This window comes from Salinispora vitiensis (assembly GCF_000378825.1).
Lineage (GTDB): Bacteria > Actinomycetota > Actinomycetes > Mycobacteriales > Micromonosporaceae > Micromonospora > Micromonospora vitiensis.
The window spans coordinates 4,902,499-4,959,464 of sequence record NZ_KB900388.1 but is presented as its reverse complement, the minus strand read 5'-3'; the positions used below and the strand labels follow the sequence as shown (position 1 = coordinate 4,959,464).

The following is a 56,966-nucleotide window of genomic DNA, read 5'->3' as shown; positions in this document are numbered from 1 at the left end:
GCCGGTCAGTAGTCGCGGAGTGATGAGCGGGCCGGGCAGCGAAGTGGTCAGCTCGGCGCCGTCAAGGCGACAGCCGACCGCCGCGGACACCCGCCGTTCGACCGCCCCGGCGAGGAACCGATCGGCACCGTAGGAGAGCACCAGCGCGACGACGACCAGCACCAGCGGCAACCGCAACCGGCGGGCCAGCGAGCGGTCGGCACGGCGGGGCTTGGTCCGGCTCGGTCGGCGGGCCCTGGTCGACAGATCAGTCCGGCTCATGCCCCAAGGCAACCGCACCGACCTGCCGGTCCCCTCCGGCGTACCTTCCGGTTTGCTGACGATCCGGATCGGGCGACGCGGACCGGTCGCCGCCGGGGACGTTCCGCGGACGGTCCGCGTCGAGCCTTCAGCAAACCGTCAGCGGTTCGGCAGCCGATTGGCAGGTTCCCCGGTCCCCGCGCCGGAGATACTGACGCCATGGCCGGACCGACAGGACGTTCCGCCCGGCAACCGCGGCCGGGCTCCACCGCCGAGCTGAGCTCGGTCTGGCGGGCCCGCGTGCTGGTGGTGGACGACGAGCCGGCCCTGGCCGAGCTGCTGCTGCGCACACTACGGGTCGCCGGGTTCGACGTCCGGTCCGCCGGCTCCCGGTCCGAGGCGCTGACGGCCGCCGACGAGCTGGCCCCGGAGTTAGCGATCGTGGACGTGATGCTGCCCGACGGCTCCGGCTTCGACCTGGTCCACGACTTGCGCCGCCGGCTCCCGGAGCTCGCGGTGGTCTTCCTGACCGCGAAGGACTCGCTGGAGGACCGGCTCACCGGGTTGAACCTCGGCGGCGACGACTACATCACCAAGCCGTTCAGCGTGGCGGAGGTGGTCGCCCGGGTGAACGCGGTGCTGCGCCGCCTCGGTGGGCGACCCGGCGCGGCCAACCGGCTCGCCGTCGCCGATCTGGAACTCGACGAGGACGCGCACACGGTGACCCGGGCGGGCACGCCGGTCGAGCTGTCGCCGACCGAGTTCCGGCTGCTGCGGCACCTGCTGGAGAACGCCGGCCGGGTCCTGTCCAAGCAGCAGATCCTGGCCCAGGTCTGGCAGTACGACTTCCCCGGCGATCCGGGGGTGGTGGAGAAGTTCGTCAGCCAGCTCCGGCGCAAGATTGATATCTCGGACCCGCCGTTGCTGCACACGGTACGCGGCTTCGGCTACGTCCTGCGGGAACCGCCCGAATGAGGCGGCCGGCCGTGCGGAGCCTCCGCGGCCGACTGCTGGTGGGCACGGTAGCGCTGCTGGTGGTCGGGCTACTGGCCGCTGATGTCACCGCCTACCTGGCGTTACGTCGATTCCTCGCCGAACGGGTCGACAACACCATCGAGCTGGTCCTCGACCGGGGATTGGCCCGCGCCCGCCTCGCCGGGCCGACCCTGCCCACCACCGGCCTGGAACAGCTCGTACCCGCCAACGCCTACCTGGCCCTCTACGACGCCGAGGGCGACCTGGTGCTGGCCCGGCTCCCCCTGCAGCACGGTGACGCACGGCCGCCCGTGGTGCCGTCGGTCAACGAGCTGCCGGCGCACCCGGTGACCATCGGCGCCGACCCGGAGACGGCGCTACGGGTGCGCCGCGAGCTGCTTCCCCCCGAGCAGGCCCTCCCGGTGGAGTTCAACGGGCAGGTCCGTCCGGTAACCGGGCTGGTGGTCGGGGTGTCCCTGGCGGACAACGCGGCGACGCTGCGCCGGCTGGTCCTGGTCCAGGGGATCGCCGGGCTGCTCATCGTCGTCCTGGGGGTGGCGCTGGCCCGGCTGGTACTCACCACCGGGCTACGACCGCTGCGCGCCATGGGGGACACCGCCCGGGAGATCGGCCGCGGCGACCTACGCCGACGCGTACCCGTGGGCGACCCGCGCACCGAGATCGGCACCGTCGCCACCGCGCTGAACGAGGCGTTCGACCAGCGGGAACGCAGCGAGGCGTTGACCCGGACCTTCGTCGCCGACGCCTCGCACGAGCTGCGCACCCCGCTGAGCGCGGTACACGGCTGGGCCGACCTCTACCTCAACGACGGAATCACCGACTGGGACGGCGTGGACGAGGCGATGCGCCGGATCCGTACCGAGAGCACTCGGATGGGGGCCCTCGTCGAGCAGCTCCTCACCCTGGCCCGGCTGGACGCGCACCAACCGCTGGCGCGCGCCGCGGTCGACCTCGGCCGCGTCTGCGCGGACGTGCTGGACAGCCTCCGGGTCACCGCCGCCCACCATCGACTCACCCTCGCCGCCGACGAGGGGGTCACCGTCACCGGCGACGCGACCGCGCTCCGCCAAGTGGTGCAGAACCTGGTCGGCAACGCGGTTCGGCACACCCCACCCGGCACAGCGGTCGAGGTTCGGGTCCACCGTGACGACGCGGACGCCGTACTCGTCGTGCACGACGAGGGGCCCGGGCTCGACGCGCCGGGGCTGGCGCACGCCTTCGACCGGTTCTGGCGTGCCGACCCCGGGCGGGCCGCACCCGGCGGCACCGGGTTGGGCCTGGCCATCGTCCGCGACATCGTCGAGGCGCACGGCGGCACCGTGGCGCTGGACTCGGCACCCGGGCAGGGGCTGACGGCCACCGTACGGCTGCCGGCCGCCGCCGCGCACTAACCCGAGCCGGGTTCCCGGGGTTCGCCGAGGTTCTGACTCCGCGGACCGCGTAGGTGCGCTCATTACGGGTACGTCTCCGACGCACTTGTCCGGGTAAGGCGTTGAGACGTGCGGGTGAGGGGAGCAGGGCGACGGTGGGTACGACGGAATCCAGCCCGACCCGCGTCGCCCAGCGCGTCGTCGAGGTGTTGCAGGCGTACGGCGTGCAGTACATTTTCGGCGTCCCCGGAGCCAAGGTCGACGCGATGTACGACGCGCTGGCGGACGGTGGACCCCGGCTGATCGTGTGCCGTCACGAGCAGAACGCGGCGTTCATGGCCGCGGCGGTCGGCCGCCTCACCGGCATCCCCGGTGCCGTGCTGGTGACCTCCGGACCTGGCACCGCCAACCTCGCCACCGGCCTGCTGACGGCGTCGACGGAGCAGGATCCGGTCATCGCCCTCTGCGGCGCGGCGTCCCGCGTCAACCGGCTCAAACGCGCGCAGCAGTCATTCCACTCCGCAGCCCTGCTCGCCACGGTGACGAGGTACACCGGCGAGGTCTCCGACCCGGACAACGTGTGCGAGGCGCTGAGCAAGGCCATCCGGACGGCGACCACCGAGCCCCGAGGAGCCGCCGCGGTGGTGCTTCCCCAGGACGTACTCGCCGCGTCGACCGCGCAGACCCTGCACCGGCCGGCGCCGGTGCCCCGGCTGAACGCGGCGCCGCCCGAGGCGATCGCCGAGGCGGTACGGCTCATCCGCTCGGCGCGGCGGCCGGTCGTGCTCGCGGGCATGCGCTCCGGTGAACCGGAGGCCAGCCACGCCCTGCGTGCCCTGATCGGCGAGACCGAGCTTCCGGTCGTGGAGACCTTTCAGGCCGCCGGGGTGCTGTCCCGCGAACTCGACCACCACTGGGCCGGGCGAGTCGGGGTGTTCCGCAACCTGCCGGGCGACGTCGTGATGGCGCACGCGGATCTGCTGCTGACCGTCGGCTACGACGAGGTGGAGTACGCCTCCGCCGACTGGAACACCGATTCGACCCGCACCATCGTGCACGTCGACTCCATCCCCGCGGAACTCGGCAATCACTACCAACCGACGCTCGAGCTGCGGGGCGACCTGGCCGCCACGCTCCGGCAGCTGGCCGGACCGCTCGCTGGGCTCCGCCTCCAGCCCGATTTCCGGGAGCTGATGGACGCCCAACGGCGGGCGCTCTCCGAGATCGACCTGGAGGCGCGCTCCGCCTCGGACGACTCCCGCGGCCTCGAACCGCCGGCAGTCGTCCTCAAGCTGCGTGAACTGCTGGCCGACGACGCCACGGTGGCCTGCGACATTGGCTCGTTCTACCTGCACATGGCGCAGCATTTCCGCGTGCACGCGCCAGGGCACCTGCTGTTCTCCAACGGCCAACAGACCCTCGGCGTCGGCCTGCCCTGGGCCATGGCCGCCTGCCTCGTACGGCCAGGGCGACAGGTGGTGTCGGTCTCCGGCGATGGCGGATTTCTGTATTCCAGCGCGGAACTCGAGACCGCGGTACGCCTCGGCCTCACCTTCACGCATGTCATCTTCCGGGACGACGCCTACGACATGACCCGCTTCGAGGAGCGGCTCAAATACGGCCGCGCCAACGGTGTTGACCTGGGGTTCCTCGACTCCGCCGCCTATGCCCGGTCATTCGGGGCGAACGGCTACCGGGTCTCCAGCGAGGAGGAGCTGGTCGACGTACTGCCCCGTGCGCTTGCCGAGCCCGGCCCGTCGGTCGTCGATGTGGCCATCAATTCGGTGCGCAACATCCATCTGGGCCAGAGCCTGCTTCCGGACAGCTTCGACTAGCCGCCGCTCCGAGCGAACGGGCCCACGGTGGGAACGGCGGAGGGTCCCGCGTCGCCGGCACACGGCGAAACGGGACCCTCGTGAATCGGATTGTGCGCGATTCGTTACCCGGCGCAGTCGGGCACGATGCCGGAGCAGTTGTTCGGCCGGTTCTTGATCACCACAGTGCCGGTGGCGGGGTTCAGCAGGACCGTGCCACCCGCCTCGTTGTAGATGCCGCCGCCGTCGGTGACCGCGATGTTCTTTATGACCTTGGTGTTGTACAGCGCGGCCGTCCCCGTGGCGGCATTGTAGATGCCGCCACCCAGGTCGGCCTGATTCCCGACGATCTTCGTGTTCAACAGGGTCAGCTCGTCGGCGTTGTAGATTCCACCACCATTGGTGCCCGCCCGATTGTTCTCGACAGTGCTGTCCGTAACGGTCATCGTGCCGCCGGTCTCAATGGCCAGAGCGCCCGCCAGCTCGCCCGCGACGTTATCGGCGAGGGTGACCGAGGAGAGGTAGACCTGCGTGCCTACGTTGGCAAGGATTCCACCGACCGCCCCGTTAGCCGTGTTGCCCGAAACGCTACTGTCCTCGACAACCGCCGAACCACCATTCACGATGATTCCACCGACCACATCCTGGGCGAAATTGCCGGAGATGGTGCTGCGCTGGACCAGCGCACTCCCCGTAGTTGCCACCCCACCGCCGGCAGCGGTGACATTTGCGCCTACGCTGGACTTGGTTACTTCAAGCACGCCGGAGCTGCTGATGCCGCCGCCGAGAATGCCAGAGGTATTGCGACTGACCGTGGAGTGTTTGACCAGGGTGGTGCCGTCGTTGGCGATGCCACCGCCGTTGTCTCCGGCGATGTTGCGGGTGATGGTGCTGTGGTTGGTGGTGAGTGTCCCGCCGGTGTTGACGAGGATTCCGCCGCCGTCGGTGTCGGCGTATCCGCCGGTGATGGTGAGGTGGTTGAGGGTGAGGTCGCCGCCGACATCGACGGAGAGGATTCTGAACTGTTCGACGGCGGCGGCGCGTTCGATGACAGTGTGTTTGCCGCCGTTGAGGGTGATCGGGGCGGTGATGGCGGGGAGGCCACTGCCGTCGAGGTTGGCGGTGAGCAGGTAGGTGCACTTGCTGGCGAGGTCGAGGATGGCGCCGTCGCGGGCGTTGGCGAGGGTGATCGCGGCGATCAGCTTGTCCGCGTCACACGGCACCGGAATGCCCTTCGACTTCTCCCGCTTCTTCCCCGACACCTCGCCGTCGGCCTTTCCTTCGGTGCGGTGGCTCTCAGCAGTGCGTCGATCAGGCTTTCCGGGCCGATCGTCGGCGGCAGCGGAAGTCCCTCCGACGGAGCCGGCAGCCGGCCCGCCGGAGACACCGACCGCGGTGCCGGTGAGAGCTAGGCCGGCGACCCCGGCCAGTCCAACAGCCCACCACCGTGAACCGGCCCTACGTGAGCCAGAGCGGCTCAGTTCGCGCTCCTGACGCTGATAATTCATGGCGATCTCTACGTCCTTCCCCGTGAACGGCGAGGAACCGACCGCCCCAGGGGCAGATCGACCTCGGCTACCCGGCAGGCGGCAGCAACCTCCTTGAGCTAAGCCAGTAAAATTCACGTTGACCTGCATACGCGAAAATTGCCCCCAAAAAGGTACAGACCGGACGAGTCGGCCGGATGATCGCCTCGATGAGGGTCACGCACTGAAGATCGGCTGACTAAACCACGGCACCGTCCCGACGCAGGATCGACTGCCGCCTGATCCGCACGTCGACCACCCAGATCGACTGAACCCCCAACCTGGCAGACGGCCGGGTTGGGGGTTCAGTGTTTACCGAGTGGTCGGGGCTGCCCAGGGCTTGGGCAGAGTTGCCCGGTGGGTGGGGTCAGGGCTGGCCGGGGAGCTGGGCGACGAACGCCCGCCACGCCGCTGGCCCGAAGACCAACGCCGGCCCGGCCGGGTCCTTGGAGTCCCGGACCCCCACGACACCGGGAAGGTTACCGGCGACCTCGACACAGTTGCCGCCGTTGTTGCCGCTCTTGCTGCTCTTGCGCCACCGCGCGCCGATCAGGTCCATGAACTTGCCGCTTCCCTGAGCAGGTCTCGGGACTGCGCCCGGGAGAGAGCCTCCCCGCGGATGCGTTCCCACCGTCGACTCAGCGTAGCAATATCCGTGACGCCATCGACCAATTGCGCCTTCGCCTGGCTGTCCACATGGGCCACCACTGTGCCCTTCTCCAACTCGGCGAGGGTGAACGGACCGCCGAGCCCAGGGTGCATACCGGCCGAGAGCGGCACGACATGGATCGACACGTTCGGTAACTCCGCAGAGGCCACCAACTGCTCGCACTGCTCCCGCATCAACCCGCGGTCGCCGTAGGCGGACCGGCGGAGGATCAGCTCGTCGAACACCGCGATGAACATCGGCGCGCGGTCCCGACGCAGGATCGCCTGCCGCTTGATCCGCGCATCGACCAGCTCCTCGACCGCCTCGAGGCTGAGCGCCTCCCCGGCGAGGGTCGCCCGCGCGTACGCCGCGGTCTGCAGCAGGCCCGGCACCCAGGCGAGCTCAAAAGTGCGGATCGACACCGCTTCGCGTTCGATGTCTACCCACGGGCGGAACCACGCCGGCTCGCGGCGCCGCACCGCATCCGGCCACAGCTCCTCCACCTCCCGCTTGAGGATCGCGGCCACCTTCGCGCGGTGTCGGGTCTGGGGAATCCGGCCACGGCTCGCCCACTTCGCGGCCGTCTTCGGATCCACCCCGATCTGAGCTGCGAGGCTTTCGGCGGTCTCGCCCGCCTCCGCCATCGCCGCGATGACTGCGTGGTTCATGCTCCAACCTCCCTCAAACGTTCCAGACGTCCCAAAAACCTAGTACTACGCGGTGTGTTCGCCCCACAACTGTCGGAAAGCTGCCGGTAGACGACGCGAACCGATGGCGGGCCCGACCCGCCGGAGGCACTGCCGGACCGCAACCACCAACCAGCAACCACCACAGCCGGGAGGCGAGCCGTGCCAACGATCACCACCGCGCCACCACCACTACCGCGACGGAGGCGCCGCGCCGCGCTCGCCGACGCGATCAGCCCCGACCACGCCGTGGCCCTCTCCGACGGGGAGTTGGAGCGGCTGCTCTCCGGTGGACGGGTGGTCGGCCGGGCCCGCGTCGTCCACACCGCCCCCGGTGCCAACCTCCTCGCCGCGCTGCTCGCGGGGCTGCGGAGACTGTGATGGCCGATGACAACCCGACCACCGACCAGCCGGCGCACGCTGGCCGGCGCGCGTACCGCGACCCGCACGGGTCGCCGCCGCTGCCCGACGGCGACCGGGTGCGGCCGAGCGCGCCGCCCGCTCCCCCACCGCCCGCCACCACCCGGCACCGGCTGATCGCGGCGCTCATCCTGGTGATCATCGTGGCCGCCATCACACTCCGGGTACTGCGATGACGACCAGCCCGAGGTCCTCAGCTCCGGGTGGGCCGGCCCCCGATCGGCCACACCTACCGATGCGCCCGCTGTGGGGGTGCGGCAGCTGCCAGGCGGAGTGGCCCTGCCCGGCAGCCCGACACGCCCTCCTTGCCGAATACCGCACCGACCGCACCGCGCTGCGGGTCTACCTGGGTGCCCTCATGTCCGAAGCGGCCGAACAGCTAGCCCAGGTCCAGACCCACACCGCCTCCGACCTGTACCGCCGATTCCTGCTGTGGGTATAGCAACCGGCGGCTGTTACGCCGAAAGCGAGTGACCCACCCGGGGCGGACCGGGTTGGCCACTCGCCTTCGCCAGCCGATCCGCGAGCCGTCAGCGGATCAGCGGGTCACTGCTTGACGCGGTCGAACTGGAAGTAGTCGATATTGAAGTTCTGGTAGGCGTCCTCGTCCATCCGCACCTCGAACTCGTGCGTACCCTTCCGCAGGTACTGGGTCCCCTCGATCTCCTGCAGCTCGAAGGCGTCGTGCGAGGTCGTGCCCACCACGTCCACCGGACCGGTCGTCGGCTGGCCGTCGAAGGTCATCGAGAACCGCCCCGCCGGGAAGTACGGCGACGACATCCGGGCGCTCACCCGGTAGTTGCCGGACTTCGGCACCTCGACGGTGTACTTGACCCACTCGCCGCCGCGGATGTAACACATCACGATCGCGGCATTGTTGTCGCAGATGTCCACGCCCTCGTACTGGCGAGCCACCGTGCCACCCTGGTTCTCGTCCTCCAGGTCGTGGTAGCCGATCCCCTTACCCGCCGGCGAGTACTCCTCGGCCTGCACCCGTACCGAACCCTTCGGCAACGACGGCCACTCCCCCTGACCACCGTGCTCCCGGTCCCGACTGGCCAGCCAGCTGACCAACTGCTCCGGGTTGTCAGTCTGGATCATGTCCGCCTGGTGCCGGTCCACCACCGCACCCCAGCCCTGCGCCGGATCCCGCAACGACGACTCGTCGGTGTAGCCGGCGGCGAGGCCGTACCACAGGGTGTTGACCCAGACCCGGGCCCGCTCGCGGAGCGCCGCCACCACCGCCGGCTGGATCTGCGGCTCGGTGAGCCGGTCGAAGACCAGCTCGTACGCCTCCGGCTGGTGGTCGGTGAACCCGTCGAGGTCGCCGGCGTTCTCCTCCTTCACGACATGGACGTAGAGGATTTCCGGGTCGGTGGCGAGGAACTGCTCGACCTCCGCAACCGGCGCCGAACTCTTGAACAGAACGTGGTCCAGGGTGCCGGTGTCGACCAGGACGTCGTACGCCTCGTCCCGGATGTCCCACGCCTTGTCCAGGTTGACCATGGCGCGGCCCTTCACCTGCGCCATCGCCTCCGCCAGGGTCGGCACCCGCTGATCGGTCAACGGCGCCTGGTCGCCACCCAGGCCCACCTTCAACCGCAGCTGCTTCACCTCGGCCAGCGTCAACTCCGACACCGCACCGGTTCCGTCCGTGGTCCGGTCCACCGTGCTGTCATGCATCAACACCAGATGACCGTCAGCCGTACGCCGGACATCGATCTCCACCACGTGCGCGCCCGCCTTCACCGCGGACTTGATCGCCTTCAGCGAGTTCTCCGGTGCGGCACGCCAGTGCCCACGGTGCGCCACCACCAGCACCTCAGCACCCGGACCGTGCCGCAGGAACTGCTTGCGCACCTGCTCAATGGTGTGCGCGGGCGCCGACTCGACGGTCTGGGCGAGTGCCGACCCCGCAATTGGGGTGGCCCCGGCCGTGGCCTTGGCCCCCGCCACCGTCGGAGCCACACCGACCACCACACCCGCCGTCACCACGGCCAGCGCCCCACTCCACCATTTCCTACGCACGAGCAACTCCCGGGTAGACATCAGAATGATCAGCGGTCTGCGCCGATGCCAGCGCAAACCACCGTCATCCTGTCGGCCTCCCACCACGAAACGCGGGCCCCAGCGGTAACAACGCGGCGAACAGGTGCTGACATGCCGATGCCGGACGTTCAAGATCTTTAACCACATCCCCGGTTTCCGGTGATATCCCGCATTACCTTCAATGAGCACGAAGCGGTCATTTCATGATCAGGCGGGGGTGAATGTCGCGGACGGACGCCCCGGGCGAGACCGGGCACACCCGACGGTGGCGGATCATCGCCATCGCGGCAGCCATCTCCTTTCTCGGCTTTTTCGACCTGAGCGTCATCAACGTGATGCTGCCCTCGATCGAACGCACGCTCGGCGCCGGCAACAGCGCCGTCCAGTGGGTCGTCTCGGGCTACGCGCTGATGTTCGCGCTCGCGCTCGTCCCCGCCGGACGATTCGGTGACGCCAGCGGACGACGCCACGCGCTCCTCATCGGCCTCGCGTTGTTCACCGTCGCCAGCGCAGTCGCCGGAACGGCCGGCTCCGGCACCGTGCTGGTCGTCGCCCGGCTCGCGCAGGGCGCCGCAGCCGGTGTCCTCGTTCCCCAGCTCACGGCCCTGGTCGAGGAGTTGTTCCACCCCAAACGGCGGGGCCGCCCGTTCGGGGTTCTCGGTGCCACGGCCAGCGTCGCCACCGCGATCGGACCGGTGATCGGCGGGCTGATCATTGCTCTGGGTGGAGTGGAGAACGGCTGGCGGCTGGTCTTTCTCAGCAACGTCCCGATCGGCGTCGTCGCGGCGGTGCTCGTCTGGCGGGTGCTTCCGGCGAACCCGCTGAGCGACGCGACAGATCGCCGACCCGACCTGATCGGCACGCTGCTGTTGGGCACCGGAATCATGCTGGTGCTCCTGCCCGCGCTGCAGCGGGAACAGTGGCCGGGGCCGCTGCCGTGGCTGTTGCTGCCGGCCGGGATCGGCGTCCTCTTCGCCTTCCGATCCTGGGAGACCTCCCCGGCACTGCGCCACCCGCCGGTCTTCGACTTTCGCCTGCTCACCCACCGGACCTACCGCCTGGGGATGCTGCTCGGCTTCTTCTACTACGCCGGCTTCACCTCGCTGCCGCTGATCTTCAGCCTGCACCTGCAGTACGGTCTCCACCGCAGTCCGTTCCACACCGGGCTCACGATCGCGCCATTCGCGGTGGGTTCCGCGCTGGGCGCGCTGCTCGGCGGCCGGCACGTCGAACGACTCGGCCGCCGGCTGATCGCCGTCGGGCTACTCACCGTCCTGACGAGCCTCGCCCTGATGACCGCCCTCACCAGCATTACCGGGACGACCTTCTCGGTCCTGAACTCGTTCCCGCTGCTCCTCGCCGGAGTCGGTAGCGGCCTCGTGATCACACCGAACAACACCCTGACTCTCGCGCAGGTGCCCCGGCGAGACGCCGGCAGCGCCGCCGGAATGTACCGGACCATGCGGCAGGTCGGCGCCGCGATCGGGCTGGCGGTGATCACCGCAACCCTGCTCGGCTCGGTCGGCGCAAACAACGGACACTGGCCAACCGCCCTTCGCCACGCACTCCTCGTCGAGCTCGGCATCGTCACCGCCGCGCTGCTCACCAACCTCGCCGACGTCGTCGGTAGCCGCCGCCACCCCCTCGACTCGGCAGCCTGACCGTTCGCACAGCCCGCGCCCGGCCCTCGCGGTGGCCAACGACACAGACCAACGCCGGGAAAGGACTCGCCCCGGTGGTGTCGGCACCGGCATGATGTCCGGCGTGCTGGGGATCACCGACATCTGGACGTACGTGCTGGGCACCGTGGCGATCATCATGCTGCCCGGACCCAACTCGCTCTTCGTGCTCTCCACCGCCGCCAGCCGTGGCGTGGCAACCGGCTACCGCGCGGCCAGTGCGGTGTTCGTGGGCGACGGGGTCCTGATGATCCTCTCGGCCGCCGGGGTGGCGTCCCTGCTCCAGGCGTACCCGCCGCTCTTCCTGGTGATCAAATATGCTGGCGCCGCCTACCTGGGCTACCTGGGCCTGGGGATGCTGCGCGGGGCCTGGCAGCGGTGGCGGACCCGCCACGATCCGGTCGCACCGCGACCCCTCGACGCCGAGGACCCCACCCCCCAACGCAGCCCGTTCCGCCGGGCCCTGGTGATCAGCCTGCTGAACCCGAAGGCGATCCTCTTCTTCGTCTCGTTCTTCATCCAGTTCGTTGACCCGCACTACCCCTGGCCGGCGCTATCGTTCCTGCTGCTCGGGTCGATCGCGCAACTCATCAGCGCGCTCTTCCTGACGGTACTGATCTTCGCGGGCACCTTCCTGGCCGCCCAGTTCCGCCAACGCCGCCGCCTGGCCGCGGGCGCGACGACCACGGTTGGTGCGCTCTTCCTCGGCTTCAGTCTGAAACTCGCCACCGGCTGACCCACCCCGGGCCACCTGCCACCGCCAGCGGCTGGCCCACCCGGGTCACGTGCCATCGCCGCCGCCACCGCCGCCGCCGACGCCCGGGCCCCCGGCCGTACCGCCCAGCCCGAATCCCGGCGGCAATGGCGCGTCCGGAGGTCGGCTCACATGGGCAGACTCGTTGATCGGGGCCGACCAGTCGGCGTGCGCCGCCATCGCCGCATGCCGGTTGATCGCGCTCCGCAGCCACCCATCCACGGTCGCCACCCAGTCCTGCCGCTCGGCACCGTGATGCCAGATCCGAAACCGGCTGATGCTCTGGTGGGTGATCCCGGCCAACGCCAGTCGACGATCACACCAGAGGAGCACTTCGAGACCGGCGGAGTTGGCAATGAAGGTGACCTCCAGCTCGGTGATCGGCCCGGAATACAACGGCGCGACCCAGTAGCCCAGCCGTTGGTGCAGCGCGAGCTGCTGCTCGACCCCGGGCAACCGGGTGGCGACCGAGCCGGCCTGCCGCAGGCTGAACCCCAGCATCTCCAGGGTGGTGAGAATGTGCGCCTGGGCGATCAGCGGGTGCACGAAGAGCGGCACCATCGCACCCTGATCCAGCCCGGGCTCGATCGCCACCTCGGTACGCAGCCCCATCCGCAGGCTGAGCAGCGGCGCTCCGCCGACCACCGTTACCGGGGTCTCCCAGGGCATCGGGAACGAAAACGGAATACTGCGGGCCCGCCCGGCGCGCAGGACGAACCCGGTGGCGATCTCCGCCTGATGGAACTGCACCAGCCGCCGGGGGACCTCCGGGTCGTCCGGCTCGGCCGACGTGACCAGGCCGAGCCGGACATGCAGCACCGGAACGTCAACCGAGCCGGCGCTGACGATCACCCGCCCCGGCAGCAACAGGCCCGGACGGGTACTCGGGTTGGCCAGCGCGGTCCGGACGGTCAGCCCCGTCCGACCGGACTCCGGCGACACCCCCGTCAACCGCACCGGCCCCGGTTACCCAGACCAGATCAGCGCAACCGCCGTCCCCGCGGAACCTGGTCCGTCTCGTCGTCGAACTCGCCGATGACCTCCTCCAGCAGGTCCTCCAGCGCGACAAAACCGACCGGCCGGGTCGGCCCCCCGCCGTTGCGAACCAACGCCAGCTGGGAACGCCGGGCCCGCATCGCCGCCACCGCCTCGGTGACCGTGGCGGACGAGGGCAGGGTGAACGCGGTCGTCATCAGCTGCTCGGCCGTCGCCGTCGGACGGCTGGCCGCGGCCCGCACCGCCTCCCGTACGTGCACCAGCCCGCACACGTCACCGGCCTCGTCGAGCACCGCCAGGCGGGACCGCCCGCTGTCGCGGCTGACCTGCTCGATCTGGCCCGCATTCGCGTCCCGTCGCACGGTGACGATCCGGTCGAACGGCTCCATCACCTGCGCCACGGTGGTGCCCTGCAGCTGCAGCATGCTGGTCAGCAACTCGTGCTGCTCGGCACCGAGGAGCCCGTGCTCGCGGGACTGCTCCAGCAGCAGCCGCAGCTCCTCCGGGCCGTGCACCTGGGCGAGCTGATCCTGTGGTTGGACCTTGACCAGCCGCAGGATGCCGTTCGCCAGGGAGTTCAGCGCCGACAGCACCGGCCGGGCGACCCGGGCGAAAGCACGGAACGGCGGCGCCAACAACGTCGCCGACCGCTCCGCGTCGGTGATCGCCCACGATTTCGGCGCCATCTCCCCCACCACCAGGTGCAGGAAGGTCACCAGGCTCAACGCGAAGATCAACGCGATCACGTGGCTCGCCGCGCTGGGCAGGCCCACGGCGTACAGCAGCGGGCTGACCAGCCGCTCGATCGCCGGCTCGGCCAGCGCACCCAGCCCCAGCGTGCACAGGGTGATGCCGAGCTGCGCGCCGGCCAACATCAGCGAGAGTTCGCGTACGCCGTCCAAGGCAGCCCGGGCACCCCGGCCACCACCGGCGGCGGCCTGCTCCAGCCGGTAACTCTTGCTTGCCACGAGGGCGAACTCGGCGGCGACAAAGAACCCATTCAACGCCAGCAGGACCACCGAGGCCGTGAGGGCAACACCGACGCTCATGCCTGCACCTCCGGCTGGTCTTCCGACTCCTGCAGGCGCAGCCGGACCGAATCGGCGACGTGCCGGTCAACCACGAGCACCTCGACCAGCGCCCGTGGGCTGGCCGCCGCCTCATCCCCGTCCGCCGGCAGGGCGACCTCCAGTTGGTCGCCGACCTCGGGTACCCGGCCCAACTCCCGCATGACCAGCCCGGAGAGCGTGTCGTACTCCGGGGCCACGGGCAGCGAGATGCCGGTGCTGTCGGCGACCTCATCGATCCGCCAGCGGGCCGGCACCACCCAGGAGCCATCACGCTGCCGGGTCGGTGTCCGCTCCGGCGGGTCATCCTCGTCGCGGATCGGCCCCACCAGCTCCTCGGCGATGTCCTCCAAGGTGATCACGCCAGCGAAGCCGCCGTACTCGTCAACCACACAGGCGAGCTGCCGGTGGCTGGAGCGCAGCCGGTCCAGCACCGTCGGCAACGGCAGGGTCTCCGGCACCAGCAGCGGGGGAACAGCCACCGTACCGACCGGGGTGGTGGCTCGGCGCTCCAGCGGTACGCCGAGCACGTCGGCGATGCCGGCCACACCGATCACGTCGTCAACGCCCTCGGCCCCCTGGACGGGGAACCGGGAACGGCCGGTCTCGAGTAGCTCGACGACGCGGCTGACCGGTTCGTGGGCGCGGACGGTGTGCACGTCGACCCGGGGCACCATGGCTTCCCCGGCGGTGAGCTGACGGAAATCCAATCCGCGGTCCAGCAGGGTGGACATCTCCGCGGTCAGGTGCCCGCCCTCGCGGGACTCGGCGATGATCTGCTCCAGATCCTCCAGGGTGGCCCCGCTGGGCAGCTCCTCGACGGGCTCGACACCCGCCCGGCGGAGCAGCCGGACAGCGGCCCGGTCGAAGAGCTTGATCACTGGACCGGCGGCCTTGAGGTAGATCAGGGTGGAGCCGGCGAGCGCCCGAGCGAGCGCCTCGGGGCGGGCGATGGCGAGGTTCTTGGGCGCCAACTCACCCAGCACCATCTGCACGATGGTGGCGATGAGCAGCGCGAACGCGACGGACAGCGGCCCGCTAACCTGTTCCGACATTCCGGACAACCCGAGCAGATCAGCCAGGCCGGCGCCGAGATACGGCTCGGCGACGTAGCCGACCAGCAGTGCGGTGACCGTGATGCCGAGCTGGGCGCCGGAGAGCATGAACGACAGCCGCCCGGTCACCTCCAGGGCCCGGGCCGAGGCCTTGTCACCTTCGGCGGCACGCTGCTTGAGCTTGCCCCGATCTACGGCGACGTAGCCGAACTCCTGGGCCACGAAGTATCCGGTGGCTGCGGTGAGGACAACGATGAAGAGGAGCCCAACGACGATCAACACGGGAGCTTCAGGGCTCCCGTCGATCTCGGGGCCAGGGGTAGCCGGGCATAACCCGGCTCGCTACTGCTGCCCTCCTGGGCAGACGAGTCGATCATCCGCCTATTTTATCGGGAGTACCTGAAAGTCCGCTGGCGGTGCCGGAAGGGTATCGCGACCGAACCTTTCTGGCCGACCGACTGAATACCTGCACAGCTTTCGCTATCCCAGCGTGCCCCGACACTCCCGTACGGCCAGACGTGAACCGACCCGGAAGGCAACCAGCGGGGTGGCGGCCTCGGGAGCCGTCAGCGCGGCGGACTCCCGGGAGGCCAATCCCAACGCGCCTCGACCAGCAGGTCAGGACGCTCGAGGTCGAGCACGACGCGGTTGACGACCCGCTGGGCGGCGATCAGCGAGCGCACCGAGAGCAACCGCCCCCGGCTCTCCCGGCGCAGGACGAAGTAGTGCACGGCCGCGCGCACTCGACCCCGGTCCGCGGCACTGGCCCGGGCGGTGGAGACGACCAGCTCGCGCAGCACCTGGGCGAGCCGCTCGGCGAGTTCCAACTCGGGCTCGGCCAAGCCGGCGCGGACGGCGGCGGCGAGATGACCGTCGACCTTCCGGATCAGCACATCGGTGCCGGCCCGGGCCGCCCGCTTACCCGCCGTCGGCACCACCGCGGGCGCCTTCTCGACCGCCATCCGCCCTCCACTCGCGCTACATCGCGAGGAAGTTACTTTATGTTGTGGGTCACAATCAAGCAGTTAAGTAAGACTTAAGCTATCCATCGTTACATCCAACGCTTTTACCCTTCAGCCGGACAGAACACAGCAGCACCGGTACCTGTCGGACGGTGGGGGCACGATGAAGGGCGTGGCGAAGGAAACGGGCGGCGGCTCAGCGAGGAGCGCGGCCAGCGGCGCCGCCAGCGACACGGCGACCGAGGCGGCCGACGGCGGAGCGCTCGACGCGTTCGGCCCCGCGACCCGGAGCTGGTTCGCCGCGGCGTTCGCCGCGCCGACCACAGCCCAGGCGGGAGCCTGGCGCTCCATCGGTGCCGGCCGTAACGCACTGGTCGTGGCCCCCACCGGCTCCGGCAAGACCCTGGCCGCGTTCCTCTGGTCACTGGACCGGCTGGCCCGCGAGCCCGCACCGGCGCAGCCCCGGCAGCGCTGCCGGGTGCTCTACGTCAGCCCACTCAAGGCGCTCGCGGTCGACGTCGAGCGGAACCTGCGTACCCCGCTCACCGGCATCCGGCAGGCCGCCGCCCGGCTGGGTCTGACCCCGCCCGAGATCACCGTCGGCATGCGCACCGGCGACACCCCCGCCGACGAACGCCGCGCCTTCGCCCGGACCCCGCCGGACGTCCTCATCACCACCCCGGAATCGCTGTTCCTCCTGCTCACCTCCGCCGCCCGCGACTCGCTCCGAGGCGTGCAAACGGTCATCGTCGACGAGGTGCACGCGGTGGCCGGCACCAAGCGCGGCGCCCACCTCGCGCTGTCGCTGGAACGGCTTGACGAGCTGCTGCCCACCGCCGCCCAGCGCATCGGCCTCTCCGCCACCGTCCGGCCGGTGGACGCCTGCGCCCGTTTCCTCGGCGGAGCCCGACCGGTTGACGTGGTCGCCCCGCCCACCGCCAAGACCATCGAGATCGGCGTCCAGGTCCCGGTCGCCGACATGACCCTCCTGGACGAGCCGGAGCAGCCCGGGCCCGACCTCGACCGCCCCCGCCACGCGTCGATCTGGCCGGCGGTGGAGGAGCGGGTCTACGCCCTCGTCCGAGCGCACCGCTCCACCATCGTCTTCACCAACTCCCGCCGCTCCGCCGAGCGACTCTGCGCCCGACTCAACGAACTGGCCGCCGAGGAGCTCGCCGGCGACGCACCGCCGGGCGGGTCCGGGCTCGCAACCCGGCCCCCGGCCCAGCTGATGGCACAGGCCGGGTCGGGGACCGGCGCACCGCCGGTAATCGCCCGCGCCCACCACGGCAGCGTCTCCCGATCCGAGCGCGAACACATCGAGGAATCCCTCAAATCCGGGCAACTCCCGGCGGTGGTCGCCACCTCCAGCCTGGAACTGGGCATCGACATGGGCGCGGTCGATCTGGTCGTGCAGATCGAGGCGCCGCCGAGCGTCGCCGCCGGGCTCCAGCGGGTCGGCCGCGCCGGGCACCAGGTCGGCGCCGTCTCCCGGGGGGTGGTGTTCCCCAAGCACCGCGGAGACCTGCTCGCCTGCACGGTGGTCGCCGAACGGATGGCCGAAGGCGCGATCGAGGAGCTGCACCACCCCCGTAACCCCCTCGACGTGCTGGCCCAGCAGATCGTGGCGATGGTGTCACTCGAGCCGTGGCAGGTCAGCGACCTGGCCGACCTGGTCCGCCGGTCCGCGCCCTTCGCGGAACTGCCCGACTCGGCGCTGCACGCGGTGCTCGACATGCTCTCCGGCCGCTACCCGTCGACCGCCTTCGCCGAGCTGCGGCCCCGCCTGGTCTGGGACCGCGCCACCGACCTGCTGACCGGCCGGCCCGGCGCCCAGCGGCTCGCGGTGACCAGCGGCGGCACCATCCCCGACCGGGGTCTGTTCGGCGTCTTCCTGGCCGGGGCGGAGCGGGCCGCGCGCGTCGGCGAACTGGACGAGGAGATGGTCTACGAATCGCGGGTCGGCGACGTCTTCCTCCTCGGCTCCTCGTCCTGGCGCATCGAGGACATCACCCCGGACCGGGTGCTGGTAACCCCCGCACCGGGCCAGGCGGCCAAGATGCCCTTCTGGAAGGGCGACCAGCCGGGCCGCCCGGTGGAGCTGGGCCGGGCCATCGGCGCCCGCCTCCGCACCCTGCTGCGGACCGACGACAACACCGCCGTAGCCGCGCTGCGCGCCGGGGGCCTCGACGAATGGGCAGCCGGAAACCTGCTGGCGTACCTGCGGGAGCAGCAGGCAGCCACCCGTAGCCTGCCGGACGACCGGACCGTGGTGGTCGAACGCTTCCGGGACGAGCTGGGTGACTGGCGGCTCGCCGTACACAGTGTCCTCGGCGCCCAGGTCAACGCCGCGTGGGCGCTGGCCATCGGCCGCCGGCTCAGCGAGCGGTACGGGGTGGACGCCCAGGTGCTCCCCGCCGACGACGGGATCGTCGTCCGCCTGCCCGACACCGCCGCGGAGCCGCCGGGCGCGGAGGCGGTCGTCTTCGAGCCCGACGAGATCACCCAGCTGGTCGAGGAGTCGGTGGGCACATCGGCGTTGTTCGCCGCCCGGTTCCGCGAGTGCGCCGCCCGGTCGCTGCTGCTGCCCCGTCGCGACCCGCGCCGCCGACAGCCGCTCTGGCAGCAACGGCAGCGCGCCGCCCAACTCCTCGACGTCGCCCGGGAGTACGCGGACTTCCCGGTCACCCTGGAAGCGGCTCGGGAATGCCTCCAGGACGTCTTCGACCAGCCCGCGCTCGCCGCGCTGATGCGCGACCTGGCCGCCCGCAGCGTACGACTGGTCGAGGTGGAGACAGCGCAGCCGTCGCCGTTCGCCCGGTCGCTGCTCTTCGGCTACGTCGGGACGTTCCTCTACGAGGGGGACGCTCCCCTCGCCGAGCGGCGGGCCGCCGCCCTCACCCTGGACTCGGCCCTGCTCGGCGAGCTGCTCGGCCGGGTCGACCTACGGGAGCTACTCGACCCGGCGGTACTCGCCGAAACCGAACGCCAGCTGCGCTGGCGCACCGAACAGCGCCGCCCCCGCGACGCCGAGGATGTGGTCGAGCTGCTGCGGGTGGTCGGCGACCTGAGCAGCGCCGAGCTGGCCGAGCGGGGGGCGCCGGCGCAGTGGTTGACCGAGCTGGCCGCCGCCCGCCGGGTGCTGCGGGTCCGCATCGCCGGCGAGGAGCGCTGGGTGGGAATCGAGGACGCCGGCCGGCTGCGGGACGCGCTGGGTGTCGCGCTTCCGGTCGGCGTGGCCGAGGCGTACCTGGCCCCGGTGGCCGACCCGCTCGGTGACCTCATCGCCCGCTACGCGCGCACGCACGGGCCGTTCACCGCCGCCACCTGCGCCGCCCGGTTCGGGCTCGGAGTAGCCGTGGTCGAGGGGGCGCTGCGCCGGCTCGCCGCCGCCGGTCGGGTACTCGCCGGTGAGTTCGCCCCTGACTCGGTCGGCACCCAGTGGTGCGACGCCGAGGTGCTGCGCATGCTGCGCCGCCGCTCCCTCGCGGCGCTGCGCCGGGAGATCGAGCCGGTGCCGCCCCGGGCACTGGCCACCTTCCTACCCCGCTGGCAACAGGTCGGTGCGGCCGGGCGGGGGGTGCCGGCGGTGGCCGCGGCCCTGGAGCAGGTGCAGGGGCTGGCCCTGCCCGGGTCCGCCCTGGAGCGACTGGTGCTGCCGGCCCGGATCGCCGACTACTCCCCCGCCCAGCTCGACGAGCTGTGTACCAGCGGCGAGGTGGTGTGGGCCGGTTCCGGGGCGATCTCCGGCGGGGACGGCTGGGTCGTGCTCGCGTACGCGGACACCGCCCCGCTGCTGCTTCCCCCGCCGGATGCGGCCCTGACCCGTACCCCGCTGCACGACGCGGTGCTCGACGCCCTCGACGAGGGACAGGCGCTGTTCTTCCGTGCCCTCGCCGACCGGCTGGGCGCCACCGACGACACCGCACTCGCCGCCGTCGTCTGGGACCTGGTGTGGGCCGGGCACCTGACCAACGACACTCTCGCCCCGCTGCGGGCCCTGCTGGCCGGTCGCGGTGCGCACCGGTCCCGCCCGGCCACACCCCGCACCCGATACCGGCGACCCGGCCGCGTCGCCCTGTCCCGCAGCGGCCCACCCACCGTCGCCGGCCGCTGGTCGCGACTGCCCGAACGGGACACCGACCCGACCCGCCGCGCCGCGGCCCTCGCCGACGTACTGCTGGAACGGCACGGCGTGGTAACGCGGGGAGCGGTCGCGGCGGAGCAGGTGCCCGGCGGGTACGCCGCCGTCTACCCGGTGCTGTCCGCGCTGGAGGAGCGGGGCGCCACCCGTCGCGGCTACTTCGTGGAAGGGCTGGGAGCCGCGCAGTTCGCCGTACCCGGGGCGGTTGACCGGCTGCGCGCGCTGGCCGACCCGGCCGACGCTGGGCGGGCCCGCGCGGGCCTGGCCCTGGTCCTCGCCGCGACCGACCCCGCCAACCCGTACGGCGCGGCGTTGCCCTGGCCGGAACGGGTGGTCGACTCCGGAGACGGCGGCGGCCCGACCGGACACCGGGCCGGCCGCAAGGCCGGCGCCCTGGTGGTGCTGATCTCCGGCGGTCTGGTCCTCTACGTCGAGCGGGGCGGTCGGACGCTGCTCTCCTTCACCAACGACAACGACCTGCTGGCGACCGCCGGTAAGGCGCTCGCCGACGCCGTACAGGGGGGAGCGCTCGGGACGATCTCCGTCGAACGGGCCGACGGCGAGGCGGTGCGCTCGTCACCGCTGCACGACGCGTTAACCGCCGCCGGGTTCCGGCCCACCCCCCGCGGGCTCCGCCTCCGGGCCTGATCGGTCCGTCAGTTCCGGGCCGCCCCGGGGCTGTCCGCCGAGTGCCCGGATCGACCGGCGGGCTCGGCTAGCCTTCCCTCCATGGCGCCGACGCCCTGGATCTCCTTCACCACCGACTACGGTCTCACCGACGGCTTCGTGGCCGCCTGCCACGGGACGCTGGCCCGGCTGGCGCCCACCGCCCGGGTGATCGACGTGACCCACCTGGTCCCACCCGGCGACGTCCGACGCGGCGCGGCGGTGCTGGCGCAGACCGTGCCGTACCTGCCGGCGGCCGTCCACGTCGCCGTGGTCGACCCCGGCGTGGGCACGGCCCGCCGGGCGATCGCCCTCGCCGCCGGGGACGGACTGCTGGTCGGACCGGACAACGGGCTGCTGCTGGACGCGGCGGCGGCGCTCGGCGGGGTGAGCGCCGCGGTGGAGCTGACGAACCCGGACTGGCTCGGCACGCAGCTGTCCGCCACCTTCCACGGCCGGGACGTCTTCGCGCCGGTCGCGGCCCGGCTGGCGCTCGGTGCGCCGCTCGCCGACGCCGGCCCGGCCGTCGAACCGGGCGCCCTGGTCCGGCTGCCCACCCCGCTGGTCCAACCAGAGCCCGACGGGTTCACCGCCGAGGTGTTGACCGTGGACCACTTCGGCAACGTGCAGCTCGCGGCGACGGGTGCCCTGCTGGAACCGCTACCCCAAGCACTTCGGGTCGCGCAGCGGCCAGCGGGCCCGGACCGCGTCGGTGCGCACGCGGTGCACGCCCGCACGTTCGACGACGCACCGCCGGGAGGGCTGTTGGTGCACGTGGACTCGGCCGGCCTGGTCGCCGTCGCGGTCAACGGTGGGCGGGCCGCCGACCGGTTCGGGGTGGTGCCGGGCGACCAACTCCGCGTCACCGCCGGCTGACCGGCAGCGTCGAGGCCGCCCGAGCGGGAGGATGGGGAGGTGCCCGAAGGCGACACCGTCTGGAACACCGCCCACGTACTTCAGCAGGCGCTGGCCGGCGACCGGCTGACCGGCTCCGATTTCCGCGTACCGGGGCTTGCCACGACGAACCTCGCCGGCTGGACGGTCCGGGAGTCGACCAGCCGGGGCAAACACCTGCTGCTGCGCCTCGCGGCACCGCGCACCGACGGCGACGGCGAGCGCTGGACGCTGCACTCGCACCTACGGATGGACGGCAGCTGGCGAACGTATCCGCCCGGACGGCGCTGGTCCGCCCGCCCAGCGCACCTGATCCGGGCGGTACTGCGCGGCCCCCGGGCGGTGGCCGTCGGCTATCACCTGCACGACCTCGCCCTCGTGCCGACCGCCACGGAGCACCGCCTCGTCGGCCACCTCGGCCCGGACCTCCTCGGCCCGGACTGGGACCCGGCCGAGGCGGTCCGGCGCCTCGCCGCCGGGCCCGTGGTCACCATCGGCGCCGCCCTGCTCGACCAACGTAGCCTCGCCGGGGTCGGCAACCTCTACAAGTGCGAGGTGCTGTTCCTGCGCGGGGTGTCGCCGTGGACGCCGGTGCACGCCGTACCCGACCTGATCGGCCTGGTCACCCTGGCGCAGCGGCTGCTCGCCGCGAACCGTGGGCACTGGACCCAGAGCAGCACCGGATCCCGGCGCCGGGGACAGACCACCTACGTCTACGGCCGGCGGGCTCAGCCCTGCCGCCGCTGCGGCACCCCGATCCGCCGGCAGGAGCAGGATGAACGGGTCACCTACTGGTGCCCGACCTGCCAGCCCGGGCCCCCCGCGTGACGGGACGGACCGGCTGGTTCCGCCGCTGTCGAGCTGCCCCAGCTATGCGACCACTCGCGACGGTTGGGTCCGCTCGGCGTGGTCACAGCCCCGCGCTTCCAGACGCCGCAAGCCCACCCAACATGATCAAACACCATCCTGTGGGAGCAGGATGGAGCCCACCCTGGTCCACGAACGCGAACGTGCTGCCGGTCAACCACTCCGCACGGCGGAGAACCTGAAACCCGGTGCAGTTCGCCGCGCCCACGGGCCGACCTAGAAAGGGACGATTGGGTACTTCCAAACCCACCCCTTAGGTCCCATGCTGCAACTAAGTGCTCACACACCGTCTGTTCTGCGCGTCCACCGCCACGCCGAGGTGGTCGGTACCGCGCCCGACGCCGGGAGAGCCATGGACCTGTTCCGCAGATTCCGGATCCCCTGGGCCGAGCAACCCGCTACCGACCCGACGAAAGGCACCACCGAGGGCTCCAACCCGCTGGTACCGGCGGCTCGGAGCGCCGACGGCACGGTGACAGCACCGCCAACAGCCGCGACACCGCCGACAGCCGCAACGCTGGACCCGACCGCGCTACCCCGTTACTTCGGCCCGGTGCCGAACCACGCGCACAGCCCGCTGCCGACCGTGGACGATGCTGGCGACGTGCTGCCCGGCACCGGCATCCGCAAGTTTGTCGACCCGCTGCCCACCCTCGGCGCGGGTAACGACCCCGGTTGCCTGCCGGTGGCCGTACCCGACACCATCACCTACCCGGGCTGCGACTACTACGAAATCGGCCTTCAGGAGTACGCGCAACAGCTGCACCGGGACCTGCCGGCCACCCGCCTACGCGGGTACCGACAGCTGAACCTCGGTACCGATTCGACCGGGCACAACACGGTCGCACCGCCGGAGCGCCCGGTCCACCTCGGCCCGGTGATCATCGCGCGGCGCGGCCGCCCGGTACGGGTCAAGTTCATCAACCAGCTTCCTGCCGGTCGGGCCGGTGAGCTGTTCCTACCCGTTGACCCCACCATCGACGGCGCCGGCCCCGGGCCGCTCGCCGGGCCGGCACCTTACCCGCAGAATCGGGCCGTACTACACCTCGCCGGGGCGCAGACCGGTTGGATCAGCGCCGGCAACCCCTGGCACTGGGTCACACCGGCCACCGAGATCACCCCATACCCCACCGGGCCCGGGCTGACCCCGGTGCCCGACATGCCGCCGCCGGGCCGGGGCGCCACCACGCTGTACTACCCGAACGAGCAGAGCGGGCGGCTGCTCGCGTTCCACGACAACACCGTCGGGTTGTCCCGGCTCACCTGCTACTCCGGCCAGGTCGGCGTCTACCTGATCACCGACCCCGCCGAGGATGACCTAGTCGCCGCGGGGGTGTTGCCCGCCGACCAGATCCCGCTGGTCCTCGAGGACAAGACCTTCGTGCCCGACGACAGTCAGCTGGCCGCCACCGACCCGACCTGGGACCGCGACCGCTGGGGCGCGCGGGGCAGTCTCTGGCACCCACACATCTACCAGCCCCGGCAGAACCCCTACCGCGACGACGGCATCAACCCGACCGGGCGCTGGGATTACGGGCCGTGGGCGCGAACCGCCGGGGATCTGGTGGCGAAGAGCCCAACCGGATCGAACGGCAGCGGACCAACCGGCACCGGGCCCGAGCTGGTCCCCAACCCCCACCACGACCCGGTTGACGACGCCTCGGCTGAACCGCCGATGGCACCCGGCATACCGCACCCGTCGGCGGTGCCGGCCGCGTACGGCGACACGGTACTGGTCAACGGCGTCGCGTACCCCTGGCTGACGGTCGAACCGCGCACCTACCGGTTCCGCATCCTCAACGCGTGCCTGGACCGCAGCCTGAACCTCCAGCTCTACCAGGCGCGCTCCGCCGGCCCGCTGTGGGACAGCGAGGGCAGGCTGGCCGACCCGAACGCGGGCGAGGTACCGATGGTCGCGGCGGTTCCGATGCCCGGCCGGCCCTCCCGGTGGCCGACCGACGGGCGGGAGGGCGGGGTGCCGGATCCGGATGCCGCCGGCCCCGACCTGGTGCAGATCGGCAACGACGGGGGTCTCCTACCGGCCCCCGCGGTGCTCCCCAACCAGCCGGTGACCTACCGGTACGACCGACGCGACCCCACCGTGCTCAACGTCGACCGGCACACGCTGCTGCTCGCCCCCGGAGAGCAGGCCGACGTGCTGGTCGATTTCGCCACCGTCACCCCCGGCAGCACCGTGCTCCTCTACAACGACGCCCCGGCCCCGTTCCCCGCCTTCGACCCCCGCTATGACCACCACACCGAGGCCCCGGACCACACCGCCGAGGGCGGGACACCACCGAGCCGTCCCGGGTACGGGCCGAACACCCGCACCCTGCTGCTGTTCCGGGTGGCCGGCGTTCCGAAGCCCCGCTACGACCTGGCCCGGCTCCGCGAGCGGCTACCCCGGGCGTACTCGGCCAGCCAGCGTCCACCGATCGTGCCGCAGCCCGCCTACGACGCGGCGTTCGGCACCCGCACGGCCCGAGAGACCATCGTCCCGGTCCACGCTGCGACGGTCACGTTCACCCCGGCCGGCAGCACCTCCCCCGTCCTGCTGCCGCTCGCGGTGAAAACCATCGGGGAGGTCTTCGAGCCCACGCACGGCCGACTCGCCGGCCGCTTCGGCGTCGGTCCACCACCGGGAGCGTCACCCACCCCGGCCGTGCCACCACTCGACCCGACCGACCCGGCCACCGAGGTGGTGTCGGTCGGCGAGTCGGCGGTTACGGGGGACCCGGTCGTCGACGAGATGCAGCTGTGGCGGCTGCGCGGCGCGGGCCGGCACACCCAGCCGGTCCGCCTCGACGGCGTCGACCTGCAACTGGTCAACCGAGCAGGGTGGGACGGCACGCTCCGCGCGCCGGCCCCGAACGAGCTGGGCTGGAAACAGGTGGTCCGGGTCAACCCACGGGAGGAGGTGGTGGTGGCACTGCGCCCGGTCGCACCGCCCCTCCCGTTCAAGATCACCGACAGCGTACGACCGCTGGACCCGAGCCCACCAGCGAACGTCCACCCCCCAGGCGCGTCACGCGGCGGCCAAGCCGCCTCGGCGGGCGCCCAGCCGGTCAACCTGGGCTGGGAGTACCGCTGGCACAGCGCGCTCGCCGGCTACCGCGACCAGGGCCTGAGCCGGCCGCTGGTGCTGCGGGTCGCCCCGAAGGCCCCGACCGGGCTGACCGCGACCCCGGGACCCGGGGCGGCGACCACCCTGCCGGCGATCCTGCTCGCCTGGACCCGCAACGGCGACCGGCCCCCCACCACCAGCCACCAACTCCAACGCGCCACCGACCCCGCGTTCACCGATGGACTGGCCACGATCACGGTAGCCGCGGACGCCACCCGGTACACCGACGCCACCGTCATTCCCGGGGTGACCTACCACTACCGCATCCGGACGGAGAACGCGGTCAGCTGCTCGGCATGGTCGAACTGCGCGCCCGCATCGGTGCAACTCGCGGCACCGACCGGCCTGGCCGCGGCGGTGCCGCCGGCCGCACCGCTCCGGGTGGGCCTGCACTGGCGCAACCGCTCCTTCGCCACCGGCGTTGACGTGCAGCGCGCCACCAACCCCACGTTCACCAGCGGGCCCGGCACCACTGCCATCAGTGTCGGTGACACCCATCTGGACACCGCCGTGGCGCCGGACACCCGCTACTACTACCGGGTCCGCACCACTTACCTCGGCTCGGCGTCCCCATGGTCCACAGTGGCTCAAGTGACCACACCGCCCCGTCCGGGGGCTCCGGAATCGGTGACGGTCACCGCCACCGCGGTCGCACCGGACACGGCGACGGTCATCCTCGGTTGGACGACGAGCACGGCCGTCGGATCCGGGGCCGGCTTCACCGTGCAGCGGGCCGCGGACCCGGCGTTCAGCCAGGACGTCGCCACCTTCACCGTGAACGGACGGGGGTTCACCAACACCGGCCTGGCCCGCCGAACCACCTACCACTACCGGATCCGGGCGTTCAACGTCGTCGGACTGTCCCCGTTCGCCGCCCCGATCGTGGTGACGACGCCGGACTGACGTCCCGCCCCACGGTGCTGGCTGTGGCCCCGTTGCTCAGGAGGTGCGGAAGGTGGGGTCGGTGGCGCGCAGCTCCGCCAGTGCCGAAGCCGTCCCGTGCAGCAGGTCGGTTGCCTCGGTGAGCCGGGCCACCGCCGGTTCCTGGACATCGGACCGGACGTTCTCGGCCACGTAACCGGCGGCGGCCGCCACCAGCCGCTCGTACGCCTCGACACCGTTGCGCAGTTGGCCGGCGAGTGCCGTCCGGGCCTGCTCAAGCGAGGGCCGAGTGTCGGGTGGCGCGAACCGAATGGCCCGTTCGACCTCCGCGACCCTCAGGGCGAGGTCCCGCAGCGAGTGGTCGGCCGCGGTGGCCTCGGCGACCGCGGGCGCCGCCAGCCCGGTCAGCCGGCCCCGCAGGCCGGCGAAGGTGGACCCGGCCCGATCCAGCCGGCCCCACTGCTCGGCGGCACCGGTGCCGCGCAGCGCGACCCGCGACCGTACCCGTCGGGCCTCGGCGAGCATGCCGGAGCCGGCCGGGAGGCGCTGCACCGCCGCGACCAGCCGGGCCCGCAACTGGGCCGCCGCCTCATCCGGGCCCAGCGCCGGCGGCGCTGGCTGGGCGGCGAGCGCCCGCAGGTCGGCCCAGCGCCAGGCGGCGAGCACGATTGCTCCACCCGCGCCGGCGGCCCAGGCCGCGTCGGGCAACCCCAGACCGGCGTACGGCGTCAGCACCGCGGCGGCGCCGCCGAGCCCACCGGCGATGACGCTCCACCGCCGGGCTGAGCGCCGCCGACGGGCCAGCCGCCGGAAGTATCGCGTCCGCTCGTCCGCCACGTCGCCTCCCCCACCCGCGCCGCTCAGCCGGCGGCGGTGCTGTCCCCAGTGCCGCGTTCGCGGCCCAGAGTGGAGCGAATCTCGTCGAGCCGGGCCACGGCGGCCGAGTCGGCGACCGGAGCACCCTGCTGCTCGGGCCGGGTGACGGCAGGCCGCTCGGCTGTGCCGCGGAGCTGGTCCCCGGCCAGGCCGGCGCGAATCTGATCGAGTCGGGCGGAACCGGCCGCGTCGAGGGCCGCCTGCTGAATGTCGAGCATCTGCCCCTCGACCGAGTTGCCGGCGAGCTCGGCCCGGCCCATCGCGGTGGCGTAGCGTCGCTCGATGCGCTCGCGCACCTCGTCCAGGGTGGGGGTGGTACCCGGGGCGGTGATCGCGGACATCGACTCCAGCGATGCGGCCACATTCTCCTGCATCTTGGCCTGCTCGAGCTGGCTGAGCAGCTTCGCCCGCTCGGCGAGCTTCTGCTGGAGGATCATCGAGTTGTTCTCGACTGCCTTACGCGCCTGCGCCGCCGCGCCGAGCGCCTGGTCGTGCAGGGTCTTGAGGTCTTCGGTGGCCTGCTCCGCGGTTACCAGCTGAGTGGCGAGCGCCTGGGCGGACTGCTCGTAGCGGGTGGCTTCGGTGACACCGCCCCGGGCGCGGGCCTGATCGGCCAGGACCAGGGCCTGGCGGGCGTTGCCCTGCAACCGCTCGACCTCGGACATCTGCCGGGACAGCTTCATCTCCAGCTGCCGCTGGTTGCCGATCACCGCGGCGGCCTGCTGGACGAGCAGCTGGTGCTGCCGCTGAGATTCCTCGATCGCCTGCTGGACCTGCACCTTCGGATCGGCACGCTCGTCGAGTTTGGTGCCGAAGAGCGTCATCAGATATTTCCAACCCTTGACGAACGGGTTCGCCATCTCCGCGGTATCCCCTCACTAGCAACGCGGCCGGCCGCGACCTGGCCGGCCGCGACGGCAGTGACTCCATCGTCGCAGGCGGATGCCAGTATGGGCAGCCGCCGACAACGCAGCGGGGCCACGGTGCCATGACAACCCTACGCGCGCTCAGGCGGCGCAGACCACGTCCCGGTCCGTTGCACGAACCCGGGTGTGCAGGGTCGCCTTGAGCGGCGACTCCTGGCGGACCTGCACCGACACCGTGCCGTCCGAGGAGACCTGGCGAACCGCCCGGCCGGCGGTCTTGCCGTGGTTGGCGGCCGGGACCGGGGCGGGCTGCTGCCCGGTCGGCTCGTCCTGGACCGGCACCAGCACCCCCGACATCTGCTCGGCGAGCGCCACCGTGTCGCTCACCTCACGCAGCAGCTCGGAAAGGCGGGCGCCGAGCGCGTCGCAGATGGCGGCCAGCAGCTCGCTCGACGGTTCCTTGTGCCCACGCTCGATCTCGGAGAGGTAGCCGAGACTGACATTGGCGGCAGAGGAGACCTCGCGCAGGGTACGGTGCTGCCCCTGTCGGCGTGTCCGTAGCGCGTCACCGATCAGCCGGCGTAGCAGGACCATCGCACCTCCCCTGGAGGAACACTCCGCGCCTCGACGACCCGGGGATTCCGGGCCCCGACTACCGGAACCTTCCCGCAACCGTACCCGGTGCCGGCTTGGCCGACATACCGCCCCGCCTGCCGATTGGGGCTGCGGGCCGGCCAGCCAACCGAACGGCAACGCTGTCGACAAAGAGTGCCGACCGTATCACGGTCGGTATCACTACGCACCATCGACCGGATCGCGGGGCGCCCCGGCCAGCCGCTCGGCCAAGAGTCGAAACGCCTGCACCACACTGGCCGACCGGATGAGCTCACGGCCTCCACCCAGCTCCAGCCGGCGCACCGCGCTGCCACTCGGACCGGCCACCGCCACGTACACCAGGCCGACCGGCTTGCCGCCCTGCGGCTCCGGTCCGGCCACCCCGGTGGTGGCCAGGCACCAGTCGGCGGCGCACCGCCACCGACCTCCCTGGGCGAGCGCCACGGCCACGTCCGGGTCGACCGGACCACGCGCGGTGAGCAGCTTCTCCGACACGTTCGCCAGCTGGGACTTCAGCTCGGTCGCGTAGACCACCAGCCCACCGCGGTAAACGCTGCTCACCCCGGCGACCTCCACGATCGTGGCGGCGAGCAGACCACCGGTCAGCGACTCGACCGTGGCGAGCGTCTCCCCCCGCCGGGCCAGGCTGTGCACGACGCTGGCGGCGGGGCCTTCGACGGGCCACTCGGCATCCGCTCCCAGCCCCACGGTTGCTCTCCCCTCGCCGGTCCTGGTCAGCGCGCCTGCCGCCGCAGCCGAAGCGCCCGCACCACGTAGTCGATGCCACTGACCACCGTAACCGCCACCGCGGCACCCATGACCCATGGTCCGACCAGGTCCAGCGGCGCCGGCATGGGCCAGAGGTACCAGACGATCGCGAGGGTCTGCAGGGCCGTCTTGATCTTCCCGCCCCGGCTGGCGGCGATGACGCCATGCCGGATCACCCAGAACCGCAGTGCGGTGATGCCCAGTTCCCGAAAGAGGATCGTGCCGGTCACCCACCACGGAAGCTGGTCGTAAGCGGAGAGCAACAACAGCGCGACACCGGTAAGCGCCTTGTCCGCGATCGGATCGGCCACCTTACCCACCGAGGTGACCAGCCCGAAACGGCGAGCGATCCACCCGTCCACCAGGTCGGTGAAGGCAGCCCCGACGAAGATCAGACAGGCTGCGATCCGCCAGCCGACGTGCGTCATCTCGGAAGCGACCACCGTGACGGCGAAGACCGGCACCAACACCAGCCGCAGCAACGTCAGCGCGTTGGCGGCGTTGAGCACCGGAACCCGGGTAGCCGCCGGCGCCGGCTCCGCCGCTTCGGTCACCGCCGCGTCCCGCCGCCGCTCCGGCCCGGCGCCCCCCGTATCCCCCCGCCGTACCGTCACCGCGCCACGCCCGGCGCCGCCGAGATCATCGCCTCCGGTACGGCGACGAGGTCCACACCCTCCGTAGCGGTGACCGTGCACTGCACCAGGTCACCAGGGCGCAGGGCGGTGAGGTCCACGCCCCCCTCGGCCGGGGCGACCAAGCTGGTTGAGCCGTCCACCTCGGGGGCCTGGTGCGCAGCCCGACCCTCCACCACGCCGCCGTCGACCGAGTCGACCAACACCTGCACCGTCGAGCCGAGCCGCTGCTCGGCCCGCTGCGCGCAGAGCTCGTCGGCGAGGGCGCCGAGTCTGTCGTAGCGACGCCGGACGGTAGCGGCGGTGACCTTGCCAGGCAGGCCGGCGGCCTCGGTGCCGTCCTCGTCGCTGTAGTCGAACACCCCGATCGCATCCAGCCGCGCCGCCTCCAGGAAGCGGACCAGCTCGGCGACGTCGGCCCGGGTCTCGCCGGGGAACCCGACGATGAAGTTGCTCCGCGCGCCGGCCTCCGGGGCTAGCTCCCGGATGCTGCCCAGCAGTTCCAGGAACCGGTCGGTGGAGCCGAACCGGCGCATTCGCCGCAGCACCGTCTCGCTGGAGTGTTGGAAGGAGAGGTCGAAGTACGGGGCGACGCCCGGCGTGGTGGCGATCGCCTCGACCAGTCCGGGACGGGTCTCCGCCGGCTGAAGGTAGCTCGCCCGCACTCGAACGATGCCGTCCACCGCGGCGAGCTGGGGCAGCAGCTTCTCCAGTGCCCGCGGGTCGCCCAGGTCCTTGCCGTAGGAGCTGGAATTTTCGCTGACCAGGACCAACTCCCGCACCCCGGTCTTGGCCAGCCACTCCGCCTCGGCGAGCAGCGCCTCCGGCGGACGGGAGACGAACGCACCGCGGAAGGCGGGGATGGCGCAGAAGGCACATCGTCGATCGCAGCCGCTGGCCAGCTTGAGCGACGCGACCGGTCCGGTGTCGAGCCGACGCCGCAGCACCGGACGCAGATGCGCCGGAGTGTGCTCGTCCACCTCGACCGGAGCGGACCGCGTGCCGGAGTGCGGCACAGGGGCCGGGGTGCCGGAGTGCGACCCGGTGGCCGGGGTGCCGTGGCCCGGCACCGACACCGCCGCCTCCGCCCGCCGCACCGGGGTGAGCGGGAGCAGCTCGCGCCGGTCCCGCGGGGCGTGCGGGTCGATCGCGCTTCCGGCGAGCACCGCCCCGAGCCGATCAGAGATGTCCGGGTAGTCGTCGAAGCTCAGCACCGCCTGCGCCTCGGGCAGGCTCTCCGCGAGCTCCCGCCCGTACCGCTCGGCCATGCACCCGGCCGCCACCACCTTCGCGCCGGTTTCGGCGGCGGCCAACAGTGTCTGGATCGAGTCCTGCTTGGCCTTCTCGACGAATCCGCAGGTGTTCACGACCACCACGTCGGCGCCTTCACCGTCGGTGGTCACCTGCCAGCCGTCGGAATGCAGCCGGGCAGCCAGCTCCTCGGAGTCGACCTCGTTGCGGGCGCAGCCCAGGGTCAGCAGGGCGACGCGGCGGCCGTCGGCGGGTGCGGGAGGGGTGGCAGACACCATCCGAGGGTACCGGGCGCGGGTTGACCACCCGGCAACCGCCAGCGGCCGGCCTCGACCGGGCTCCCGTCGGGATCAAGCCGACAAAGCCCCACCGGGGGTCAGCCCAGCCCGCCGGGCCGCACACCGGGCGGTCAGCTTCAGCCCGCGGGGCCGCACCGGTCGGTCAGACCGTCGCGGCGACCCGGACCAGGCGATCGAGCAGGAAGAGCTCGGTACCGCCTAGGCCGGTGGCGCAGAAGACGGATATCTGGTCCGCGCCGGTCCGGCCGGGCACCGCCGCCGCCAGGACCGCGCCCAGGTCACGCAGCCGTTCGGCGTACGGGGGTAGGGCGGCGAGCATCGGTGGGGCGTACCCGGCGGCCTGGGCCGGCGAGTCGGTGACCAGCACCTCGGCCCGGTCCAGCAGATCCGGGCCGAACTCGTGCCGGTCGACTTGCTTGAAGCCCACCGCGTTCACGTGGGCGCCGGGCGCGAGGTCCGCGGCGTCCACCACCGGGGTGGTGCTGGAGGTGGCGATCACCACGATGTCCCGACCGGCGACGGCCGCCGCCGCGGAGTCGACTGCCCGCGCCGGTACGCCCAGTTCGGCGTGGACCCGGCTGGCGAAGGCGGTACGCCGCGCCGCCGAGCGGCTGTGCACGCGTACCTCCCGCAGGGGCCGTACCGCCGCGGTGGCCCAGACCTGCGCCCATGCCTGCCGGCCCGAGCCGACCACCCCGAGCGTGGCCGCGTCCGGACGGGCCAGCGCGTCGATGGCGACCCCACCCAACCCACCGGTACGCCGGGAGTTCAGCTCCGTCCCCACCGCGACCGCCCGGACACCGCCGGTGCCGGCGTCGTGTAACACCACCACCGGTTCGCTTCCGGGGAGCCCGAAGGTGTCGTAGGAGCAGGAGCCGTACCACTGATCGACGAGGTGCCCGGCGGTCAGCACCATCCGGCCCCCGTCCAGCGGTGCGGTGGCTCGGGGCGGGGCGACCAGTCGACCGTCGTGGGCGGCGCGCAGCGCGTCCCGCATGGCGGCGATGGTCGTCGGGGCGTCGAGCCCGGCAGCGACCTCGGAGTCAGTGAGAAGCAGCGGCATAGGCCGATACTGCAAGATAAAGTCAGGTTTAACTCTAGCCACAGTGGTGAAGATCACCTTCACCACGCTGCTCCGCTCCGGCAGCTGCTACCGTCCCGCAATGGCCTGGATCGTGCTGGTGATCTCCGGACTCCTCGAAACCGCCTGGGCCATCGCCCTCGACCGCAGCGCCGGCTTCAGTCGGCTCGTCCCCACGATCGTCTTCGCCGTCACGGCCGCCCTGAGCATGATCGGCCTCGCCTACGCGCTCCGGGAGATCCCGGTCGGCACCGGCTACGCGGTCTGGGTCGGCATCGGCGCGGTCGGCACCGCCGTGGTGGGGATGGTGGCGCTGAACGAGTCAACCAGCCTGCCCCGGATCCTCTGCCTCCTGCTAGTGATCGCCGGCGTGGTGGGGCTGAAGATCTACCACTGACGGCCGAGCCGGAACCGGACTGACCCCGCCGGGCACCGGGGCAGACCGAACCCGTCGGGCGGCCCCGGTCAGTCCTCGCCGCCGCGCAGGCCGACCAGAACCTCCGGCAACTCGTCCGGCTTCACCAGCACATCCCGGGCCTTGGAACCCTCGGACGGGCCCACCACGCCGCGAGTCTCCATCAGATCCATCAGCCGACCCGCCTTCGCGAAACCGACCCGCAGCTTGCGCTGCAGCATCGAGGTGGAGCCGAACTGCGAGGTCACCACCAGCTCAACCGCCTGCACCAGCAGGTCGAGGTCGTCGCCGATATCCTCGTCGATCTTCTTCTTACTCTCCTGGGCCACGGTGAGCACGTCCGTACGGAACTCCGGCTCCCGCTGCTCCTTGCAGAACCGGACCACATCGGCGATCTCCTGCTCGGTCACCCACGCGCCCTGGATCCGGACCGGCTTGGCGGCACCCATCGGCAGGAAGAGACCATCACCGCGACCGAGCAGCTTCTCCGCGCCCGGCTGGTCCAGGATGACCCGCGAATCGGCCAGCGACGAGGTCGCGAAGGCGAGCCGGGACGGCACATTGGCCTTGATCAGACCGGTCACCACGTCCACCGACGGACGTTGCGTGGCGAGCACCAGGTGGATGCCGGCGGCCCGGGCGAGCTGGGTGATCCGGACGATGGAGTCCTCCACGTCCCGCGGGGCGACCATCATCAGGTCGGCCAACTCGTCCACGATCACCAGCAGGTACGGGTACGGCCGCAGTTCCCGCTCGCTGCCCGGCGGGGCCGTGATCTCACCGTTGCGAACCTTGCGGTTGAAGTCGTCGATGTGCCGAACCCCGTTGGCGGCCAGATCGTCGTAGCGCATGTCCATCTCGCGCACGACCCACTCCAGCGAGTCGGCTGCCTTCTTGGCGTTCGTCACGATCGGCGTGACCAGGTGCGGGATCCCCTCGTAGCCGGTCATCTCGACCCGCTTCGGGTCGATCAACAGCAGCCGCACCTCGTCCGGGGTGGCCCGGGTCAGGAGCGAGACCAGCAGTGAGTTCAGGCAGCTCGACTTCCCCGCGCCGGTGGCCCCCGCGATGAGGATGTGCGGCGTCTTCGCGAGGTTCGCCACCACGTAGCCACCCTCGATGTCCTTACCGAGCGCGACCACCATCGGGTGATGGTCGCTGGTCGCCGCCCGGGAGCGCAGCACGTCGCCGAGGGCGACATTCTCCGGATCGGTGTTCGGAATCTCCACGCCGATCGCGCTCTTGCCCGGGATCGGGCTGAGGATGCGCACGTCCGGCGACTTCACCGCGTACGCGATGTTGCGGGAGAGCTGGGTGATCCGCTCCACCTTGACCCCGGGGCCCAGCTCGACCTCGTACCGGGTCACCGTCGGCCCTCGGGTGAACCCGGTGACCGCGGCGTCCACGTCGAACTGCTCGAACACCCCGGTTAGCGCGGCGATCACCTCGTCATTGGCCCGGCTGCGCTTCTTGGGGGCGGCACCACTGCCCAGCAGCGTCGCCGGGGGCAGCGCGTAGTCGCCCGCCAGCCCGGTCAACGCGAGCTGCTCAGCCCGGGTGGGTAGCGGCGAGTGCTCCGGCGGCTCCGCCGGCTTCCGGCTGGCCGGCACCTTCGCCGAGGACTTGCGGGGTAGCACGAGCGTCTCCTGCAGATCCGCTCCCGCCAGGTCATCGGCGAAGTCCGCCGGGTCCGGCGGTGCTGGCGGCGTCCGCTTCGCCGCACGCTTGCGAACCGGCTTGCCGGTCTCCGCCGCGGACTCCTCGGTGGCCTCCGCACCGGCCGGGGTGCCGACCACCGTGCCGGCCAACAGACCGAGCCGCTCCGGAATCTTGTTAATCGGGGTCGCGGTGACCACCAACAGCCCGAAGACCAGGAGCAGCAACAGCAGTGGCACGGCCACCCAGGCCGACACCGCCCGCTCCAGCAGGTTCCCCACCCCCGCACCGATCAGGCCGCCCGCGAAGTCCCGCTGCACCGGCGAGGTCGGCTCCTGCCCGATGTGCAGCAACGCGGCCGTGGCGACCAGCATGGACACCCAGCCGACCGGCCCCCGCCCCCGGTGCTCCGGAGCGGTCGGCTCCCGCATCAGCCGCCAGGCACCGATCATCAGCAGCACCGGCACCACGACGGCGATCGCACCGAGAAACAGCCGTACGGTGTCGGCCAGCCGCTCCCCGACCGGTCCGGCCTTCTCGAACCAGATACTGGCCGCGCTGAGCAGCGCCATACCGAGCACCAGCAGCCCGGCGCCGTCACGCCGCTGCTCGGGGTCGAGGCCACGGGCCGCGGCGGCCTGCCGGCCGGCGGCGCGAACGGACCAGCCCACCCCGTGCGCGAGGCCCATCCACAGTGCCCCGAGCGCCCGGCCCACGGAACCGGCCGGGCTGGTGCGGGCCGGTGGACGACGCTTGGCGGCAGCGCGGGGCTTCTTCGCCGGCTGCCGGGCACGGTTGTTCGTGTTTCCTCGTGGCGACGCGCCGCGCCGCCGACTCGCCTGAGAGGTACGGCCCGCCATAGCATCAACCTAGCGGCGGTACCCGGCGGATCGCCGCAATTTCAGGTCGTGTCCGCGCGTCGGCACGCGATACCGCCGCCGGTCGTGATATTCGCCTCAGAAGGGATGCCGCATGGCGTCGCCGACCGGGGATATTCCGGACCGCCTCCTGGGCGGCTACCCGGGCGCCCTGAGCCCACTCACCAATGAGCTGGTCGCCACCGTACTCACCCAGCGGGGCTACGCGGTGGAGACCGATCCGGCCGGGGAACTGGTCGGCCGGTGGGCCGACAGCCTCATCTGGTTCCTACGGCCCGGGACCGCCGGCGAGCTACTCCAGGTACGCACCGTCGTGGCACCCACGTTCGCGATCGAGTACGTCCCCGCGCTGCACGCCTTCTGCAACGCCTGGAACCACGACCGGCTCTGGCCCAAGGCGTTCGTACACGTCGAAGATGACGGTCGGGCGCGAATCTGTGGGGAGGTCATCACCGACCTCGAACGCGGCGTGACCCCGCACCAACTCGACCGGCTCCTCGACCGCGGCATCACCACCGGTTGCCAGCTCGCCGCCGAGGTGGACCGGCTACCCGGCGGGGTACGGTCGTGATCGGGCAGCCCGGCGGCCGCGGGCTGGACGAGTTCGGCTGGCCGGGGTGGCCACCACGCCGCCAACGACCCGCGCGGGACGGCCGCCCCCTCGCCGAGGAGCTGGCCGACGCCCGGGACTCCCCCGACGGCGAGACCCGCAGCGCCGAGCTGGAACGGATCGCCGCGCGCGCCGACGCCGCCGGCGACGACCAGTCGGCGCTGGAGGCGCGGCTCGCGCTGATCGAGACCTACCTGCTCGACGAAGGGCGGTGGCGCCTGGTCGAGCCGGTCCGCCGCTGCCTCGCCGCCGTGGACCGGCGGCCCGACCTGCTGCCGCCCGACGGTCACGAAACCCTGGCCCGCTACCGGCGGTACGCGGTCGAAGCCCTGCTCACCAGCCCGCGTGGTGGCCTCGACCAGGCCCGGGCCCTCCTCGACGACCTCGGCACCGCCGACACCGCGACCGCCGCCGAACTCTACTGCCGGATCGCCGACCACCTCGGCGACGAGCCGACCGCCCGGTCCTGGTACGACCGCTGGGTAGCGGCACCCGCCACCCCGGCCGACGGCTGCCCCAGCTGTGCCGCCGTCCGACGGGCGGAGCTGCTCGCCGGGTGGGAGGAGTGGTCCGCCGCGCTGGACGTCCTGGCCGACGTGCACCCGGGCGACTGCACCGGAGCACCCGAGCGGGGGCTCGCCGCCGGGATGCTCCCGTGGCTCCGGGTCGGCGCGACCGAAACGGCCGCGGCGGCGCACGTGCACGCGTACCAGCGGCACCGACGCGAACAGGCCGGCTTCGCGCACCTCGCGGCACATCTGCGCTTCTGCGCGCTCAGCGGGAACCCGGTCCGCGGCCTGGCCGTCCTCACCGAGCAGCTGCCCCGGCTGGACGTGGCTCCCGACGAGCTCTCCGCGATGGAGTTCGCCGCCGCCGGGGCGCTGGTGTGCGGGGTCGCGGTCGCGGCCGACCTCGGCGAGCAGCGGGTGCACCGCCCCGGGTACGGGCAACGGCCCGCGACCGACCTCGACCTCGCCACCCTCGGTGCCGCGCTGACCGACCTGGCCACCGGGCTCGCCGGCAGCTTCGACGCGCGCAACGGCACCGGGCACCAGTCCGGGCGGGTCGCCTCCTGGCTGGATGAGCGGGGCGCGGCCGAACGGGCCCTCGCCCTCCCGGTGACGCTGCCGTTCGAGCGTCCGGACGACGACGAACCCGACCGCGAGCCGGACGACCAACCGGCCGACCAGCCCGCCCCGCTCAGCCTGGCGGCGATCACCAACGCCCTGGACCGACGCGGCGACAGCTACATCCTGGACGCCACGGACACCGTCGTGGGGCGCTGGGGCGAGGCGCTGATCCAGGTACGGCGGGCCGGCGATCGCGGCGAGGTCCTGCACGTACGCGCCGTGGCCAGCCGCCGGCTGCCCGCCGACCGGCGCGCCGAGGCGTACGCGTTCTGCAACGCCTGGAACCAGGACCGGCTCCTACCGACGGCGTACGTGCACGACTCCGGCGCCGAGCTGGTGCTGGCCGGTGATGTCAGCACCGACCTGTCCCACGGCGTCGCGCCCACCCAGCTGGATGTGCTGCTGGCCGCCGCGGTACGCACCGGCTCGGCGTACGCCGACGCGGTCGCGGAGCTGCCCTGACCCGAGCCGGCTCCCCGACCTTGCCGCGCCTCGGCTCAGACCTCCACCACGTTCGGCACGATCATGGGCCGACGGCGGTACGCGTCGTTGACCCACCGCCCCACCGTGCGCCGCACGATCTGCTGCAGCTGGTGCGGGTCGGTGATGCCATCGGAAGCCGCGCGGTTGAGCGCCTCGGTGATCAACGGCACCACCGGGCTGAACGCCTCCGGATCCTCGGAGAAGCCCTTCGCGGAGACGGTCGGCCCACCGACCACCTTCCCGGTGACCGAGTCGACCACCACGGTGGCCGCGATGAACCCGCCGTCGCCGAGGATCCGCCGCTCGGTGAGCAGGGACTCCGACACGTCCCCGACGGCGAGGCCGTCGACGTAGACGTACCGGCTCCTGACCCGTCCGACCACGCTGGCCCGCCCCTCGACCAGATCGACCACGTCGCCGTCCTCGCAGAGCACCACCCGATCGGCGGCGACCCCGGACTCGACGCCGAGCCGGGCGTGGGCGCGCAGGTGCCGCCACTCCCCGTGGACCGGCATCAGGTTGCTCGGCCGCACCATGTTGAGCAGGTAGAGCAGCTCGCCAGCGGGGGCGTGCCCGGAGACGTGCACCTTGGCCACGTCCTTGTGCACGACGACGGCACCCGCCCGGGCCAGCCGGTTGATCACCCGGAAGACCGAGGTCTCGTTGCCGGGCACCAGCGAGGAGGCGAGCACCACGGTGTCGCCGGGGGCGATGGTGATATGCCGGTGATCACCGCTGGCCATCCGACCCAGCGCGCTCATCGGCTCGCCCTGGCTGCCGGTCGACATCAGCACGATCTGGTCCGGCGGCATGCTGGTGGCCTCGTCGAGCCCGACGACCAGACCGGGTGGGATGTTCAGCAGACCGAGGTCGCGGGCGATGCCCATGTTGCGCACCATCGACCGGCCGATCAGCGCTACCTTGCGGCCATGCTCCACCGCGGAGTCGAAGACCTGCTGGACCCGGTGCACGTGCGAGGCGAACGACGCGACGATGATCCGGCCCCGAGCCTTGGCGAAGATCGAGTCGAGTACCGGACCGATCTCCCGCTCGGGCGTGACGAAGCCGGGGACCTCGGCGTTGGTGGAGTCGGACAGGAGCAGGTCCACCCCCTCCGCGCCGAGCCGCGCGAAGCCGGCCAGGTCGGTGATCCGACCGTCCAGCGGGAGCTGGTCCATCTTGAAGTCACCGGTGTGCAGCACCAGACCGGCCGGGGTACGGATGGCCACGGCGAGCGCGTCCGGGATGGAGTGGTTGACCGCGAAGAACTCACACTCGAAGGGGCCGAGCTGCTCCCGACCGCCCTCCCGCACCGTCAGCGTGTACGGCTGGATCCGCCGCTCGGCGAGCTTCGCCTCGACCAGGGCGAGGGTGAACTCCGAACCGACCAGCGGGATGTCCGGCTTGTGGGCGAGCAGGTACGGCACCGCACCGATGTGGTCCTCGTGGCCGTGCGTGAGCACGATCGCCTGCACGTCGTCGAGGCGGTCCAGGATCGGGGCGAAGTCGGGCAGGATCAGGTCCACGCCCGGCTGCTCCACGTCCGGGAAGAGCACGCCGCAGTCGACGACCAGTAGCTTCCCGTCGTACTCGAAGACGGTCATGTTCCGACCGATGGCGCCGAGCCCGCCCAGCGGAATGATCCGCAGCCCACCCTCGGGCAGCGGCGGTGGCAGTTCTGTCTCGATTCGCGCCTCGGTCACGCGTTCACCTCATTCTGCGACGCCGTCACCCGGCGTCCGTCGTGTCGTTCGTTCATTCAGGGAGGTCCAGGCCCGCCGCCGCACAGTCGGCGCGGAGCTGGGCGAGCTGGTCGGCGGTGGCGTCCACCAGCGGGGAACGGACCGGACCGGCGGGCAGCCCCTTCGCCGCCAGGCCGGCCTTGACCAGGATCGTGCCCGGAGCCCGGAAGATTCCCGTGTACAGCGGCAGCAGCCGGCGGTGCAGGGCGCGCGCCGTGGCGTTGTCCCCCGCGTCGAACGCCCGGATCAGCTCCTGGGTCCGCGCCCCGGTGAAGTGGGTCGACGTGCCGACCACCCCGACCGAACCCACCGCCAGCGCGGGCAGCAGCAGCGAATCCTCGCCGCTGTAGACGGCCAGACCGGTCCGGCTGGTCACCCAGCTGGTGGCGGTCAGGTCGCACTTGGCGTCCTTCACCGCGACGATCCGGCCGTGCTCGGCCAGGCGCACCAGCGTCTCGGTCTCGATCGCCACCCCGGCGCGGTGCGGGATGTCGTAGAGCATCACCGGCAACCCGCTGGCGTCGGCCACCGCGGTGAAGTGTCGCACCAGGCCCGCCTGCGGCGGCTTGCTGTAGTACGGCGTCACCACCAGCAGGCCGTGCGCTCCGGCCTTCTCCGCCGCGGCGGCCAGCTCGATGGTGTGCCGGGTGTCGTTGGTGCCGACCCCGGCCACCACCTTGGCCCGGTCGCCGACGGCCGCGACCACCGTCTGGATCAGGCGTTCCTTCTCCGCGTCGGTGGTGGTCGGCGACTCACCGGTGGTGCCGTTGACCACCAGCGCGTCGTTGCCCTGCTCGTCGACCAGGTAGTTCGCCAACCGGGCCGCACCATCCAGATCGAGCGCACCATCGGCGGCAAAGGGTGTCACCATGGCCGTGAGCACCCGCCCGAACGGCCGGGAGGCCGCCTGGGCGGGAGTGTCGGGGAGGTCACTCGTCATGCGTCCAACCTAGCGGACGGCCTCCGAGCCCCCGACGGGGAAGGGCTCAGGACACCTCCGCGTGCGGGCTGGTCGCCACCTCGGTGCCGTCGGGCAGGGAGGAGATCACGAAGTCGTTGAAGACACTCGGGGCCACCCCCTGCAGCTGGCGGAGGCACTCCACCGCCAGCTCGCGGATCTCCACGTCGGCGTGCTCGGTCGCCCGCATGCCGATAAAGTGCCGCCACGCCCGGTAGTTGCCGGTGACCACGATGCGGGTCTCGGTGGCGTTCGGCAACACGGCCCGCGCCGCCTGCCGCGCGCGCTTACGCCGCAGGGTGGCGTTGGGCTCGTCGGTGAAGCGCTGCTCCAGGCCCTCCAGCAGTTCGGTGTACGCCTGTACGCTCGCCTCGGCGGCCGCCACGAACCGCTTGTGTAGCTCCGGGTCGTCAGCGATCACGGCCGGCTCCACCATCGCCGCGTCCCGCTCCGGCACGTACCGCTGGGACAGCTGCGAGTACGAGAAGTGCCGGTGCCGGATCAACTCGTGGGTGAGCGACCGCGACACCCCGGTGAAGTAGAAGCTCACCGAGCTGTGCTCCAGCACGCTCAGGTGGCCCACCTCAAGAATGTGGGCGAGGTAGCCGGCGTTGGTCGCCGTCGCCGGGTTTGGCTTCTTCCAACTCTGGTAGCAGGCTCGCCCAGCGAACTCCGCGAGCGCCTGCCCCCCGTCGGCGTCAGTCGACCACCCCACGTCGTCCGGGGCCTCGAACTGGGTCCACGCAATGAGCTTGACCTGGGGCTGCACCATCTCCGACATTCCTGCGACTGTAGTGGCGCGACCGGCCCCGACGGAAATCGGACCCCCGGTCGGCGGGGGAGCTGCGCGTGGCGCGCAGCGGGCGCCGGGCGGCGCCTGGCGAGCGCCACGCGGTGCCTACCGCCACGAGCGACCTGCCTCCCGCCACGAGCCACTTACCTTCCGACCGGCGACCCACGACCGGCAAGGCCGACACCCGTACGCAGAACTCACCGATGGGGCAGCTCGACAGCGGCGAGAACCGGGTACCCGAAGGGCGGGGCCACGCTGCAGAGCCAAGTCAGACGTAGAGCGCGGTGAACGGCGCCCAGGGCAGGTTACGCGCCACGGAGAAAGCCAACCAGACGCCCAGGAAAACCCCGATCACCTTGTTGCTGATCCGCAGTTCGGGTAGCCGCCACCCGAAGGCCTGTCGACCCGCCCACACCACGAACAGGTACGCCAGGAAGGGAAGCGCGAAGACGAGGAGGAGATGGTGTCGGGCCGCGGCCGGCAGGTCGGCGTGCAGCAGATACCAGAGGGCCCGGGTGCCACCACAGCCCGGACAGTCGAGCCCGCTCGTCAGCTTGAGCAGGCAGGTGGGGGCCGCGTCCGGCGTGGACCGGGTCGGGTCGATCATCAGCGTGTAGCCGATGCCGGCGCCGATACAGCCCAGGGCGGCCAGCGGCACCGCCCACCGAGGCGCGCGTTGCTGGAGCCGGAGCACGAATCGGGTCAGTCGGTCCGGCTGCGGAGCCGGATAGACCGGCGCCGCCTCCACCGGCCAACCCTCCGGCGGCTGGTCGGCAGCATCAGTCGCCGCGGCGGCCCGGCTCTGCGGCCCGTCAACGCTCGTCACGTCGATCACGGTACACCCGCCACGCTCCTCAGGGCGGCGGCCAGCGGCACCGCTAGGTCACCTGCCGTCGGTGGCGCCACCGCAGCCAGGCCCAGCCAGCCGGCGAGCCGGTACAACTCGGCGGCGAGCGCGAGCGCCGTCTCACCCGCCTCCACGCCCGGCTCCTGCCACGCTGCCGGTACGAGGAGTACCCCGTTCTTCCGGTCGGCCTTCAGGTCGACCCGGGCCGTGAACCGCTCGCCCTGGAGAAACGGCAACACGTAGTAGCCGTACACCCGCTTCGGCGCCGGGACGTAGATCTCGATGCGGTAGCTGAAATCGAACAACCGCTGCGTGCGGCCCCGCTCCCAGACCAGCGGGTCGAAGGGGCTGACCAGCCGGTTGCCCCGCACCCAACGGGGCAGTCGGGCCTCGGCGTGCAGCCAGGCCGGCTGCCGCCAGCCCGCCACGGCTACCGGAAGCAGCTCCCCCGCCTCCGCCAGCTCGGCAATCGCCGCCCGCGCCGGCGCCAGCGGCAACCGGAAGTAGTCCCGCAGCTCCGGCTCCGCCGCCACGCCGAGGGAGCGGGCGGCCACGGCCACCAGCCTCCGGTACGCCTCGGCGTCGCTCGGGGTGGGCGCCGCCAGTACCGCCGGCGGCAGCACCTGCTCCGGCAGGGCGTAACGGCGGGCGAAGGACGTCGTACGCTCGGCGGCCGTCACCTCGCCGGACCAGAACAGGTACTCCAGCGCCCGCTTCGTCGCGGACCAGTTCCAGCCCCAGTTGCCGGTCACCCGGTCAGCGTCGTGCTCGATCTCCGCGGCGGTGATCGGCCCGCGGGCCGCTACCTCGTCCCGGACCCGCGCCACCAGTTCCGGCTGCTCCTCGGCGATCCGGCGCATGCCGCCCCAGGCCTGGCTCCGGGCCCGCGCCATCCGCCAGCGCAGCGCCGGCTGCAACGCGACCGGCACCAGCGACGCCTCGTGCCCCCAGTATTCGAAAAGATCCCGGGGCTGGCGGTACGCGGCCGCGTCGAGCAGCGTCGTCGGGTAGGGACCGAGGCGGCTGTAGAGCGGCAGATAGTGCGCCCGCTGGAGCACGTTGACCGAGTCCAGCTGGATCAGACCGACCCGGTCCAGCACGCGACGCAGGTGCCGGCGGGTGGGAACACCAGTCGGCGCGGGGTCGGTGAAACCCTGGGCTGCCAGGGCGATCCGTCGGGCTTGGGCGAGCGAGAGCGATTCCGGCGCGGTCATCGCGAGGAGACTAGGTCACCGGTACGACACCGCTCCGGGTTCGGCCCTCCTCCTCCTGCCCGGCCGTCTCGACCGCGGTCTGGTGCGTCGCGGTCCGGATCGGCAGGAACGCCAGCAGGGCCAGGCTGATCCAGACGTACGTGTTGCTGCCGAGGAAGCCGTCGATCCCGGTGAAGTCCCGCTGCCAGGCCCACACGATCCGGCTGATCAGGAACGCGTACGCGATGCCCACGGCCGCCAGTAGGCGGCGCCGCCGACGGCTGCCGGCGGGCGCGGCCATCGCGTTGTCCACCAACAGGATGAGCGCCGGCAGCAGCCAGACCAGATGGTGCACCCAGGTGACCGGGCTGACCAGACACATCAGCACACCGGTCAACGCCAGCCCGGTCGCCTCGTCACCGACCGCCACCGCCGACCGGGCCCGCCACACCCAGAGCGCCAGTACCACCACCACCAACGCCAGCCAGGCGACGGTGCTCGGATCCTCCGGGTTCAGCCGGGCCACCACTCCGCGCAGGGACTGGTTGGAGACGAAGGAGAGCTCGCCCACCCGGTTGGTGTTCCACAGCGCCTCGGTCCAGAACACCCGGGAGGCGTCCGGGAAGAGGGCGGCGGCGAACAGGGTCGCGCCGGCGGCGGTACCCATCGCGGTGACCGCCGCCCGCCAGCGTCCGGTCACCAGCAGGTAGACGATGAAGATCCCCGGGGTCAGCTTGATCGCGGTGGCCAGGCCGATGGTGGCACCGGCCCACCGGCTACCCGACGGCAGTAGCCGCAGTAGATCAACAGCCACCAGAAACAGCAGCAGCATGTTGACCTGGCCAAAGTTCACCGTCTCCCGCATCGGCTCGTACGCCGCGGCGAGGCAGAGCGCTACCGCGATGGCAAACCAGCGGGTCCAGCCAGCACGGCGCGAGATCGGGTCCAGCAGCCACCAGAGCAGCGCCAGGGTGACCACCACGCTCGCGGAGACGCTCAGCACGATCGCCACGTTCCAGGAGACGTACGCCATCGGCAGCATGACCAGGGCTGCGAACGGCGGGTAGGTGAAGCCGTACTGGGTGAACGGGCGCAGGAAGTCGTAGATCTCCCCGCCGTCATGCACCCAGTAACGGATCGCACCGTAGTAGACCCCAAGGTCAAAAAACCCGTGCCGTGCGGCCGCCACGGACAGGAACAGGGCCACCCCGACAGCGAGCCCGACCACACCGATCGCCTGTCTGACCGTCCGCTTGGCACCCTGCGCCATCGTCGCCTCCTCCACCCTGCGTAGGCTTTCGTGCCATGGCTCTCGGGTACGTCCGCCCGGCGCGTCCGCAGGACGCCGGCGAAATCGCACGCATCCAGCTCGCAACCTGGCGGGTCGCGTACCGCCGCATCCTGCCCCGGCAGGTGCTCGCGAACCTCGACGAGGCGTGGCTGGCCCGGCGGTGGACCGCAGCGGTGCAAGAGCCGCCCTCGGCCGCCCACCGGGTGCTGGTCGCCGTCGAACAGGCCGAGCAATCGTATCTGGTGGGATTCGCCGCCTCCGGCCCGGCCGACGTCGAGGCCCAGGCGCCCGGCGAACCCGCCGAAGCGCTGGGTCCGGACGTGGTCGCGGTCACCGACCTGCTGGTCGAGCCGCGCTGGGGTCGGCGCGGGCACGGCAGCCGGCTACTCGCCGCGGCGGTGGACCACTGGCGTGAGGACGGATTCACCCGCGCGGTGGCGTGGGCGTTCGACGCCGACACGGCGACCCGGGGGTTTCTGACCGGCACCGGGTGGGAGCCGGACGGGGCGACCCGCGCGTTGGACGTGGACGACATGCTGGTCGCCCAGTTACGACTACACGTCGCGATCCCCGCGGAATCGCCGGCCCCGGCGCACTGACGGCCCCGGGCGCACCGACGGCCCGGGGCGATCCGCTCAGTCGAGCAGGGCGTCCAGGCCGACCGTCAGGCCCGGCCGGTTGCGCACCTCGCGGGCGGCCAGCAGCACGCCGGGCATGAAGGACGCCCGGTCGTACGAATCGTGCCGGATGGTCAGCGTCTCGCCGGTGGCGCCGAAGAGCACCTCCTGGTGGGCGACGAGGCCGGTGGCGCGGACCGAGTGCACGCGTACGCCGTCGATGTCGCAGCCGCGGGCACCGGCCACCTCGTCCCGGGTGGCGTCTGGTGCCGGACCTTGACCGGCGGCGGCGCGGGCCGCCGCGATCAGGCGCGCGGTGTGCGTCGCGGTACCGCTCGGCGCGTCCAGCTTGCGCGGGTGATGCTGCTCGATGATCTCGACTGACTCGAAGTGGCGGGCGGCCCGTTCGGCGAACTGCATCATCAGCACCGCCCCGATGCCGAAGTTGGGGGCGACGACCACGCCCACTCCCGGCTTGCGGGCCAGCCAGCCGCGCATCCGCTCCAGCCGCGCCTCGGTGAAGCCCGTGGTGCCGACCACGGCACTGATGCCCTGGTCAATGCACCAGTGCAGGTTGTCCATGACCACGTCAGGGGTGGTGAAGTCGACGACCACCTCGGCTCCGGCATCGGAGGCGTTGAACAACCAGTCGCCCTGGTCGACCATGGCCACCAACTCCATGTCGGGGGCCGCGTCCACCGCCTTGCACACCTCGATGCCCATCCGGCCACGGGCGCCCAGCACCCCGACCCGGAGTGGCTCGTCCGCGCTCTTGTCCTGCTCGTCAGTCACAGCCGACAACCTATCCCAGCCGGGACACGAGCATCGCCCGGGTGGGTCGGGGTCGCCCGATGGACCGCGGCCCGGGATTCCCGGTGCCGGCGCTCCGGCTGGGGCAGCGATTCGGAGGTGGTCAGGCGGGGGTGGTCGGGGTCACTCCGGCGGCGAAGTCGGACTCGCCGAACGGACCCACCACCGCCAGCGACATCGGGCGCCGCAGCAACTCCGCGGCGAGTGCGTTCACGTCGGCCAGGGTGACCGCGTCCACCTGGGCCAACAGGGTGTCCACCGGCATCAGTTCGCCGTAGAGCAGCTCCCCCTTGGCCAGCCGGCTCATCCGGGAACCACTGTCCTCCAGGCCCAGCACGAACGCGCCCTTGCTCATGCCCTTGCCCCGGGCCAGCTCGGCCGCGGTGAGTCCGTCGGCGGCCATCCGGGCCAACTCCGCACGGATCAACTCCAACACCTCGTTGGCGCGACCCGGCGCACAGCCGGCGTAGACGGAGAACAGGCCGCTGTCGGCGTGCTGGCTGGCGTAGGAGTAGACCGAGTAGGCCAGTCCCCGCTGCTCGCGGATCTCCTGGAAGAGCCGGCTGGACATGCCGCCGCCGAGGATGTTGTTCAGCACCCCGAGGGCGAACCGACGCTCATCCCGCCGATCGATGCCGTCGCAGCCGAGCACGACATGCGCCTGCTCGGTCTCCTTCGGCCCCACCAGGGTGGTCGCCGGCTGCGTGCGTACCGCCGGGGTGGCGCTCCGGTACGTCGCAGGCGCCGCCGGGTCGGTGTCCAGCGGCGTGCCCTGCAGCGCCTGCCGGACCAGCTTGACCACGCTGGAGTGGTCCAGGTTCCCCGCGGCGGCGATGACGATCCGGGGCGGGGTGTAGTGCCGCCGGTAGAAGCCTTGGATCTGTCGCCGGGTCATCGGGGTGACCGTCTGTTCCGTCCCCGAGATCAGCCGGCCGAGCGGGTGCTCACCGTAGACGGCCCGGGCGAAGAGGTCGTGCACCTCGTCGCCGGGCTCGTCGTCGTGCATGGCGATCTCCTCGAGGATCACGCCCCGCTCGACCTCCACGTCCTCCGGGGTCAGCACCGAGTCGGCGACCAGGTCGCACATCACGTCGATGGCGAGGGGCAGATCGTCGTCGAGCACCCGCGCGTAGTAGCAGGTGTATTCCTTCGTGGTGAAGGCGTTGGTCTCGCCGCCGACCGCCTCGATCGCCGACGAGATCTCCAGTGCCGACCGCCGGTGTGTCCCCTTGAACAGCAGGTGCTCAAGGAAGTGGGCGGCACCGGACTGGGGGCCGGTCTCGTCCCGGGAGCCGACCGACACCCAGATGCCGAACGAGACGCTGCGCATCGCGGGAATGGCCTCGGTGAGGACCCGCAGCCCGCTGGGGAGCACGGTCCGGCGGACCGTGCCACCCAACGGGTCGTCGCTGAGCGTACGGGTTACGGCGCGGCTGGCCGCGCCGCCGGGAGCGCCCCGAAACGCGGCCACCCCCCGTCGTTCCGGTGTGGACGGTACGGAGACAGTCCGGCTCACGAAGGGCTCTCCCGGTTCGACGAGGGGTGGATGGTGCGCTGGTCCGACGGTCAGCTGCGCCGGGTACGGCGACGCGGACGCGACTCGCCGCCCTCACCGCCGTCGCCACGCTCGCCGCTGTCGCCACGGTCCGGGCCCCGGCCGCCGCGCTCGCGGTCACCACGGTCGCGCGGTCCCCGGTCGCCCCGGTCCCGACCCGCCGGCCGCTCGCCGGCGCCCTCCGCCGGGGCCTCGGCGCCCTCCGGGCGCACCTTGTCCAGGTAGACCTTGCCCCGCTGGTCGATGTCGGCGATCTCCACCTCGACCTTGTCACCGACGTTGAGGAAGTCCTCAACCTTCTCGACGCGCTTGCCGTCGCCCACCTTGGAGATGTGCAGCAGACCGTCGCGGCCGGGCAGCAGCGAGACGAACGCGCCGAAGGCGGCGGTCTTCACCACCGTGCCGAGGAAGCGGTCGCCCACCTTCGGCAGGGTCGGGTTCGCGATCCCGTTGATCCGCTCGACCGCGGCCTGCGCCGCGGGGCCGTTGGTCGCGCCGACGTAGATGGTGCCGTCGTCCTCGATCGAGATCTCGGCGCCCGTCTCGTCCTGGATGGCGTTGATCGTCTGCCCCTTCGGGCCGATCACCATGCCGATCTTGTCCACCGGGATCTTGACGGTGGTGACCCGCGGCGCGTAGTCACTCATCGTGGCCGGCGCCTCGATCGCCGCCTGCATCACCTGCAGGATCGTCTGCCGAGCCTCGTAGGCCTGCTGAAGCGCCGCGGCGAGCACGTCCGACGGGATGCCGTCGAGCTTGGTGTCGAGCTGCAGCGCGGTGACGAAGTCCGGCGTACCGGCGACCTTGAAGTCCATGTCACCGAAGGCGTCCTCGGCACCGAGGATGTCGGTCAGCGTCACGTACCGGGTCTTGCCCTCGACCTCGTCGGAGATCAGGCCCATGGCGATGCCCGCGACCGGCGCCTTCAGCGGCACCCCGGCGGAGAGCAGGCCGAGCGTCGAGGCACAGACCGAGCCCATCGAGGTCGAGCCGTTGGAGCCGAGCGCCTCGGAGACCTGCCGGATCGCGTACGGGAATTCCTCGCGCGAGGGCAGCACCGGGATCAGGGCCCGCTCGGCGAGCGCCCCGTGGCCGATCTCCCGCCGCTTCGGCGAGCCGACCCGGCCGGTCTCCCCGGTCGAGTACGGCGGGAAGTTGTAGTTGTGCATGTAACGCTTGGACTTCTCCGGGGAGAGCGTGTCCAGGGACTGCTCCATCCGGAGCATGTTCAGCGTGGTGACGCCCATGATCTGGGTCTCGCCCCGCTCGAAGATCGCCGAACCGTGCACCCGGGGCAGGACCCCGACCTCGGCGGTCAGCGGGCGAATGTCCCGCGGGTCACGGCCGTCCATGCGGACCTGCTCGCGCAGCACCCGGTTGCGGACCTCGGACTTGGTCAGCGACCGCAACGCGGCGGAGAGCTCCTTCTCCCGACCCTCGAAGCGCGGGCCGAGCTCCTCGAGCACCCGGGCCTTGATCCGGTCCAGGGCCTCCTCGCGGTCGGCCTTGCCGGCGATCTTCAGGGCCTCGGCCACGTCCTCCCGGGCCAGCTCCGCGACCGCGTCGTACGCGTCGTCGGAGTAGTCGAGGAAGACCGGGAACTCGGCGACCGGCTTCGCCGCCACCTCGGCCAGCTCGCTCTGCGCGCGGCACAGCTCACGGATGGCCGGCTTGGCTGCCTCCAGCCCGCTCGCCACGACCTCCTCGGTTGGTGCGGCGGCGCCGTCGGCGACCAGCTTCGCGGTGTGCTCGGTGGCCTCCGCCTCGACCATCATGATCGCGACGTCGCCGTCGGGCAGGGCGCGGCCGGCGACCACCATGTCGAAGGTGGCGCGCTCCAGCTCCTCGTGGGTCGGGAAGGCAACCCAGGAGCCGTCGATGTGGGCCATCCTGGTCGCCCCGATCGGGCCGGAGAACGGCAGGCCGGAGAGCTTCGTCGACATCGAGGCGGCGTTGATGGCCACCACGTCGTACGGGTGGCTGGGGTCGAGCGCCAGGACGGTCTCGACGACCTGGACCTCGTTGCGCAGGCCCTTGACGAACGAGGGGCGCAGCGGCCGGTCGATCAGCCGGCAGGTGAGGATCGCGTCCTCGCTGGGGCGCCCCTCCCGGCGGAAGAACGAACCGGGGATCCGGCCCGCCGCGTACATCCGCTCCTCGACGTCGACGGTCAGCGGGAAGAAGTCGAAGTGCTCCTTCGGCTGCCGACCGGCGGTGGTGGCGGAGAGGACGACCGTCTCGCCGAGCTGGGCGACGACGGAGCCGGCGGCCTGACGGGCCAGCCGGCCGGTGGAGAAGGTGATCACACGGGTGCCGAAGGCCCCGTTGTCGATCGTGGCGGTACGAGACTGAGTACCGAGGTTGCTCTCGGTCATCTGTGGTTGCGCTCCTTCGCGTCTACGGACCGCGACGCGCAGCTGCTCAGACGGCCGGTCTTCGATCGAAGCGCCCGGGCGGTTCGGCAAGGTGCCGGATGCCCGGAGGCCACTACCGGAGACCGGTGCGCTGACCGGCTCCCGGTGGTCGGGGGGTCGTGCGGCCCTGATTGTCGGAGTTTCTGGCGGTGAACCGGAGCGGGGGAGCAGCCGTTCGGCCACTCCCCCGTCACGTCACCGGCGCAGACCGAGCCGCTCGATGAGCGACCGGTAGCGGTTGATGTCCTTCTTCTGCACGTAGTTGAGCAGCCGACGGCGGCGGCCGACCAGCAGCAGCAGCCCGCGGCGGCTGTGGTGGTCATGCTTGTGCACCTTCAGGTGCTCGGTCAGACCCGCAATCCGCTTGGTGAGGACGGCCACCTGGACCTCCGGCGAACCGGTGTCACCCTCGACGGTCGCGTACTCCTCGCGGATCTTGGCCTTGTCCTGCTGGTCGAGCGCCATGTTCTCCCTGTTTCGGTGGGTTGATCGGTTTTGGGTCCGCCAGGTTGGGCTTCGCCCGGATGGCCGGGCGAAGCCCGGCGGCGGACGGTCCTCGCACCCGCGGCGTCGTGCAGGCACGCCAGGACCCACGTCGGTCGGCCGACGTCCCTGTCAGGCTACCAGCCGGTTCGGAAGCTCCGGGCCAGGGGCGGACCGGGGTGTCGAACCGGATCACCTTCCGTGCTCACCCCAGGGCTTGGCGGGTGCGCTCGACGTCCTCGGCCATCTGGGCCACCAACGGCTCAACCGAGTCGTAGCGGACCTGCCCGCGCAGGTGCGCCACGAAGTCCAGGGCCAGCCGCTCGCCGTACAGGTCCGCGTCGAAGTCGAGCACGTACGCCTCGACCCGCCGTTCCTGGCCGGAGAAGGTCGGGTTCGTGCCGATCGACACCGCCGCCCGCAGCGGCTCCCGCTGACCCCGCCGCACCAGGCGGGCGGCGTAGATGCCGTCGGCCGGGACCGCGGCGTACCGGTGGCAGAGCAGATTCGCGGTGGGGAAGCCCAGCTCGCGACCGCGCCCGTCGCCGCGGACCACCACGCCCTCCAGCCGGTGCGGCCGCCCCAGGGCGCTGGCAGCGGCCACCACGTCCCCGGCGGCGACACACGACCGGATGTACGTGGAGGAGAAGACCGTCCCCGCCTCGGCCACCAGGGGTGCCCCCTCGACGGCGTAGCCGAAGGTCCGGCCGAGCTGCTCCAGCAGCGCCACGTCCCCCGCGGCCCGATGCCCAAACCGGAAGTTCTCCCCCACCACGACCAGCGCGGCGTGCAGGTGCTCGACCAGAACGTCGTGCGCGAACGCCTCCGCCGACAGCCGGGAGAAGTCCGGGGTGAACGGCACCACGCAGAGCACGTCCACGCCGAGCGCCTCGATCAACTCGGCCTTCCGGGCCGGCTCGGTGAGCACCGCCGGGTGCGAACCCGGACGCACCACCTCGGCGGGGTGCGGATCGAAGGTGACCACCACCGACTTGACGCCGAGTTCGCGAGCCCGCGCCGCCGCGTGCCCGATGATCGCCTGGTGCCCCCGGTGCACGCCGTCGAAGACCCCGATGGTGACGACCGACCGGCCCCAACCGCCGGGCGCCGCGTCGTACCCCCGCCACCGCTGCATAACGCTCCTCCCCTGTCGCTGTCCCGACCGCCGCGCCGTCAGGCCGGGGCCAGCACGATCTCGGCACGGGCCCGACCGGCCCGCTCGCTGACGATAGCGACCAACCCGCCCGCCGGGCCGAAGACGGCGTACGGGCCGTCGATCCCCGCCGGGTCCAACGGACCGCCGTGGGAGAGCACCCGCTCCTCCTCGGCGGTCGCCTCCCGGCGCGGGAAGAACCGGTCGGCCGCCGCCGCGAGGGAGAGCGTGACCACCTCGGGTACCCGGCGCTCCAGCTCATCGAGGGTAGCGGCCTCGGCCAGGGTGAAACCGCCCACGGCGGTACGCCGCAGTGCGGTGAGGTGCCCGCCGACGCCGAGCGCCTGGCCGGCGTCCCGGGCGATCGCCCGCACGTACGTGCCGGAGGAGCAGGTGACGTCCACGTCCACGTCCACCACGTCCGGCTCGTCGCGCCGCAGCGCCCGTACGTCGAGCTGGGAGATGGTGACCCGCCGGGGCGGCAGGTCAACACTGGCCCCCTCCCGAACGCGGCGGTACGCCCGCTGACCGTCGATCTTGATGGCGCTGACCGCGCTCGGCACCTGGTCCACCGCACCGGTCTGCGCCGCCAGCACGGCCCGAACCGCCTCCTCGCTCACCTGACCAGCCGGGGCGCTGGAGATCACATCCCCCTCGGCGTCATCGGTGACCGTCGCCTGTCCCAGCCGAATCGTGGCGGCGTAGCTCTTGCCGGCCCCGATGACGTAGGTCAGCAGCCGGGTGGCTCGCCCTACGCCGAGGACCAGGACCCCGGTAGCCATCGGGTCGAGCGTGCCACCGTGCCCGACCCGCCGGGTCCGGGCCAGCCGGCGCACCCGCGCCACCACGTCGTGCGATGTCATGCCGCCGGGCTTGTCGACCACGATCAGTCCGTCTGCGCTCACGACCGCCAAGCCTGCCAGACGGGCGGGCCCGGCCGGCACCGGGACGCCCACTCGGACGTCCGTGCCACCCACCCGCTCCTTCCGCGACGAGTCGCATTGACACCTACTGCTACGAAGGGGCATCTAGCCCACCGGAGGTTCGTATCCATGTCGCCCCAGAGCCAGAGCCGGTTCCCGCGGCTGCACCAGCCGGAGCAGCCGCCCAGTCTCCCCGCCTGGATGCTCGACCCACCGCCCGCTCGGCGCACGGCTGGAGACCGGATCGCCACCGCACTGCTCGCGCTCCCGGGTGCCACCGCCCTGCGCCGCCGGTGGCAGGTGTGGCAGGCCCGACGGCGGCTGTACCAACGCTTCCCGAACACGATGAAGGTGGTCGGCTTCGTCGTGTCCTTCGCCGTGACCCTGGCGCTGGTGATGGCGGTGTACGTCCTGCTACCCAAATTGTCCTGACCCAAGCGGTTGGCGGCACGGGCCGGTGGTTGGGCCCGCCCAGCGGGTCCGGCCCGGCCAGCTCAGCCGACGGTGGAGCGGACGCTCGGCCGGCCTCAGGTCCGGACCGCGCCGACGACCGCCCAACGACCGGAGCGCAGGCGCAGCAGCAGGGCGGCCAGCCGGAGCACCACGAAAAAGGTGAGCCCAGCCCAGATCCCGCCGAGTCCGAGGTCCAGTCCGTACGCCAGCCAGATGGCCGGCAGAAATCCTCCCAGCGCCGCCACGATCGTGAGGTTCCGCAGGTAGCGGATGTCCCCCGCACCGATCAACACCCCGTCCAGGGCGAAGACGACGCCCGCCAGCGGCAACATCGCGACGAACCAGGGCCAGGCCACCATCGCCTCCGCGCGGACCTGCCCATCGGCGCTGAACCAGCCCGGTACCACTCCGGCGCCTGCGGCGATTACCAGCGCGAACGCCACGCCGCAGCCGGCGCCGAGCAATCCGATCCGGCGGGCCAGTCCACGGGCAGCGGCCGCGTCGTCGGCACCCAGCGCGGCGCCGACCAGGGCCTGCGCGGCGATGGCGAGCGCGTCGAGCACCAGGGCGGTGAAGAACCAGAGTTGCAGGACGATCTGGTGGGCACCGACCGCCGCCGCGCCGAAACGGGCCGCCACCGCGGTGGCGGAGAGGAAACTCGCCTGGAAGGCGACGCCGCGGATGAGCAGGTCCCGACTGAGCACAAGCTGCTGGGCGAGGACCCGGGGCCGGGGGCGGAGGGCCACCCGCTCGGCGACCAGCGCCCCGGCGAAGAGCGCACCAGAGATCGTCTGCGCCACGACGTTGGCCACCGCCGATCCGGGCAGGCCGAGCCCGACGGGATAGACCAGCACCGGGCAGAGCACCGCGGAGAGCAGACTCGGGCCGAGTACGAACCACAGCGGCCGCCGGGTGTCCTGGACGCCCCGCAGCCAGCCGTTGCCAGCAGCGGCGAGGAGCAGACCCGGTGCGCCGAGCGCCGCGATCCGCAGCCACTGCGCGGCGGCCTCCGCCACGTCGTTGTCCGCCCCGACGAGGGCACGGGCGAGCACGCCGCCGCCGACCTGCATGCCGACTGCGACGAAGACCCCCACCGCGAGCGCGAGCCAGGAGGCTTGGACCCCCTCGGCGACGGCGGCGGTGCGGTCACCAGCCCCGAACCGCCGGGCGGAGCGTCCGGTGGTGCCGTAGGCGACGACCGTGCCCAGCCAGGCGATGAGCGTCAGCACGGTGCCGCCGATCGCCAACGCGGCGAGCGGGACCCGGCCGAGGTGTCCCACCACCGCCGTGTCCACCAGCACGTACAGCGGTTCGGCGGCGAGCACCACGAGGGCGGGCAGGGCGAGCGCGGCGATCCGGCGGGGCGAGGCGGAGCGGGTTGCGGAGGCGGCCGGCGGGTTCATCGTCGCCGATCCTGGCACGGCCCGGTAAGGACCGCAAACCGGACAATCACTTACCAGCGGTTCGCGGCGCCGGACAACGGGCGGCCAGCGCCGCCCGTCGAAGAGGGCGTCAGCCGGTCGGCGACGTCACTGGCGCGTGTCCATCGAGGTCTGCAGCGCACGGCGCAGCTGTTCACGCGCCTCGTCAGCGGTGTCGGGCTTGGGCTTGTTCGGCATGGGAAACCCCTTCCAGGGCGCGAGCCACCATGCAGCGGTGGAACTCACGGGCAAGGTCTGCCACCCGCGGGCGTCCGGGGTTGCCGGAGCAGCGCACGGAGCAGCGAGCCCGGGTCGGTCCGACCCTGGAGAGCGGCGACGCCGGGTACGGCCCCACCACCCACGACCAGCACCGTCAGCACGGCATCGGTCAATACCCAAGCTATCGTTCAGGTCTGTCCACCGCCGGCTGTTCCCATCATCCGGGCGGAGCCAGAGCTCCGGGGGCCGGTCGCCGGCCAGCGCGAAAACGGCACCTCAACGAGCCAGGAAGTGCCAGCCCAGCCACCACCAGAAACCGAAGAGCCCAATCCGGCCGACCGGCACCGAGCCGACCTCGTACCGCATGACGTACGCGCAGACCTCACCGAGGGTGGGGATGCGGGACCCCTCCCGGCGGGCCGCCAACTCCACCGCGACAAAGAGCGCCACCGCCACCAGGAAACCGCCGATCGCCAGTGTCCGCATCATCGCCGCACCAGCCCCCAGAATGCGGACAACCAGGCCAGCCAACCCGCCGAACGGATCACCCCGTCCTCCAGCAGTGGATCCGCCAGCAGGGAGAAAGTCGGGAAATCATCACCGGCAGCAGCCGCGAAGGTGGCCCCCTCGAAGACCACGAACACCACCACCGGCAACGTCCACCACACCGCACCCCGGTCCAGCCGAACCGGCGCGGGTCGCCGGGGCACCCGGTTACCCAGGCCGAGCCAGATCAGGACACCACCGGTACCGAGCGTCCACAGATTCGCCTCAATCGAGAAGGACGGAAACCGGCCACCCACCAACGACAGGCAGACGAGCACCGGCACGGTGACAGCGGGACGATCCCAGGCGCGCGGCGCCTCGATGGTCAGGTCACAGGGCTGTTCCATTCCGCAATTCTGCCCATCGTTACCAACGGCGGGAAGACCGAACACCCGTAAGCCGACCCTGATCTTTGTCGCCGATCATCAGCCGAAAGGCCAGCCAGCAGTTAACCGCAAGACTGACCTGACCGTTGCCGCAAGGCACCCCGACCGTTAACGCAGGGCATAACGACAGCTAGCGCAGGGCTACCCGACTGTTACCGCGAAGCCGACCAGACCGACACCGCGCGGCCGCCCCTCAACCGCCGGTCGGGGCGAGTAGCGCCTCGGCCAGCTCCCGTCGGACCGCCTCCAGCACCTCGTCGGCGCCGCCCCGGCCGGTGAAGCCCGCGGCGAGCCGGTGCCCTCCGCCGCCCAAGGCCATCGCCACCCGGCTCACGTCCACCGCGCCCTTACTCCGCAACGACACCGCCCACTCGCCGTCGGCGGTCTGCTTCACCACGCAGCTCACGTCGGCCTCCGCCGTGCACCGCACCGCATCGATCAGCGCCTCCAGCACGTACGCCGGCTGCCCGTGCCGGGCCAGGTCCTCCTGGCTCGCCCAGGTCCACACCAGGCCGTGACCGCCCGCCGCGGCGGGCTCCAGCCGGGCCCGGCCGACCACCTCGGCGCAGAGCCGCACGGCACCGAACGGGCGGGTGTCCAGGACGCGGAGGGAGATCTCACCGGGACGAATGCCCGTGGCGAGGAGCCGGGCCGCGAACCGGTGCACCGCCGCGGTGGTGGCCGCGTACCGGAACGAACCGGTGTCGGTGGTCAACGCCACGTAGAGACACTCCGCGATCTCCGCGTCGAGCGGCACCCCCA

At 71.8% G+C, this 56,966-nt stretch carries 50 protein-coding genes (2 of these 50 only partly in view); 17 read left to right on the top strand and 33 right to left on the bottom strand.

What is annotated here, in order from left to right:
• Positions 1 to 261, bottom strand: the beginning of a protein-coding gene (locus SALPAC2_RS0123440; RefSeq protein WP_018219062.1) for an LmeA family phospholipid-binding protein. 528 nt of this gene lie to the left of the window's left edge; 261 of the gene's 789 nt are visible here — the first part of the coding sequence; its start codon is at positions 259 to 261; the stop codon falls past the left edge of the window.
• 198 nt (positions 262 to 459) lie between these two features.
• On the opposite strand from SALPAC2_RS0123440, the gene SALPAC2_RS0123435 reads away from it, so the two are divergent.
• The 3 genes from SALPAC2_RS0123435 to alsS all read left to right on the top strand — a co-directional run bounded on the left by SALPAC2_RS0123435 (position 460) and on the right by alsS (position 4,441).
• Complete coding sequence (locus tag SALPAC2_RS0123435; protein ID WP_018219061.1) at positions 460 to 1,215, top strand: response regulator transcription factor; 756 nt, start codon at positions 460 to 462, stop codon at positions 1,213 to 1,215.
• Entirely contained in the window at positions 1,212 to 2,627 is a 1,416-nt protein-coding gene (locus SALPAC2_RS0123430) for a sensor histidine kinase (protein WP_026185073.1), read from the top strand. Before SALPAC2_RS0123435 ends, SALPAC2_RS0123430 begins: the two co-directional genes overlap by 4 nt.
• A 134-nt stretch (positions 2,628 to 2,761) precedes the next feature.
• Entirely contained in the window at positions 2,762 to 4,441 is a 1,680-nt protein-coding gene (alsS, locus tag SALPAC2_RS0123425) for an acetolactate synthase AlsS (RefSeq protein ID WP_018219059.1), read from the top strand.
• A 104-nt stretch (positions 4,442 to 4,545) separates the two neighbouring features.
• On the opposite strand, the gene SALPAC2_RS27405 is transcribed toward alsS, so the two are convergent.
• The 3 genes from SALPAC2_RS27405 to SALPAC2_RS0123410 all read right to left on the bottom strand — a co-directional run bounded on the left by SALPAC2_RS27405 (position 4,546) and on the right by SALPAC2_RS0123410 (position 7,263).
• Positions 4,546 to 5,928 (bottom strand): autotransporter outer membrane beta-barrel domain-containing protein, encoded by a 1,383-nt coding sequence (locus SALPAC2_RS27405; protein WP_026185072.1) that lies wholly within the window; start codon positions 5,926 to 5,928, stop codon positions 4,546 to 4,548.
• A gap of 385 nt (positions 5,929 to 6,313) precedes the next feature.
• Positions 6,314 to 6,505, bottom strand: a complete 192-nt coding sequence (locus tag SALPAC2_RS0123415) for a DUF397 domain-containing protein (RefSeq protein WP_018219057.1) — start codon at positions 6,503 to 6,505, stop codon at positions 6,314 to 6,316.
• Entirely contained in the window at positions 6,496 to 7,263 is a 768-nt protein-coding gene (locus SALPAC2_RS0123410) for a DUF5753 domain-containing protein (RefSeq protein ID WP_018219056.1), read from the bottom strand. Before SALPAC2_RS0123410 ends, SALPAC2_RS0123415 begins: the two co-directional genes overlap by 10 nt.
• Before the next feature lie 180 nt (positions 7,264 to 7,443).
• Between SALPAC2_RS0123410 and SALPAC2_RS0123405 the strand changes: the two genes are divergently transcribed.
• The 3 genes from SALPAC2_RS0123405 to SALPAC2_RS0123395 are packed head-to-tail and all read left to right on the top strand — an operon-like array spanning position 7,444 to position 8,143.
• Complete coding sequence (locus SALPAC2_RS0123405; protein WP_018219055.1) at positions 7,444 to 7,662, top strand: hypothetical protein; 219 nt, start codon at positions 7,444 to 7,446, stop codon at positions 7,660 to 7,662.
• On the top strand, positions 7,662 to 7,877 hold the full coding sequence (locus SALPAC2_RS0123400; protein ID WP_018219054.1) for a hypothetical protein: 216 nt from the start codon (positions 7,662 to 7,664) through the stop codon (positions 7,875 to 7,877). Before SALPAC2_RS0123405 ends, SALPAC2_RS0123400 begins: the two co-directional genes overlap by 1 nt.
• Positions 7,874 to 8,143 carry a hypothetical protein gene (locus SALPAC2_RS0123395; RefSeq protein WP_026185071.1) on the top strand — a complete coding sequence of 90 codons (270 nt, stop codon included), beginning with the start codon at positions 7,874 to 7,876 and terminating at the stop codon, positions 8,141 to 8,143. The genes SALPAC2_RS0123400 and SALPAC2_RS0123395 overlap by 4 nt, the downstream gene beginning before the upstream one ends.
• Positions 8,144 to 8,247: 104 nt before the next feature.
• On the opposite strand, the gene SALPAC2_RS0123390 is transcribed toward SALPAC2_RS0123395, so the two are convergent.
• A complete protein-coding gene (locus SALPAC2_RS0123390) occupies positions 8,248 to 9,750 on the bottom strand; it encodes a glycerophosphodiester phosphodiesterase family protein (protein ID WP_223874126.1) in 1,503 nt (500 codons plus the stop codon).
• A gap of 221 nt (positions 9,751 to 9,971) precedes the next feature.
• Here SALPAC2_RS0123390 and SALPAC2_RS0123385 point away from each other — a divergent pair, with 221 nt between their 5' ends.
• Together SALPAC2_RS0123385 and leuE are read left to right on the top strand one after the other, a co-directional pair.
• A complete protein-coding gene (locus SALPAC2_RS0123385; protein WP_018219051.1) occupies positions 9,972 to 11,411 on the top strand; it encodes an MFS transporter in 1,440 nt (479 codons plus the stop codon).
• Positions 11,412 to 11,502: 91 nt separating this feature from the next.
• Entirely contained in the window at positions 11,503 to 12,165 is a 663-nt protein-coding gene (leuE, locus tag SALPAC2_RS0123380; protein ID WP_018219050.1) for a leucine efflux protein LeuE, read from the top strand.
• Between the two features lie 45 nt (positions 12,166 to 12,210).
• Here the strand turns inward: leuE and SALPAC2_RS0123375 are convergent, their stop codons facing one another.
• From SALPAC2_RS0123375 to SALPAC2_RS0123360, 4 genes are all read right to left on the bottom strand, one after another.
• Complete coding sequence (locus SALPAC2_RS0123375) at positions 12,211 to 13,140, bottom strand: sporulation protein (protein WP_026185070.1); 930 nt, start codon at positions 13,138 to 13,140, stop codon at positions 12,211 to 12,213.
• 23 nt (positions 13,141 to 13,163) lie between these two features.
• On the bottom strand, positions 13,164 to 14,228 hold the full coding sequence (locus SALPAC2_RS0123370) for a hemolysin family protein (protein ID WP_018219048.1): 1,065 nt from the start codon (positions 14,226 to 14,228) through the stop codon (positions 13,164 to 13,166).
• Positions 14,225 to 15,583 (bottom strand): hemolysin family protein, encoded by a 1,359-nt coding sequence (locus SALPAC2_RS0123365; protein ID WP_018219047.1) that lies wholly within the window; start codon positions 15,581 to 15,583, stop codon positions 14,225 to 14,227. Before SALPAC2_RS0123365 ends, SALPAC2_RS0123370 begins: the two co-directional genes overlap by 4 nt.
• A gap of 284 nt (positions 15,584 to 15,867) precedes the next feature.
• Positions 15,868 to 16,263 carry a hypothetical protein gene (locus SALPAC2_RS0123360; protein ID WP_018219046.1) on the bottom strand — a complete coding sequence of 132 codons (396 nt, stop codon included), beginning with the start codon at positions 16,261 to 16,263 and terminating at the stop codon, positions 15,868 to 15,870.
• Positions 16,264 to 16,435: 172 nt separating this feature from the next.
• On the opposite strand from SALPAC2_RS0123360, the gene SALPAC2_RS0123355 reads away from it, so the two are divergent.
• The 4 genes from SALPAC2_RS0123355 (at position 16,436) to SALPAC2_RS0123340 (ending at position 26,861) form a co-directional block, all read left to right on the top strand.
• Positions 16,436 to 21,055, top strand: a complete 4,620-nt coding sequence (locus SALPAC2_RS0123355; RefSeq protein WP_026185069.1) for an ATP-dependent helicase — start codon at positions 16,436 to 16,438, stop codon at positions 21,053 to 21,055.
• Between the two features lie 81 nt (positions 21,056 to 21,136).
• Positions 21,137 to 21,949, top strand: coding sequence for an S-adenosyl-L-methionine hydrolase (locus tag SALPAC2_RS0123350; RefSeq protein WP_018219044.1), 813 nt, complete (start codon positions 21,137 to 21,139; stop codon positions 21,947 to 21,949).
• 39 nt (positions 21,950 to 21,988) lie between these two features.
• Complete coding sequence (locus tag SALPAC2_RS0123345) at positions 21,989 to 22,795, top strand: DNA-formamidopyrimidine glycosylase family protein (RefSeq protein ID WP_018219043.1); 807 nt, start codon at positions 21,989 to 21,991, stop codon at positions 22,793 to 22,795.
• 301 nt (positions 22,796 to 23,096) lie between these two features.
• Positions 23,097 to 26,861: a hypothetical protein gene (locus SALPAC2_RS0123340; protein WP_188115903.1), complete on the top strand. Its 3,765-nt coding sequence runs from the start codon at positions 23,097 to 23,099 to the stop codon at positions 26,859 to 26,861.
• Between the two features lie 36 nt (positions 26,862 to 26,897).
• On the opposite strand, the gene pspM is transcribed toward SALPAC2_RS0123340, so the two are convergent.
• The 7 genes from pspM to SALPAC2_RS0123305 form a co-directional block, all read right to left on the bottom strand.
• Positions 26,898 to 27,677, bottom strand: a complete 780-nt coding sequence (gene pspM / locus SALPAC2_RS0123335) for a phage shock envelope stress response protein PspM (RefSeq protein WP_018219041.1) — start codon at positions 27,675 to 27,677, stop codon at positions 26,898 to 26,900.
• A 23-nt stretch (positions 27,678 to 27,700) separates the two neighbouring features.
• Positions 27,701 to 28,576 (bottom strand): PspA/IM30 family protein, encoded by an 876-nt coding sequence (locus SALPAC2_RS0123330; RefSeq protein ID WP_018219040.1) that lies wholly within the window; start codon positions 28,574 to 28,576, stop codon positions 27,701 to 27,703.
• Between the two features lie 147 nt (positions 28,577 to 28,723).
• Positions 28,724 to 29,176, bottom strand: a complete 453-nt coding sequence (locus SALPAC2_RS0123325) for a helix-turn-helix domain-containing protein (RefSeq protein ID WP_018219039.1) — start codon at positions 29,174 to 29,176, stop codon at positions 28,724 to 28,726.
• Positions 29,177 to 29,377: 201 nt separating this feature from the next.
• Entirely contained in the window at positions 29,378 to 29,905 is a 528-nt protein-coding gene (locus tag SALPAC2_RS0123320; RefSeq protein ID WP_018219038.1) for a CinA family protein, read from the bottom strand.
• A gap of 26 nt (positions 29,906 to 29,931) precedes the next feature.
• Positions 29,932 to 30,519: a CDP-diacylglycerol--glycerol-3-phosphate 3-phosphatidyltransferase gene (pgsA, locus tag SALPAC2_RS0123315; RefSeq protein WP_026185068.1), complete on the bottom strand. Its 588-nt coding sequence runs from the start codon at positions 30,517 to 30,519 to the stop codon at positions 29,932 to 29,934.
• 56 nt (positions 30,520 to 30,575) lie between these two features.
• Positions 30,576 to 32,126: a 30S ribosomal protein S12 methylthiotransferase RimO gene (rimO, locus tag SALPAC2_RS0123310; protein ID WP_018219036.1), complete on the bottom strand. Its 1,551-nt coding sequence runs from the start codon at positions 32,124 to 32,126 to the stop codon at positions 30,576 to 30,578.
• A 163-nt stretch (positions 32,127 to 32,289) separates the two neighbouring features.
• Positions 32,290 to 33,210 (bottom strand): ornithine cyclodeaminase family protein, encoded by a 921-nt coding sequence (locus SALPAC2_RS0123305; protein ID WP_018219035.1) that lies wholly within the window; start codon positions 33,208 to 33,210, stop codon positions 32,290 to 32,292.
• A gap of 100 nt (positions 33,211 to 33,310) precedes the next feature.
• Here SALPAC2_RS0123305 and SALPAC2_RS0123300 point away from each other — a divergent pair, with 100 nt between their 5' ends.
• Positions 33,311 to 33,625, top strand: a complete 315-nt coding sequence (locus SALPAC2_RS0123300) for a DMT family transporter (protein ID WP_026185067.1) — start codon at positions 33,311 to 33,313, stop codon at positions 33,623 to 33,625.
• Between the two features lie 68 nt (positions 33,626 to 33,693).
• Here SALPAC2_RS0123300 and SALPAC2_RS0123295 read toward each other — a convergent pair whose 3' ends face one another.
• Entirely contained in the window at positions 33,694 to 36,159 is a 2,466-nt protein-coding gene (locus SALPAC2_RS0123295; RefSeq protein WP_026185066.1) for an FtsK/SpoIIIE family DNA translocase, read from the bottom strand.
• A gap of 112 nt (positions 36,160 to 36,271) precedes the next feature.
• Between SALPAC2_RS0123295 and SALPAC2_RS0123290 the strand changes: the two genes are divergently transcribed.
• Both SALPAC2_RS0123290 and SALPAC2_RS0123285 read left to right on the top strand, forming a co-directional pair.
• Positions 36,272 to 36,748, top strand: coding sequence for a type III secretion system chaperone family protein (locus tag SALPAC2_RS0123290; RefSeq protein ID WP_018219032.1), 477 nt, complete (start codon positions 36,272 to 36,274; stop codon positions 36,746 to 36,748).
• On the top strand, positions 36,745 to 38,379 hold the full coding sequence (locus tag SALPAC2_RS0123285; protein WP_018219031.1) for a type III secretion system chaperone family protein: 1,635 nt from the start codon (positions 36,745 to 36,747) through the stop codon (positions 38,377 to 38,379). The genes SALPAC2_RS0123290 and SALPAC2_RS0123285 overlap by 4 nt, the downstream gene beginning before the upstream one ends.
• 35 nt (positions 38,380 to 38,414) lie before the next feature.
• Here SALPAC2_RS0123285 and SALPAC2_RS0123280 read toward each other — a convergent pair whose 3' ends face one another.
• The 6 genes from SALPAC2_RS0123280 to SALPAC2_RS0123255 all read right to left on the bottom strand — a co-directional run bounded on the left by SALPAC2_RS0123280 (position 38,415) and on the right by SALPAC2_RS0123255 (position 45,203).
• Positions 38,415 to 40,103 (bottom strand): ribonuclease J, encoded by a 1,689-nt coding sequence (locus tag SALPAC2_RS0123280; protein WP_018219030.1) that lies wholly within the window; start codon positions 40,101 to 40,103, stop codon positions 38,415 to 38,417.
• A gap of 52 nt (positions 40,104 to 40,155) precedes the next feature.
• Positions 40,156 to 41,082, bottom strand: a complete 927-nt coding sequence (gene dapA, locus SALPAC2_RS0123275; protein WP_018219029.1) for a 4-hydroxy-tetrahydrodipicolinate synthase — start codon at positions 41,080 to 41,082, stop codon at positions 40,156 to 40,158.
• Positions 41,083 to 41,128: 46 nt separating this feature from the next.
• A complete protein-coding gene (gene thyX, locus SALPAC2_RS0123270) occupies positions 41,129 to 41,872 on the bottom strand; it encodes an FAD-dependent thymidylate synthase (protein ID WP_026185065.1) in 744 nt (247 codons plus the stop codon).
• Between the two features lie 289 nt (positions 41,873 to 42,161).
• On the bottom strand, positions 42,162 to 42,728 hold the full coding sequence (locus SALPAC2_RS0123265) for a DUF2752 domain-containing protein (RefSeq protein ID WP_018219027.1): 567 nt from the start codon (positions 42,726 to 42,728) through the stop codon (positions 42,162 to 42,164).
• Positions 42,725 to 43,954 (bottom strand): winged helix-turn-helix domain-containing protein, encoded by a 1,230-nt coding sequence (locus SALPAC2_RS0123260; protein ID WP_018219026.1) that lies wholly within the window; start codon positions 43,952 to 43,954, stop codon positions 42,725 to 42,727. Before SALPAC2_RS0123260 ends, SALPAC2_RS0123265 begins: the two co-directional genes overlap by 4 nt.
• Positions 43,955 to 43,964: 10 nt before the next feature.
• On the bottom strand, positions 43,965 to 45,203 hold the full coding sequence (locus SALPAC2_RS0123255) for a glycosyltransferase 87 family protein (protein ID WP_018219025.1): 1,239 nt from the start codon (positions 45,201 to 45,203) through the stop codon (positions 43,965 to 43,967).
• A gap of 35 nt (positions 45,204 to 45,238) precedes the next feature.
• Here SALPAC2_RS0123255 and SALPAC2_RS0123250 point away from each other — a divergent pair, with 35 nt between their 5' ends.
• Positions 45,239 to 45,823 (top strand): GNAT family N-acetyltransferase, encoded by a 585-nt coding sequence (locus SALPAC2_RS0123250; protein ID WP_018219024.1) that lies wholly within the window; start codon positions 45,239 to 45,241, stop codon positions 45,821 to 45,823.
• 36 nt (positions 45,824 to 45,859) lie between these two features.
• Here the strand turns inward: SALPAC2_RS0123250 and dapB are convergent, their stop codons facing one another.
• From dapB to truB, 6 genes are all read right to left on the bottom strand, one after another.
• On the bottom strand, positions 45,860 to 46,633 hold the full coding sequence (gene dapB, locus SALPAC2_RS0123245) for a 4-hydroxy-tetrahydrodipicolinate reductase (protein ID WP_018219023.1): 774 nt from the start codon (positions 46,631 to 46,633) through the stop codon (positions 45,860 to 45,862).
• Between the two features lie 121 nt (positions 46,634 to 46,754).
• A complete protein-coding gene (locus SALPAC2_RS0123240) occupies positions 46,755 to 48,122 on the bottom strand; it encodes a M16 family metallopeptidase (RefSeq protein WP_018219022.1) in 1,368 nt (455 codons plus the stop codon).
• Between the two features lie 95 nt (positions 48,123 to 48,217).
• Positions 48,218 to 50,581, bottom strand: coding sequence for a polyribonucleotide nucleotidyltransferase (locus SALPAC2_RS0123235; RefSeq protein ID WP_018219021.1), 2,364 nt, complete (start codon positions 50,579 to 50,581; stop codon positions 48,218 to 48,220).
• Positions 50,582 to 50,815: 234 nt separating this feature from the next.
• Positions 50,816 to 51,085, bottom strand: a complete 270-nt coding sequence (gene rpsO, locus SALPAC2_RS0123230) for a 30S ribosomal protein S15 (RefSeq protein ID WP_018219020.1) — start codon at positions 51,083 to 51,085, stop codon at positions 50,816 to 50,818.
• A gap of 223 nt (positions 51,086 to 51,308) precedes the next feature.
• On the bottom strand, positions 51,309 to 52,238 hold the full coding sequence (locus SALPAC2_RS0123225; RefSeq protein ID WP_018219019.1) for a bifunctional riboflavin kinase/FAD synthetase: 930 nt from the start codon (positions 52,236 to 52,238) through the stop codon (positions 51,309 to 51,311).
• A gap of 38 nt (positions 52,239 to 52,276) precedes the next feature.
• Positions 52,277 to 53,212, bottom strand: a complete 936-nt coding sequence (gene truB / locus SALPAC2_RS0123220) for a tRNA pseudouridine(55) synthase TruB (RefSeq protein ID WP_026185063.1) — start codon at positions 53,210 to 53,212, stop codon at positions 52,277 to 52,279.
• 96 nt (positions 53,213 to 53,308) lie between these two features.
• Between truB and SALPAC2_RS0123215 the strand changes: the two genes are divergently transcribed.
• Positions 53,309 to 53,611, top strand: coding sequence for a hypothetical protein (locus SALPAC2_RS0123215; protein ID WP_018219017.1), 303 nt, complete (start codon positions 53,309 to 53,311; stop codon positions 53,609 to 53,611).
• A gap of 95 nt (positions 53,612 to 53,706) precedes the next feature.
• Here SALPAC2_RS0123215 and SALPAC2_RS0123210 read toward each other — a convergent pair whose 3' ends face one another.
• The 4 genes from SALPAC2_RS0123210 to SALPAC2_RS0123190 form a co-directional block, all read right to left on the bottom strand.
• A complete protein-coding gene (locus SALPAC2_RS0123210) occupies positions 53,707 to 55,035 on the bottom strand; it encodes an MATE family efflux transporter (RefSeq protein WP_018219016.1) in 1,329 nt (442 codons plus the stop codon).
• 513 nt (positions 55,036 to 55,548) lie between these two features.
• Positions 55,549 to 55,758, bottom strand: coding sequence for a DUF6186 family protein (locus SALPAC2_RS0123200; protein ID WP_018219014.1), 210 nt, complete (start codon positions 55,756 to 55,758; stop codon positions 55,549 to 55,551).
• Positions 55,758 to 56,165, bottom strand: coding sequence for a hypothetical protein (locus tag SALPAC2_RS0123195; RefSeq protein ID WP_018219013.1), 408 nt, complete (start codon positions 56,163 to 56,165; stop codon positions 55,758 to 55,760). Before SALPAC2_RS0123195 ends, SALPAC2_RS0123200 begins: the two co-directional genes overlap by 1 nt.
• 232 nt (positions 56,166 to 56,397) lie before the next feature.
• On the bottom strand, positions 56,398 to 56,966 hold the 3' portion of the coding sequence (locus SALPAC2_RS0123190) for a DHH family phosphoesterase (protein ID WP_018219012.1). The gene runs 478 nt beyond the window's last position; the window shows 569 of its 1,047 coding nt (coding positions 479–1,047); its start codon lies beyond the right edge, outside the window; its stop codon occupies positions 56,398 to 56,400.

Bases quoted from the DNA above. Each gene is read 5' to 3' on its own strand.
- SALPAC2_RS0123300 (WP_026185067.1), top strand. From the start codon at position 33,311: ATGGCCTGGATCGTGCTGGTGATCTCCGGACTCCTCGAAACCGCCTGG.
- dapA (WP_018219029.1), bottom strand. From the start codon at position 41,082: ATGACGAGTGACCTCCCCGACACTCCCGCCCAGGCGGCCTCCCGGCCG.
- SALPAC2_RS0123325 (WP_018219039.1), bottom strand. From the start codon at position 29,176: ATGGTCCTGCTACGCCGGCTGATCGGTGACGCGCTACGGACACGCCGA.
- SALPAC2_RS0123435 (WP_018219061.1), top strand. From the start codon at position 460: ATGGCCGGACCGACAGGACGTTCCGCCCGGCAACCGCGGCCGGGCTCC.
- SALPAC2_RS0123210 (WP_018219016.1), bottom strand. From the start codon at position 55,035: ATGAACCCGCCGGCCGCCTCCGCAACCCGCTCCGCCTCGCCCCGCCGG.
- SALPAC2_RS0123250 (WP_018219024.1), top strand. From the start codon at position 45,239: ATGGCTCTCGGGTACGTCCGCCCGGCGCGTCCGCAGGACGCCGGCGAA.
- rpsO (WP_018219020.1), bottom strand. From the start codon at position 51,085: ATGGCGCTCGACCAGCAGGACAAGGCCAAGATCCGCGAGGAGTACGCG.
- SALPAC2_RS0123415 (WP_018219057.1), bottom strand. From the start codon at position 6,505: ATGGACCTGATCGGCGCGCGGTGGCGCAAGAGCAGCAAGAGCGGCAAC.
- SALPAC2_RS0123410 (WP_018219056.1), bottom strand. From the start codon at position 7,263: ATGAACCACGCAGTCATCGCGGCGATGGCGGAGGCGGGCGAGACCGCC.
- SALPAC2_RS0123235 (WP_018219021.1), bottom strand. From the start codon at position 50,581: ATGACCGAGAGCAACCTCGGTACTCAGTCTCGTACCGCCACGATCGAC.
- SALPAC2_RS0123430 (WP_026185073.1), top strand. From the start codon at position 1,212: ATGAGGCGGCCGGCCGTGCGGAGCCTCCGCGGCCGACTGCTGGTGGGC.
- SALPAC2_RS0123395 (WP_026185071.1), top strand. From the start codon at position 7,874: ATGACGACCAGCCCGAGGTCCTCAGCTCCGGGTGGGCCGGCCCCCGAT.
- SALPAC2_RS27405 (WP_026185072.1), bottom strand. From the start codon at position 5,928: ATGAATTATCAGCGTCAGGAGCGCGAACTGAGCCGCTCTGGCTCACGT.
- SALPAC2_RS0123340 (WP_188115903.1), top strand. From the start codon at position 23,097: ATGCTGCAACTAAGTGCTCACACACCGTCTGTTCTGCGCGTCCACCGC.
- SALPAC2_RS0123255 (WP_018219025.1), bottom strand. From the start codon at position 45,203: ATGGCGCAGGGTGCCAAGCGGACGGTCAGACAGGCGATCGGTGTGGTC.
- SALPAC2_RS0123215 (WP_018219017.1), top strand. From the start codon at position 53,309: ATGTCGCCCCAGAGCCAGAGCCGGTTCCCGCGGCTGCACCAGCCGGAG.
- SALPAC2_RS0123360 (WP_018219046.1), bottom strand. From the start codon at position 16,263: ATGGCGGTCGAGAAGGCGCCCGCGGTGGTGCCGACGGCGGGTAAGCGG.
- SALPAC2_RS0123385 (WP_018219051.1), top strand. From the start codon at position 9,972: ATGTCGCGGACGGACGCCCCGGGCGAGACCGGGCACACCCGACGGTGG.
- SALPAC2_RS0123305 (WP_018219035.1), bottom strand. From the start codon at position 33,210: ATGCCGCTGCTTCTCACTGACTCCGAGGTCGCTGCCGGGCTCGACGCC.
- SALPAC2_RS0123225 (WP_018219019.1), bottom strand. From the start codon at position 52,238: ATGCAGCGGTGGCGGGGGTACGACGCGGCGCCCGGCGGTTGGGGCCGG.
- SALPAC2_RS0123195 (WP_018219013.1), bottom strand. From the start codon at position 56,165: ATGGAACAGCCCTGTGACCTGACCATCGAGGCGCCGCGCGCCTGGGAT.
- SALPAC2_RS0123260 (WP_018219026.1), bottom strand. From the start codon at position 43,954: ATGACCGCGCCGGAATCGCTCTCGCTCGCCCAAGCCCGACGGATCGCC.
- leuE (WP_018219050.1), top strand. From the start codon at position 11,503: ATGATGTCCGGCGTGCTGGGGATCACCGACATCTGGACGTACGTGCTG.
- SALPAC2_RS0123400 (WP_018219054.1), top strand. From the start codon at position 7,662: ATGGCCGATGACAACCCGACCACCGACCAGCCGGCGCACGCTGGCCGG.
- SALPAC2_RS0123330 (WP_018219040.1), bottom strand. From the start codon at position 28,576: ATGGCGAACCCGTTCGTCAAGGGTTGGAAATATCTGATGACGCTCTTC.
- rimO (WP_018219036.1), bottom strand. From the start codon at position 32,126: ATGGTGTCTGCCACCCCTCCCGCACCCGCCGACGGCCGCCGCGTCGCC.
- SALPAC2_RS0123370 (WP_018219048.1), bottom strand. From the start codon at position 14,228: ATGAGCGTCGGTGTTGCCCTCACGGCCTCGGTGGTCCTGCTGGCGTTG.
- thyX (WP_026185065.1), bottom strand. From the start codon at position 41,872: ATGGTGCAGCCCCAGGTCAAGCTCATTGCGTGGACCCAGTTCGAGGCC.
- SALPAC2_RS0123350 (WP_018219044.1), top strand. From the start codon at position 21,137: ATGGCGCCGACGCCCTGGATCTCCTTCACCACCGACTACGGTCTCACC.
- SALPAC2_RS0123390 (WP_223874126.1), bottom strand. From the start codon at position 9,750: ATGTCTACCCGGGAGTTGCTCGTGCGTAGGAAATGGTGGAGTGGGGCG.
- SALPAC2_RS0123295 (WP_026185066.1), bottom strand. From the start codon at position 36,159: ATGGCGGGCCGTACCTCTCAGGCGAGTCGGCGGCGCGGCGCGTCGCCA.
- SALPAC2_RS0123290 (WP_018219032.1), top strand. From the start codon at position 36,272: ATGGCGTCGCCGACCGGGGATATTCCGGACCGCCTCCTGGGCGGCTAC.
- SALPAC2_RS0123200 (WP_018219014.1), bottom strand. From the start codon at position 55,758: ATGCGGACACTGGCGATCGGCGGTTTCCTGGTGGCGGTGGCGCTCTTT.